We start from the raw sequence: 54,682 nt of genomic DNA on the forward strand, positions 1-54,682 counted from the left end.
TCCAAAAGCAGGGAGCGCTTCTGTGTGACCTGAACCAAATATTTTCATAAGTAGATTGCTGTCTTCTATAAAATTTTATTAAATATTTCGTCGGTCGAATTACAGTCTGTAGACCATGCGTCGGGTTGGTGTGCTTCCAGGTCGGAAAACGTCACTGAATGGTCGATGCAATGGGGAACTCTGTGGCAAGCTAATGGAACGCTATCGTGCATGGCGATCTTGGTCCGGATGCGGCCGCCTGGGAACGATCCAGGCAGGCCAGGCATTACGAGGAGGATTTATCCGATGAGCTTCTTCGTCAACGCCCTGGGTGTTCCTCTTCCCTACAGCGGCGCTTCCACCCATTGGTACTCGGCGGCAGGGGCCGGGCCGGACTTGTACGGCAGCTCCGGCAACGATTCCTTCTACGGAGCATCCGGTGTCAACGTCACCATGCACGGTGGCACAGGCGATGACATCTATTACCTCTATGCGGCGGGCAACAAGGTGGCCGAGGCCGCCGGGGCAGGCATCGACACGATCAGCACATGGATGAGCTATAAGCTGCCCGACAATGTCGAGAACCTCGTCGTCACAAACGCCAACAACTATGCCTTCGGAAATGGGTTGGACAACATCATCACCGCCAAGGCCGGGCACCAGACGCTGGACGGCGGCGCGGGAAACGATGTGCTGATCGATGGCGGCGGCGGTTACGACACTTTCATCGTCTCGAAAGGCAATGGAAGCGACCTGATCGCGAATTTTGCCGCAACCGACACCGTTCGCCTGAATGGCTATGGGTTCACTTCGTTCGACGCCATCCACTCGAGCATGATCCAGGCGGGATCGAACGTGCTGTTGAACCTCGGGTCCGGCGAGATCCTCGAGTTCAAGGACACGACCATCGACAAGCTGCAGCCCAGCCAGTTCGAATTGCCGATCGACAAGTCCGCAATGAGCCTGTCCTTCAGCGACGATTTCAACACGCTGAATCTTCACAATAGCCAGGGCGGCACGTGGGACACCAACTTCTGGTGGGGAGCGCCGAATGGCAGCACCTTGATCAGCAATGGCGAACTGCAGTGGTACATCGACGCCAATTACGCACCGACGAGTTCCGTACACCCATTCAGCGTGAACAACGGCGTGCTCACAATCACCGCGGCGCAGGCGCCGGCGGACATCAAGCCGCTGATCAACAATTACGAATACACCTCCGGCATACTGACGACCCACGACACCTTCTCGCAGACCTATGGCTATTTCGAAATGCGGGCCGACCTGCCGGAGCACGCCGGCGCCTGGCCGGCCTTCTGGCTGCTTCCGGAAGACGGTTCGTGGCCGCCGGAACTCGATGTCGTGGAGACGATCGGCCAAGCCCCGAACTCATTGATCATGACGGCGCACTCGAATGAGACCGGAACGCACACCAAGGTCACGTCGACGGTGAGTGTCTCGAACCCCGACGGCTTCCACACTTATGGCCTGCTCTGGACGCCGGACAAGCTCGTCTGGACCTATGACGGTGTCGAGGTCGCGGAAGCGGCGACGCCTTCCGACATGAACAAGCCCATGTACATGCTGGTCGACCTCGCGGTCGGCGGCTTGGCCGGCACCCCTCCGGACCATTTGGCCACGCCGGCCGAGATGAAGATCGACTACGTCCGCGCCTATACGCTGGACAGTGCCCCGGCAAACGCCCTGAACATCACCAGCAGCAGCACCGCCACGCACAGTGTCGCAACGCACAGCAACAGCACGCTGCACGGCGGTTCCGAGTTCGGGGGCCACGCGTAAGGTCTCGGGATCATGCAGCGTCGGGGAATGCGGAAATGACTGGACCATCCGGCCTGCGTTCGGTCTTCATGCGCGCCATCGCCGATGTCGGCGTCTTCTCGCTGTTGATCAACATCCTGCTGTTGGTGATTCCACTCTACCTGCTGCAGGTCTATGACCGGGTGCTGCCGTCCTCCAGCGTCGAAACGCTTGTCTATCTTTCGCTCATCGCGGTTCTCGCGCTCGCTTTCCTCGGGTTGCTGGACGCGATCCGCGCCGTTTATACGCAGCGCGTTGCGGCGACCGTCGACCGGAAGCTGGGTGCCGGCACATTCGCCATTTCGCTTGGCGCAAAATATGCCGGCGGCTTGTCGCCGCTGCGCGACCTTGCCTCGGTCTGCGCCTTCATCAGGTCGCGCGGTGTGGCGGTGTTGTTCGACCTGCCCTTCGCCCCTGTCTTCCTCGCTTTGCTCTATCTCATCCATCCGGTGCTGTTCTGGGTGACGGTCGCCGGCGCGGCGCTTCTGCTTTTGCTGGTCGTGGCCAACCAGCTTGCCATCGGCAGGAACGACGCCTTGTCCGCGGAGCGTTCGGCCTTGGCCAGCCAGGCGGAACAGGCCTTTGCCCGCAATGCGGAGACGTTGCGCGCCATGGGCATGGTGGAGAACGCCGCGCGGGTCTGGGGACGGCACGTGGCGGCTGCACTCACCTTGCATGACCGTTCCTCGAGTGCCAATGCGATCTTCAGCGGTGCCTCGCGGGCGCTGCGCATGATGCTGCAACTGGCGATCCTTGGTGCCGGCGCATGGCTGGTGCTCAAGGGGCAGATGACGGCAGGCATGATCTTCGCCTCCTCGCTGGTGTCGTCGCGCGCGTTGCAGCCGCTCGACCAGTTGATCGGCGCCTGGCGGCAGATCGCCGACGCCCGGCGCGCGTGGAAACGGCTGGAGACGGCGCTTGCGGCGCGTCCGGATGAAGCGCGCAAACTGATGCTGCCCAATCCGGCGGGCGCGATTTCCGTGCAGGACGTTTTCTTCATGGCGCCGAATGCGCAGCCTGGCACCGAACCCATCCTCAAGCGGCTGAACTTCCAAATTGGCGCCGGCCAAGCGTTGGCCATTGTCGGCCCGAGCGGCGCCGGCAAATCGACGCTGGCGCGGTTGCTTGCAGGGGCTGCCCGGCCGACCGGCGGCGCGGTCAGGATCGACGGCGCCGACCTCAGGACCTGGGACGAAAACCAGCTCGGAAAGCACATCGGCTACCTCGCGCAGGAGTTGGAGCTGTTTCCGGGATCGATCGCGCAAAACGTTGCCCGCTTCGACCCCGATGCGGATGACGCCGCGATCATCGAAGCGGCAAGGCGGGCTGAGGCGCATGAGCTGATCCTGGCGCAGCGGGACGGCTACCAGACGTTGATCGGTCCGTCGGACAGGGCGCTGTCGGGCGGCGAACGCCAGAGGATCGGGCTGGCGCGCGCCTTCTACGGCAATCCCAGAATTCTCGTCCTGGACGAGCCCAGCACCCATCTCGACGGCACGGGCGAAGCGGCGCTCGAGGCGGTACTCGCCGCCGCGAAGGCGGCCGGCGTCACGATGGTTCTGATCACGCATCGCCCTTCGATTGCCGCGTCCTGCGACCGCGTGATGCTTCTGCGCGGCGGCGCGATCGAAGCCTTCGGTCCAAGCAGCGAGGTGCTACGGCATTCGGTCGTCGGTAAGGGCTTTGCCGCGCAGCCGAATACTGTGGTGACCGGGTCGTTCGCCACGACGATCCGCACGCATAACATGCGCTTTGGATCGTAGATGATGGCAGCGCAGAGCCTCGCCTGGGAGGGCAACCCGCGTACCGACATAAGGCGTGTGGCATTCGCCGGATACGCGGCAACAGCGCTGTTGGTGGGTTGCCTTGGCTATTGGGCCGTCAGCGCGCCCTTGTCCGGAGCGGTGATTACACAAGGCACGATCTCGGCGACCGGCGGAAACATGCTGATCCAGCATCCCGAGGGCGGCATCATCAAGGAGTTGCTGGTCCATGACGGCGATCGCGTGCAACAGGCCCAGGATCTGATCGTGCTGGATCCGACAGCCGCGCAGGCCGAGCTCAACCGGCTGACGAGACAGTCGATCGCGCTCAGGGCGAGTGCGGCGCGGCTGGAGGCGGAACGCGACGGGTTGGACAGGCTGGCGCCAATCACCAAACCGGCGCCAGCATCGCTCCAGGCCGATTTCGACACCCTGATTCGAGAACAGCAAAAGGAGTTCGACGCCAGACTCGCCCGGTTCCGCTCGGAACAATCGATCCTCGCCCAACGAGTAGCCATGCATCGGCAGTCGGTCGTGGCATTGCAGTCCCAGAAAGAGGCCATTCAGCAACAAGCCGAAATCGTGAAGAAGGAACTCGGCATCAAGACCAGCCTGCTGGACAAGGGCCTCACCAATCGTAGCGAATACTCGCAGCTTTTGCGCAGCGAGGCCGATCTCGTCGGGCAGGCCGGGGCGCTGGAGGCCAATCTCGCAGTGGCCAACACCCAGATCGTCGAAGCCCAGGAGCAGACCGAGCGCCTGACCACGCAACGCGTAGAGGAGGCGCTGACGAAGCTGGACGAGGTTCGTTCCAACTTGGCCGACATCGAGGAACAGGTCAGGGCGGCCGAGGCGGTGCTGCGGCGGACGACGATCAAGGCGCCGGCCGCGGGGATCGTGGTGTCTTCGATCTACAATGCTAGGGGCAGCGTGATTGCGCGCGGTGAAAAGATCATGGAGATCCTGCCTACGGCACCGGATCTGATTGTCGATGCAAGGCTGCGGCCGAAAGACGTCGATCAGGTCCGTGTCGGCCAACCGGCGAAACTGCGATTGTCCGCCTTGAACATGCGGCTCACCCCCGAGGTTTCAGCCACCGTGGCACAGATTTCAGCGGACCGGCTCGTCGACGAGGCTACGCATGAGCCCTATTTCCGCGTCAAACTCAGGATTGCCGCCGACCTGCCGCCAGGCGTGAAGCCTGAGCAGCTTTATCCCGGAACGCCGGTCGAGGCGTTCATCAGCACTGGCAACCGGACATTCCTGGAGTATCTGGTACGGCCGATGCTCGATTCCTTCGCTCGCGCCTTCACGGAGCGGTAGAGGTTTGCGGGCCGGACAATCCGCCGGCCCATCATCAATGACCGCCAGGGCCAAAAGCCGACACCGAACAATCACCGCACCGCTTCGCGGTGAGTGCCGGGCAGGCGGGTGGCGATCAGCTTGTCGATGCGGCGGCCGTCGAGGTCGACCACCTCGAAGCGCCAGCCTTGGGCGTCGACGCATTCGCCGGTTGCGGGCAGATGGTGCATGTGCGACAGCACATAGCCGGCGACGGTCTCGTAGTCGCGATTTTCGGGCAGATCGATGCCCAGGATCTCGGCCATCTCGTCTGCCTGCATATAGCCGGCGAGCAGCCATGAGCCGTCCTCGCGCTTGACGGCGTTTTCCTCGTCGCCGGCATCGAGGTCGGCGCGGAACACGCCGGTGATGGCTTCGAGAATGTCGGCGGGCGTGACGATGCCTTCGAAATGACCGTATTCGTCATGCACCAGCGCCATCGGCACGTCGGATTCCTTGAGCTTGTGCAGCACGTCCAGCGCGTCGGCCTGGTCGTAGACGATGGGGGCGGCGCGCACATGCTTGCTCGGGTCGAGCGTGCGGCCGGCAAGGATCGCGGCCAGCACGTCACGGGTCTGGACGACGCCGACCATGACGTCGACGCCGCCGTCGCCGGCCGGCAGGCGCGAATGCTGGGTTTCCATGAGGAGCTTGCGGATCGTCGTGTCGTCGGACTGCAGGTTGATCCAGTCGACCTCGGTGCGCGGCGTCATCACCGCGCGCACGGCGCGGTCGCCAAGCCGCATGACGCCGGCGATCATGCGACGCTCGTCGGATTCGATGGTGCCGTGATGCTCGGCCTCGGCGACCAGCATCTTGATCTCCTCGTCGGTGACCTTCTCCTCGCTTTCGCCGCGCTGGCCAAGCAGCCACAATATGGCGCGGCCGGAAATGTCGAGCAGGAACACCAGCGGGGCCGAGACGGTGGCGAGGATGGTCATGGCCGGAGCCGCGCGGGCGGCAACGCGCTCGGGATCGCGCAGCGCGATCTGCTTGGGCACGAGTTCGCCGACGATCAGCGAGAAATAGGTGATGATGGCAACCACAATGCCGACGCCGAGCGGGTCGGCGACGCTTTCCCGCATGCCCGCCGAGGCCAGGTACACCGACAGCCGGTCGCCCAGCGTGGCGCCGGAGAAGGCGCCGGAGAGCACGCCGACCAGCGTGATGCCGATCTGCACCGAGGACAGGAATTTGCCGGGGTTGGAGCCAAGCTCAAGCGCCCGGCCGGCGCCGTTGACGCCGCGGTCGATCATCGCCTTGAGGCGTGCCGGCCGTGATGAAACGATAGCGAGTTCGGACATCGACAAAAGGCCGTTCACGCAGATGAGGACGACCACGATAGCAATTTCAACGTATAGCATGAGGGCTCAATAGCATTGCCGCGGGCTGCTCGAAAATAGCGGGCCGCCATTTTTGGAATATGACACCTGTCTTTCAGGCCTTGTCCCAGGCCGGCGCCGAAAAATGTTCGACGAGAGCGTCGACGACAACCCGTATCTTTGGCGTGAGCGCGCGCGTCACCGGCCAGACGGCGTGCACGACGACGTTTTCCACCAGACAGTCCGACAGAACCATTTCGAGGTCGCCCAGCCTGAGGCTGTCGGCAGCCAGCCATGTCGGCAGGAAGGCGATGCCGCAGCCGGCAAGGGCGGCGTCGAGCATCGGTTCGCCATGGCCGAGAACCAGCCGCGCCTTGGGGACGAAGGTGGTCAGATGGCCATCGCCATGCCTGATCACCCAGGGACGGACGATGCCCTCGCGGCCGTAGCCTATGACGCTGTGCCGGTCGAGATCGTCGACCGATCGCGGCGAGCCATGTTCCCTGAGATAGGCTGGCGCGGCACAGATGGCCGAGCGCTGGGCATAGATGCGTCTGGCTGCAAGCGACAGGCTGTCGTCCAGTTCTCCCATGCGGATGGCGAGATCGATGCCCTCCTCGATCAGGTCGACGCGGCGGTCGTTGAAGGAGATTTCTACCGTCAGTTCGGGGAATTTCCTTGAAATCTCGAACAGGACGGGTGCGACGCAGCGCCGGCCGAAAGCCAGCGGCACGTCGATGCGCAGCCGGCCGGAGGGGATCTGCCGGCGCACGGCGAGCAGCGACTGCGCCGTTTCGATCTCGGCCAGCGCCCTGACGCAGGCCTCATAATAGCTCACGCCTTCGCTGGTCGGGCTGAGGCTGCGGGTGGTGCGGTTGAGCAGGCGAACGCCGAGCCGCTGCTCCAATTGAGCGACCGACTTGCCGATCGCCGACTTCGTTACGTGCAGCCGCTCGCCGGCGCTGGTGAAGCTGCCGGCCTCCACGGCCTGGACGAATGCGACGATGCCTTGCAGGTCAGCCGATTCCATGACGATTCCAATTGGCGAATTCTAGTCCTCAATCAGTCATCCAATATGCCGCATGGGAGCCCTATTTTCCATAGTTGAAAGGCATAAATGTCTGGCGTGGCCATCAATCACGGAGCACGACGGACATGAGCACCCAAATCAACCAATCCTGGCAGATGAGCGGTTTCGGCCTGTCCAAGCTGAGCCAGGTGACGGGCAAGATCCCTGAATTCGGGCTGCACGAGCTTCTGGTGCGCACGAAAGCCGTGTCGCTGAACTGCAAGGACAAGCTCATCGTGGATGGCACGCTGATCCCTGACCTGGCCTTTCCCTTTGTGCCGACATCGGATGCAGTGGGCGAGGTGGTGGCTGTCGGCGGCGCGGTCAGTCGCTTCAAGGTAGGGCAGCGTGTGCTCGGCCAGGTGATCGCCGATTGGCCGGATGGCGATGCGCCACCCGTGCTGCACAAGCATACGCTCGGCTCCTCGCTGCCGGGCATGCTTTCAGACTATGTTGTCTTTGGCGAGGACGCCGCTGTGTTGGCACCGCCATCGCTCAGCGATATCGAGGCGGCGACGCTGCCGATCGCGGCGCTGACGGCCTGTTTGCGATGGCCGAGGCGACAAGGCCGGTGGCGGGCCAGACCATCCTCATCCAGGGCACAGGCGGCGTGTCGCTGTTCGCGCTGCAGTTCGCCAAGGCGTTCGGTTTGCGCGCCATCGTCACCTCGAGCAGCGACGAGAAGCTTGAGCGAGCAAAAAAGTTCGGCGCCTGGCAGGTGATCAACTATCGCACCCGGCCGGCATGGGACGAGGCCGCGCGCGAGCTGACGGATGGGCTGGGCGTGAATCATATTCTGGAAATGGTCGGCGGCGACAATGCGCGGCGATCGCTGAACGCGCTGGCCGCCGACGGCCGGCTCTCGATCATTGGCCTCCTGGGCTCGATGGAACTTAGTTTCCCGATCCTGCCCTTCATGCGCAACCGTATCGCCGTGCAAGGCCTGTCGATCGGCCATCGCCGGTCCTTCGAGCGGATGAACCGGGCGATCGAGGCGCTCGGCATCAAACCGGTCATCGACAAGGTCTTTGGCTTCGACGAGGTGCCGCAAGCCTTGCAGCATCTCGAGAAGGGGCCGTTCGGCAAGATCGTGATCAGCACGACCTGACCTCTGCGTCCGATCACTGCTGCTGCTGCTTCAGCACCCCGATGATTGCCTTGCCGTCTGTGAAGTAGGGGTCGCCGCCGCCATTGCGTCCGGTTTTGGTGGCGCCGATGCCTGCCATCTCGCTGGTCGATGCCAGCAGACCGGCTGCGTTGAGGTCGCCGATCAGGAAGTCGCGTTCGGCATCGATGTCGGGACCTATGTGATGGGTTATCGCGCCCGTGTCGTGGCTGAGGCCGACGCCGCGATCGAAGCTGGCGGCACCCAGCCAGAGCGGGCGGCCATCGTCGCCAACCGTGTCTGTCTGCCAGAAACGGACGTGGTGGCGCCGGTCGGCGCTGTCGCCGACCGGCTTTTCGAAAGCGAGATCCTGGGCGCGGCCTTCGAACAGCAGGCGGCTCATCGGCGCATCGGGATAGGGGCGGGAAAACAGGACACTTTCGCCGATGTCGATGGCGGTTCTCAAGGTGACGGCGTCAGCAGTGTCCCAACCGGCAATAGCGAAGGCATGGACCACCTCTCTCTCGCTGCCGACAAGGCCGATATTGATCGGGTCACCGGGAATGCCTTGCGGCGTGTGCGTCACCATTTCGAAGCGCTGGTCGCGAAAGCCGCGCTCGCGAAATGTCCAGAATTCCGGCGCGGCGATATAGGCAAGCGCGACCCAGGCGCCCAGCAAGGACGCCAGCCAGATTGTCGCGCGTCGCCGAAGGCTTCGTTGGCTCATGAAGGAGGCTCGATTCGTGCGGTATCTGTTGCCTGACGGTCTCTGGAAATCAATGGCCAGCGATGCGCAGCCGGTCTATCGTCGGCCATCGTTTTTGCGTGGGGGGCAGGAATGAAGGGGAAACCGGCAGGCCGCGGACCGATGGCGTTGACCGCCGACCTTGTCGCGCGGGTCGAGCGCATCGAACCGGATCCCGGCCCCGAGCCTGGAACAGCCGAGCATACCGATGCGGAGTTCGACGGCCTTGTCGAGCAACTCTTGTCACAATACCGGCCTGAAGCGCTGTGGGTGTTTGCCTACGGCTCGCTGATCTGGAATCCTGAATTCGTACCGGTCGAGCAGCGCCCGGCCACGGCGCCAGGATGGCACCGCTCATTCTGTCTGAAACTGACGCGCTGGCGTGGGACCCGCGAATTGCCGGCCCTGATGCTGGCTCTCGACCGCGGTGGCAGTTGCAACGGCATTGTTTACCGGCTGCCCGTGGAAGATCATTTCGGACAACTCGGCCAGTTGATGCGCCGCGAGATCGATGCCAACCCGCCAACCAATGTGCCGCGCTGGATCAAGGTTCAGACAAGGGACGGTCCGCTACGCGCCCTGGCTTTCGTCGCCGCGCCGGACGGCAGGGCCTATGCAGGACGGCTGGCGCCCGAGCAGGTTGCGGACACGCTGGCGCGGGCCGCCGGGCATTGGGGCTCGTCGGCGCAGTATCTGTTCAGGACCGTCAGCAAGCTGGAGGAAAGCGGTATCCGCGACCGGAACCTCTGGCGAATCCAGGATCTGGTGGCACGACACATCATCGCTTCCGGCGCCGGGCCCGCCTGATCAAGTGCTAGCGGCAGGCGCGGTACCCGCTCTTGCGGTTCTTGATGTCGAAGTGGAAATGGTTGCGGTGGTCGTAATTGTAGCCAGGCCCTAGCACGGTGGTGAAATACTGGCAGCCGTCGGCACGCACATTGTTGAGGAAGCCGCGCGTGCGGAAGGCGAACAGGCCGGGCTTGCGCACGTCGATGTCGTCGCCATTGTTGAGCTCGATGCTCATCACGTCGAGCGCATTGCCCTTGCCGTGCTCGGACAAGACACCTTCGCCGGCGATGTTGCGGCAGGAATAGCTCGAGCCCTGGTGGATGGTCTTGACGCCGGAGAAGTAGCGCCAGCGGGCGGAGGGAACGAGTTCGTTCTTTGTCCAGGCGGCGAAGGTGGCGGCCATGTCGCAGGTCAGCGTCGCGGCGGGCTTCATCTCGACACTGCCGATGGCCGTGACCTTTACGGGATAGTCGATGCCGCACTGGCCCTCATGGATCGGCGCCAGGTCGGTATAGGCGACATCCAAGCGCTTCAACTGCTGGCGGCAATCGATTTCGCTGGCCGGTATCTGTTCGACCGGCGACATCGGGGTATCCATGCGCGGATAGGCGGACTGCGTCATGTAGGGGTTGGAGGGGACAAGCCGCTGCATGCCCGTATATTGCGGTACGGCCGATGTTTGCGCGCCGACATCGACGGCAGGCTGCAGCGACAGCACGCTGCCGGTGTTGCAGGCCGAAACCGCGGCTAGGGCAAGGCCGGCGGCCAGCAGTGTCGCGGGTTTCGATTGGCGCGCGGTGGCGGAAAACACGGCGCGAAATTTGCCGGCCATTTGCAGAATCCTAGTTCTGGATACCCGGCATTTTAACGATCAAGGGTAAAGGAAAACTCAGCACCGCCGTTCACGCCTGAGGCTGAATTGCAGCGGCGATCCTATTGGCAGAACGTGCCGCCATGCCTGCGTGGCTCGAGATCGAGATGAAAGTGCAAGGCGTGGTCGGCGTCGGCGCCGGGCCCGAGCACGGTCTTGAACGGACCGCAGGCGGCCTTGCGCACGGCGTTGAGGAATTCCGCGTCCTTTTCCGGCGGCGATGGGCTGATTTCGATCTTCCTGCCGTCCGACAAGGTGAAGCTGGCGATGTCGAGTGCGTTGCCGAAGGCGTGCTCCGACAGTTTCCTGGTGCCGTGGCGCGGCCGGCAGACGAAGGCCGAGGCCTGGTTGATCGATTTGAGGTCGGCGCCGAATTCGGCTTTCGCCGCCGGCTGAATGACGTCGGCGGCAAAACGCGCCGCCGCTTCGGCTATTGGACAGTTGAGCTCGGTGCCAGGGGCAATCGCGATCGACTTGCCAAGTGACTTCAGAATGATGGGGTAGGGGATCGCGCAGCCGATTTCGGGACTGCTCTCCGCCTTGTGCTCCTCGAATTCGACGCCGAGCGCCTTCAGCCGCTCGCGGCAGGCGACTTGCTCGGCAGGCATCTTTTCGCCGGGCCGGTCGGCCGAGCGCGGATCGGGAAGCATCCTCTCGTCGCTGGCATCCGCCGGTTTTTCAGGCTGCTGCGGGGCCACCGTCGGCGGCTGAGCCTCAGGTTTCGCGGTGTCGGGCCTTTGTGTCGGGATCGGCACCTCGGCTGGGGGCTCAGGTTCGCTTTCGGTCTCGGTTGACGGCTCTCGGGCCGAGGGTTCGGAGGCTGACGGCTCGGGGCGTGGCTGCTTTGCCTGACGAGACTTTTCCTCATTGAGCTGGTTGGAGGCGTCGGGGGTCTTTGGCCCTTCCGTCTTTTGCACTTCCACCGTTGCGGCGTCGGTCTTTTGCGCTTGTGCGGGACGTGGCTCAGGCACCGGAACAGTGGCGGACGAGGTTTGCTGCTCCTGCGTTTCCTGTGGCGCCTGCTTTGGCGGCTGCTTACCCCGCGCTCTCACGCGCTGTTTGACCCTCGGCGGCTGGTCCAGACGCTGTGTCGACGACTGATCCATCCGAGGGGATAGCGGCTGGTAATGCCTGTGACGATGTCTGGCGTCGGCCGGCGTCGCCAGCAGGACCGCAGCCGCCAGAGGCAGCGCCAAGGTGCAAAGTCGTGAAAAGCTCAGCGTTGCCATCGCTCCGAAACGGCGCCGGCATGCCGAAGTTGCTTGGACAGACGCTTTCCCTGATCACAATCGGTTACCGCAGCGTTACGCGCCGATCGCTTCGAGGCCTTCCTCCAGCCAGTCGGCGAGCAGCGGCATGCCAAGCAGGTACTTGGCCGTGCGCTTGTTGGCGCGTTCGCGCGCCGCCGTCAGGGCATCCACCCATTCCGCGGCGTCATAATCGCCGCGACCGACCCATGCGAGCGCGACCAGTTCGGCGGCTTCATCGACATTGAGGTCGTTGATCAGCTCGCGCAGTTCTTCCTCGGTCAGGTTTTCCGAACTTTCCTCGGCGAGGCCGTCATGGTGATGATTGTCGTGCGTGTCGCCGTCGAATTCGATCTCGTGTTCGGCGCCGTCGGCATAGTCCTCGTTGACGGCGGCACTCAGCGCCTTGGCCTTGAGGATAAACAGGCGCACGGTGTCGGGGCCGATCGAGAGTTCCCAGTCCTTTTCAAGCCGCCGCTGCACGGGCCGTCTCCGTCAGTCGTTTGCCGGATGATAGCGGATTTCAGGCATCCGTCACCTGATGTTCTCCACCCCTGCTTTTTTCCGGGATGAAACGCGGAGCGCTTGGCGTTAGTGTTCTATTCTCACCCCTCAAGGAGGCTTCGATGCATAAAAGAATGCTGATCCAGGCGGCGACTGCTCTTGTCGCGCTGCAGTTCTTCGCCGTCCCGGTGTTCGCGGCGGGCAGTAGCGGTGGCAGCGATGCGACCGTCACCCAGTGCAAGAAGGGAGAGGTCTGGGACAAGAAGAAGAAAAAGTGTGTCGCACCTCAGGAAGGCATGCTGGACGACGACAGCATCTATGATGCAGGCCATGCGCTGGCGATGGCCGGGCGCTATGATGAGGCGATCTCGGTGCTCACCCTTGCCGCCAACAAGCAGGATCCGCGCATTCTCAACTATCTCGGCTATTCGCACCGCCATTCCGGTCGTGTCACCGTCGGCCTCGGCTATTACGAGGAAGCGCTGCGCATCGACCCCAATTACACGCTGGTGCGTGAATATCTCGGCGAGGCGCATCTGCAGATCGGCGATCTCGCCGGCGCCCAGCAGCAACTGATGGAGATCGAGAAGCGCACCGGCAAGGGATCGCGCGAATACGGCATGCTGTCCGAGCAGATCGACCATTTCATGCGGAGCTGATCAGGCCCCCAAGATTTATCGAAGCGGCCGCGAGCAATCGCGGCCGTTTTTTCATTGCCTCCTGCCTCATTAGCCGCCTCCTCTGGTGAAAGCGGGGATGATTTTTGCAAAACCGCTTTTTTGGGCGTGAAAAACCCGCGAAGATTGCTATATTGGGGCAAATTGCGGTGAAACGGTTCCGTTAGCCCGAGGCTGCCGGACCGTTTTCTTTTTGTACCCAACGACAAGGCCTCCCCCGGAACGCGGGGGTGGCGGCAGGAAAGGTCAGGCATCATGAACAAGGTCCCGATGACAGGCGAGGGGTTCGCGTCATTGAAGGAAGAACTGCGTTGGCGCCAGCAGGAAGAACGGCCGCGCATCATCGAGGCGATCTCCGAGGCGCGCTCGCATGGCGACCTGTCCGAAAATGCCGAATATCATGCCGCCAAGGAGGCGCAGAGCCTCAATGAGGGCCGGGTCAACGAGCTTGAGGATCTGATCGCGCGCGCCGAGGTGATCGACGTCACCAAGCTCAGCGGCGACAAGGTCAAGTTCGGCGCCACCGTCGTGCTGGTTGACGAGGACACCGAGGAAAAGAAGACTTATCAGATCGTCGGCGACCAGGAAGCCGACGTGAAGTCCGGCCGTATCTCGATCTCCTCGCCGATTGCACGTGCGCTGATCGGCAAGGAAGTCGGCGACGCCATCGAGGTCAATGCGCCGGGCGGTGCCAGGGGGTATGAGATCGTCCAGGTGCAGTTCATCTAGGACCTTTGATAATTCCACTCTGGCGGCCGCTCCGCTCGTCGCGGGCGACCCCGAAAGAACCACGCTATTCGACTCGCCAGAGCGAATTCTGAAAGGTCCTAGGCCGGCGCTTGTGATTTAAGTGCCAGTAGCCCCTCCGCTTCAGCCACCACCTTAGTCGGCGTCACGCGCCCACCAGGCGCGGCCAGCAGTGTCGACGCATAGGGCCCGCGCGGGCCGGTCAAACCCGGTTCCGTCGCCAAGAACACCGCGACCGTCGGCAGGCCGAAGGCGCTGGCGAGGTGGGTCAATCCCGTGTCGGCACCGATGACCAGCGTCGAGCGGCCGAGGATGGCGGCGATGTTGGCCAGTAGGGACTTTGGCACCACGACCGTGGATGGCACGGCCTTGGCGATTGCCTCCGCCACCGACCTTTCACGCTCGTTCGACCAGGTCGTGACCGGCGTCATGCCGCGCTCGACCAGCAGACGGGCGGTTCCGATCCAGTCTTCGACAGGCCATTTCTTGTCCTCGCGGCTGGTGCCGTGCAGCAGGAAGGCGGTTTTTCCGGTGATGCCGGCCAGGGTGCCGGGTGGCGGCACGATGCCTGAAGCGAGCGTCGACAGATCGGGCTCATAGCCAAGCGCCAGCCCGAACAGCCGCCGTGTCCGTTCGATGGCGTGCAGGTCGCGGGGCACGCCGTAAGTGACGTCGTAGAACAGCGTTGCAGAGGGTTCGCGCGCGCTCGATCGGTCGAAGCCGGCGATCGGCGCACCCGCCTGCCGCGCCACCAGGGCCGATTTCAGCAAGCCCTGCGCATCGATGACCAGATCGTAGCGGCATTCGCGCAAGGTGCGGCGCAGCGCGGCCGCTTCGCGCCAGGTGCCCCCCTTGAACAGCGCCTTGCGCCAGCGCCGGATGGCTACCGTGTGGATCCCAGCGATCGCCGGGTGCAGCGCGACAATGCCGGCGAACGCCTCTTCGACGCACCAGTCGAAGGACACGTCCGGCCGGTGGAGGCTGGCATCCTCGACGGCCGGAAAAGTGTGGATGACATCGCCCATCGACGATGTCTTGACGATCAAGACCTTCATGCCGCGGCCGAAAGTTCCAGCAGCCGGTCCGCCGCCGCCGCGACCTGCCCGACTTGCAATGTCTTCAGGCAGTTGAAATGGCCGAGTGGGCAAACTTTCTGGTGGCAGGGCGAACAGGAGAGGTGCAGCCAGACCAGTTCGCGGCGCTCCGCCAGCGGCGGCGTGTTCTCAGGCGAGGTCGAGCCGTAGACGGCGACGATCGGCGTGCCGACGCCTGCCGCGACATGCATCAACCCGCTGTCGTTGGACACAGCCAGCCTTGCCGCCGCGATCAGGTCGATGGCATCCTCCAGCCGCGTCTGGCCGGCGAGGTCGACGACGCCAGGGGCAAGGGCCGCGATTTCCGCGGTGACGTCGCGGTCGTTCTTCGAACCGAACAGGGCGACCTTCAGACCCTTATTCATGAATTCGCGGGCAAGACCGGCATAGCTTTCGCTTGGCCAGCGCTTGGCCGGGCCGAATTCGGCGCCAGGCATTAACGCCGCGAATTTCCCTGGCGCCAGCCCGAAACGGTCGAGCAAAGCGGCCTGGTTGCCGGCATCCACGGTTAGGTGGGGCGCGCGGAAACTGCCGCCCTTGGCGAGGCTGAAATAGGCCTGGGCGGTGCGCCGTTTCACGGCGTCCGGCAGCGGCACGATGTCGGTCAAAAGGCCATAGCGCATTTCGCGCAGATGGCCGAAACGACGCGGAATGCGGGCAAAGAACGGAATCAGCGCCGATTTCCAGCTGCCGGGCAAGATGTAGGCCATGTCGTAGCGGCCGCGCAACAGGCGGCCGAAGCGGCGGCGAATGGTGAATTCCAGCGCGCCCGGCTTTAGCGGTAAGTCGATCTGCTGGCGGATTTCGGGCATGCGCTTGACCAGCGGCGCCGCCCAGGCGGGCGCCAGCACGTCGATCGCGGCGTTGGGATGGAGTTCCTTCAGCGCCGAGAACAGGCACTGCGCCATCACCATGTCGCCCACCCAGCGTGGGCCGATCACGAGGATCGTTGGGCTTTCAGCCATTCGACATAGTCTCTGACACCGGTTTCGACTGTCCGGAATTGGCCATTATAACCGGCCGCGCGCAAACGGGACATATCAGCTTGCGTGAAGCTCTGGTAGCTGCCCTTGAGGTGGTCGGGGAAGGGGATGAATTCGATCTCGCCTTTGCCCAGCGTGTCGATGACGGTTTCGGCGACGGCGCGGAAGGGCTGGGCGCGGCCGGTGCCGCAGTTGAAGATGCCGCTCGAGCCGCGTTTCCACAGCCACAGATTGACGTCGGCGACATCGCCGACATGGATGAAATCGCGGCTCTGCTCGCCCGGTCCGAAGCCATCATAGGCGCCGAACAGTTTCGGATTTTCACCGCGCTCGACCTGGTTGAACAGATGGAAGGCGACGGAGGCCATGGCGCCCTTGTGCGCCTCGCGCGGGCCATAGACGTTGAAGTAGCGCAGGCCGGCGACCTGCGAATGATCGGTATCGAAGACGGTGCGCCTGACATAGTCGTCGAACAGTTTTTTCGAATAGGCATAGACGTTGAGCGGCCGCTCGAGCGCCGGTTCCTCGCGAAACTCCGAACCGCCGCCATAGACGGAGGCCGAGGAGGCGTAGAGGAAGGGCACGCGCAGTGCCTGGCAGGCATGCAGCAGCCGCTTCGAATAAGCAAAATTCACCTCCATCATGAACTTGCCGTTCCATTCAGTGGTGGTCGAGCAGGCGCCCTGGTGGAACACCGCCTCGACACGACCGAGCGATCCGGCTTCGATGCGGGACAGAAAGTCGTCCTTGTCGAGATAGTCTGATATGCTGAGATCGGCGAGATTGGCGATCTTGTGGCCGTCTGTGAGATCGTCGACGACCAGTATGTCGTCATGGCCCTCGGCATTGAGCGCGGCGACGATGTTGGAGCCGATCATGCCGGCGCCGCCCGTGACGATGATCATGAAGGCCTCTGGTTGCTTGCGATTCCGGTCCTTATAAGGGAGCCCAGCCAAGCTGTCGACAAAGCATGGCGGTCGCCCGTCTTGCCCTTTCAGGCTTGTCTGTTTTGTCCATTTTGTCTATAATGGGCAGAACGGAGCGCCCATGAAACACTATCCATCGACGGATCTGAAACAGAATCTCGGTGACGTGCTTGCGGCCGCCAGCCAGCAGCCCGTATCCATCACGCGTCACAATAAGCCGAGATACGTCCTGATGAGCATCGAGGCTTACGAGGCTCGCTTCGTCAATGACAGCCGCCGCGCTTACGCGGCCAAGGACGCCCCGTCCGAACATGTCGAGATGCTCGAGGAATACTCAGCGGAATTGGACCGTGATTAAACCGGTCGCCGCGGACGTCTGGCGATATCCATATCTGTGGCACCGCCAACATGGAGACGGCGAGACCGAAGGTCGCAAGACACAACCTGTCGCCTTCGTGGCTGTCCTTCCCGGGAAAGCCGGCGGCACTAATCTCTTTATCCTTGCAATCACTTCAACGCAGCCCGGCCGCGATCGCATCGCTGTTGGCGTTCCGGAAATTGAACGCCGCCGTGCCGGCCTTGACCCTATCCCCCTTTGGGTCATAGTCGACGAGTACAACCACGATATCCTGGAATCCTCAGCCTATTTCGAACCCGGTGCGCGCATCGGCGCATTCAGTCCGTCGTTCCACAAAAAAGTCATATCCGCTTTCATCGCGGTTGTCCGCGCAGGCCAATCCAAAGCTATCCCACGGGCTGACTGAACGGCCTGCAGGGCACAAGGGGCAAAAAATGCCGTCGACCGAATTGCTCATCGCGTTTTTCGCCACCACTGCGATCTTCGCCTATATCCCCGGTCCCGCCATGCTTTATGCCGCGGCGCAGACGATGGCGCGCGGGCGCTGGTCGGGACTGATGGCGGCACTTGGCATCCATCTCGGCGGCTATGTTCATGTCTTTGCCGCCGCCGCCGGCCTGTCGGTGCTGTTCCATGCGGTGCCGCCGCTCTACATGGCGGTCAAGCTGGTCGGCGCGCTCTATCTGATCTGGCTCGGCGTCTCGCTGTTCCGCAAGCGCGTGGAGGGCGACGTGGCACTGCCCACGATCGAGCGGAAATCGGCTCGGCGAGCTTTTTTCGAGAGCATCACCGTCGAGGTGCTCAACCCCAAGACGGCGATCTTCTTCATGGCGTTCCTGCCGCAGTTCATCGATGCCTCGGCGGCGTTCCCGGTGTGGCTGCAATTCGTCGTGCTCGGCACCATCGTCAATTTGATGTTCTCCTCAGCCGACATCGTCTGCGTGTTCCTGGCCGGCCTGGTGATCGGGCGGCTGCGGCGTTCGAGCCGGGCGCAGCGCTTGATGCAGCGGGCGGGCGGCGCGGTGCTGGTCGGGCTCGGCGTTCACGTTGCGCTGCAGAAGAGCTGACCGCTCGCAGTGTGCTGGTCCTGTGCTGCCGTTGCGCTGCGTGGATTTGCGGTATATCGGCAGGCATGACGATCCGGCCCGTAAATTGACAATTTTCAGCACGACACAGATCAGCCTTTCCACACATTGCCAGTGACATGATCAAGCACAATCCGCCTTCTCCCGAACCCTTGCACCGCGCCATTGCGCGCTTTGGCGGCGTCACCGTGCTGGTGGTCGGCGACCTCATCCTCGACCGCTTCGTCAACGGCGTCATCGAGCGGATTTCGCCGGAGGCGCCGATCCCGGTGCTGCACGGCCGCGGCGAAAGCTCGGCCATGGGCGGCGCCGGCAATGTCGTGGCCAACATCGTCTCGCTCGGCGCGCGTGCCATTCCGGTTTCGGTGATCGGCACCGACACGGCCGGCGACAGCCTGGTGCGGATGCTGGGTGAGCTTGGCGCCGAGACAGTGGGGCTTTCGCAGCAGCGCGGCCGCATGACCTCGTCGAAGAGCCGCTTCAGCGCGCTCAACCAGCAGGTACTTCGCTTCGACGAGGAAGAGATCAAGCCGCTGGACGAGGAGGAGCGGGCAGGGCTGATCCGGCATTTCCGCACCGCACTCACGGGAGCCGACATCGTCATCCTGTCCGATTACGGCAAGGGCATCCTGCTCGACGGCGTCGCCGCCGAACTGATCGCCATCTGCCGCGAGGCGGGCAAGCCGGTGCTGGTCGACCCGAAGGGTCGCGACTATGCGCGCTATGCCGGCGCGACCGCCGTCACACCCAACCGCAAGGAACTTGGCGAGGCCGTCGGCCATGCGGTGTTCGCCGATGACGAGATCGTCGCCGCGGCGCGGGAGTTGATTTCGGCACACGGCTTCGACTTCGTCGTCGCCACCCGCAGCGAAAAGGGCATGAGCGTGGTCGGCCCGGAAGAGGCGCGCCACATCGCCACCCAGGCGCGCGAAGTGTTCGACGTTTCGGGCGCCGGCGATACTGTCATCGCGACCTTCGCGCTGGCGCTCGCATCGGGCGCTGATCCGGTCGCGGCGGCCTCGATCGCCAATGCCGCCGGCGGCGTCGTGGTGGGGAAACGCGGCACCGCGCGGCTGACGGTCGAGGAACTCACCGGCGCGCTGTTCCGCTCGCACGGGCCGACCGCCCACAAGGACGCCATCCTCGATGCCGCATCGGCCGCGCGCATGGTGGCGGCCTGGAAGGAAGAGGGCCTCAGCGTCGGCTTCACCAATGGCTGCTTCGACATATTGCACGCCGGCCATGTCAGCCTGCTGCACGCGGCGCGCAGCCAGTGCGACCGGCTGGTGCTTGGCTTGAACAGCGATGCCTCGGTGCGGCGGCTGAAGGGGCCGGGCCGTCCGGTCAACGACCAGCATGATCGTGCCTGCGTGCTCGCCGCCCTGGCCTCGGTGGATGCCGTCGTGGTGTTCGAGGAGGATACGCCTCTGGCGCTGATCGAGGCGCTTTTGCCCGACATTCTGGTCAAGGGCGCGGATTATACGATCGACACAGTGGTCGGGGCCGATGTCGTGCAGAAGGCCGGCGGGCGCGTTGTGCTGGTCGATCTCGTCGCCGGCAAGAGCACCACCGGCACCATCGGCAAATTGCGCGCCGGCTCTACAAGCTGAGGTTTTGATGTCTGAACTGAACGACTATCTGGTCCGCTCGGCGGCCGCGATCACGGCGATGGTCGAGCGCGACTTGACCGGCGAGATGGAGCGGGCGACGAGCGCTGTGGTGACGGCGCTTTCGTCGGGCAAGGCCTTGCTGATCGCCGGCAATGGCGGTTCGGCCAGCGATGCCATCCACATAGCCGGCGAACTGGTTGGCCGCTTCCTCAAGGAGCGCAAGGCCTACAATGTCATCGCGCTGCCGGCCAATGCCGCGGTGCTGACCGCCTGGGGCAATGATTACGGCTTCGACACGGTGTTCTCGCGCCAGGTCGAGGCGCATGGCTCGGCGGGCGGCGTGCTTCTAGCGATCTCGACCAGCGGCAATTCGCCGAGCATCCTCGCCGCCGCCGAACAGGCGCGGATGATGGACATGACGGTGATCGGCCTGACCGGCGACACCGGCGGCAAGCTGAAGCCCTTGTGCGATATCCTGCTCAACGTGCCCTCGACCTCGACGCCGATCATCCAGCAGGGCCATTTGTGCCTCTACCATCATCTCTGCGAGGTGGTCGAAGCGCGCCTGTCGAATGGCTGACAGGAAGGGCACGCCACATCCGCTGACCGAGCCGGGTGTATGGATCGAGCGGATCGGCGACCGGGTTTTCCTGCGGCACGTGCCGGCGCTGTTCCTCGACCGCGACGGCACCATCAACGTCGATACCGACTATCCCTGCGATCCAGCCGAGATCGAGCTCAGGCCGCAGATGCTGCCGGCGATCGCGGCCGCCAACCGGGTCGGGATTCCGGTTGTCGTGGTCACCAACCAGTCCGGCATCGCGCGCGGCTATTTCGGCTGGAGCGCCTTTGCGGCGGTGAACGGCCGCGTGCTCGAGCTGTTGGGCGATCAGGGCGTGTCTGTCGACATGGTGCTTGCCTGCGCCTACCACGAGGCCGGTGTCGGACCGCTCGCCGTTGCCGATCATCCGATGCGCAAACCCAATCCGGGCATGCTGATCGAGGCGGGCAAACGCCTCGATCTCGATTTACAGCGCTCCCTGATCGTCGGCGACAAGCTGGCCGACATGCGGGCGGGAAAGCGCGCTGGCCTGGCACAGGGCTGGCTGGTCGACGGCGAAGCGGCGGTTCAACCCGGCTTCGCCATCAGGCGTTTGCAAGACGGTGATGACGTCGTTGGTCTCATCACCGCCATTGAAACGCTCGGCCGGGACTACAGGTCCTGATCCAGGCCTGACGGCTCATACGGGATCGTTGCGTTCCGAGGCCTCGTAGAGTTTTGCCTCGGTGGCAAAGGAATAGATCATCACCGACATCGAGTAGACGAAGCCGTGCCGGCCGCACAGGAAGTAGCGCTTTGCCAGGTAGAATTTCAGGAAGTTGCCGAACGGCGACAGCACCAGCCGCACCAGGCCGGGCTTCTTGCCCTTCTCGACCAGTGTGACGGCCTTGAGGCCGGAATAGGCGTTGGCCCGGGCAAGATCCTCCTCGACCGATATTTCGCGGCGATGCAGCAGGACGCCCTCTTCGATCGTGCCGGTCTCGCCCGGCACGTGGAAGGCTTCGTGCACCCGCGCGGTGAGATCCATGGTGGCGCCTTCCCGGCGGAAAAGCCGCATCAGCCTGTTGTGCAGCACCCAGCGATGCGCGTAGCCATAGCCCTTCAGCCAATCGCGGCGCCGGATGTACCATCCGTTGATCTTGTTGTCGGCCGCCTGCGTGATGGCCACGATCGACTGCCGCAGCTGGTCGTCGACGCGCTCGTCCGGGTCGATCGAAAGACACCAGGGCTGGGTGGCATGGTCGAGCGAGAATTGCCGCTGACGCGGAAAACCCGGCCAGTCATTGTGCAGCAGCCTTATCGGGTAGCCCTTGGCGATATAGCTTTCCACGCATTCGACGGTGCCGTCGGTCGAACCGGAATCAACGATGATGATCTCGGCGCAGAAGTCGATGCTTTCCAGGCACGGGCCGATCATATCGGCCTCGTTCACGCAGATGATAAGCGCCGAGACCGGGCTTGCAAATCGAGTCATGGTCCCCTTCCCATGGCGGGCCGCCCCCAGAGCAACGCTGCTTTCGCCATCTATTCCCAAGCAATTCCAAGCGAAAACCGTTACACACTTTTTCAGGAATTGCTTAAGAAACCAAGCAGGCGGCGAAGTCCGGCAGAGCCGTCCAGCCTTGTACATTAGCGTCTGTCAAACACCAACGCGGCGCCGGTGTGGCGAAGGTCGGGTATTCACGGCGCATAGGCGCTCGCACGGCCTCAGGCGCGCTCGAAGGAGACCAGGCCTTCATCCTTGACCCGGCGGATGGTGAGCGCGGTGCGCACCGTATCGACATTCGGCGTCGAGGTCAGCTCCTCGATGACGAAGGTCTGGAAGGCGCCGAGGTCGCTTGCCACGCAATGCAGCAGGAAATCGGATTCGCCCGAGACCATCCAGGCATCGCGCACGATCGGCCAGCCGCGTGTGCGCTCGGCGAAGGTGCGCAGCTCCGCATCGGCCTGGTGGTGCAGCCCGACCAAGCAGAAGGCGACGACATCGAGGCCGAGCGCCGGCGCATTGAGCAGCGCACGGTAGCCGCGGATGATGCCGGCTTCCTCCAGCCGCTTGACCCGGCGCAGGCAGGGCGGCGCCGAAATGCCGACGCGGTTCGACAATTCGACATTGGTCATGCGCCCGTCGGCCTGCAACTCGCGCAGGATCTTCCAGTCGATGGCGTCGAGGTCGGCTTTCAGGGGCATGGCGGTCTCAGCTCGGCGCAAGAATCTTTCGCGATTTTGTAATTAAACGACTTTTGTGTCGGCGCTAGCCCTCATCAACGCGATTTTTGAACGGTAACGAAAGCGGCGATCGTGCGAATAACCGCTTGGGCCGAAGCTTTCCGGGGACGACGGCCCCTCCGTCTTGCTGGCGTGGTTGGCAACCCTTACATTACCAGCGACATTTCACGCTATTTCCCAAGGCACACCCCGATTGTCTGCCCCGCAGAGGTTCTAGATGACCACCAAGCACGCGCCCGTTCTCATCATCGGTTCCGGTCCGGCCGGCTATACGGCGGCGGTCTATGCCGCCCGCGCCATGCTGAAGCCGATGCTGGTCGCCGGCCTGCAGCAGGGCGGCCAGTTGATGATCACCACCGATGTCGAGAACTATCCAGGCTTCGCCGACCCGATTCAGGGGCCGTGGCTGATGGAACAGATGCTCAAGCAGGCCGAGCATGTCGGCACCGACATCATCAACGACATCATCACCGAGGTCGACCTCAACGTGCGGCCGTTCCGTGCCAAGGGCGATTCCGGCACCACCTACACCGCGGACGCGCTGATCATCGCTACCGGCGCGCAAGCCAAGTGGCTGGGCATTCCGACCGAGCAGGATTTCATGGGCTTCGGCGTCTCGGCCTGTGCCACCTGCGACGGCTTCTTCTATCGCGGCAAGGATGTCGCGGTGGTCGGCGGCGGCAATTCGGCGGTGGAGGAGGCGCTCTATCTGTCGAACCTCGCCAAGAGTGTCACGGTCATCCATCGACGCAGCGACTTCCGCGCCGAGCGTATCCTGCGCGAGCGGCTGCTGAAGAAGGAGAATGTCCGCGTCATCTGGGACACGGTGGTCGACGAGATCACCGGCCGCCCGGGCAAGGCGCCGCTGCCGCCTTCAGTCGAAGGGCTGAAGCTCAAGCATGCGGTGACCGGCGCCGAGACGCATCTCAAGGTCGACGGCGTGTTCGTGGCGATCGGCCATGCACCGGCGGTCGAGCTGTTCGCGGGCAAGCTGAAGCAGAAGCCGAACGGTTACCTGTGGACGGCGCCGGATTCGACCCGCACCGACGTGCCCGGCGTGTTCGCGGCCGGCGATGTGACCGACGATATCTACCGCCAGGCGGTGACGGCTGCGGGGCTCGGCTGCATGGCCGCGCTGGAAGCGGAAAAGTATCTGGCCGGTATCGAGGTGCATCGCGAAGCAGCGGAATAGGCCGCTTGCAAAACTGTTAAAAAAACGGCTTAGAAACGCCGTGTAAAAGCCTGATTTTTCATTCAGACGCCAAACAGAACGAGGGGAATCATGGCGTTGGACTGGGACAAGCTACGCGTGTTTCACGCTGCGGCGGAAGCGGGGTCGTTTACGCACGCGGCCGAGACATTGCATCTGTCGCAATCGGCGATATCGCGGCAGGTCAGTGCGCTCGAGCATGATGTCGGCGTGCCGCTGTTCAACCGCCATGCGCGTGGCCTGGTGCTGACCGAACAGGGCGAGATGCTGTTCCGCACGGCGCATGACGTGCTGATGAAGCTCGAGACCATCAAGTCGCGTCTGACCGAGACCAAGGACCGGCCCTCCGGCGTGCTTCGCGTGACGACGACCGTCGGCCTCGGCGCCGGCTGGCTGACCGAACGGGTGCAGGAGTTCATCGAGCTCTATCCCGAGATCAGCCTGCAGCTGATCCTGGCCAATGAGGAACTCGACCTCACCATGCGCCAGGCCGACTGCGCCATCCGGCTGCGCCAGCCGCAGCAGCCGGACCTGATCCAGCGCCGCCTGTTCACCGTGCATTTCCACCTCTACGCAGCACCCGCCTATGTCGCCAAGCATGGTAAGCCGGCCTCGGTCTCGGAGCTCAGAAACCATCGCATCGTCACCTTCGGCCTGCCGGTGCCGTCGCATCTGTCGGAGTTGAACTGGCTGGAGACGGTCGGCGATTTCGAGGGCGGCCAGCGCGTGCCGTCGCTGCAGATCAACGACATCTTGTCGATCAAGCGCGCGGTGCAGGGCGGCGCCGGCATCGCCATGCTGCCCGACTATGTGATCAACAAGGATTCCGGTCTGGTGCAGCTTTTGCCGGAAACCGAGGTGCCGTCCTTCGACACCTATTTCGCCTATCCCGACGCGATGAAGAACCAGGCGAAGCTGCACGTGTTCCGCGACTTTATCATTGCCAAGGCCAGAAGCTGGTCCTTCTAGGATACGCCGATATTCAGGTGAGGCCGGCCTGCGAGCGTGAGCTTCCTGCGCTTCCCCGTTCTACAGCGTCGCAGTAGAACTGAACTCACGGACGGAAAGTCCGCTCCGTTCCGGTTCTCGGAGGCCCTCGCTCTCGGCTCGGCCTGACCTGAATCTCGACATATCCTCAGGCAGCGCCGCTTCCGCGATCCTGTTCACCCCGCCAGGGCGTCAGGCGGGGCAGCCAGCCAGGGACATTGCGGCGGTAGGTTTCGTAGTCGGCGCCGTAGCGGCTGGCGAGCGTCGGCTCCTCATAGAGCCTGACGAAGGAGCCCATGACAGCAGCGCCGATGACGGCATAGGCGACGAGCGTCCAGCTCGAGAACAGCAGCGCCTGGCCGAGGATGATCGACAGCACGGCGACATACATGGGGTTGCGGACATGGCGGTAGATGCCGCCGATCACGAGCTTCTCCGTCGGCGCGACGGGGGCAGGCGTGCCCAGCCCCTCGAGCGCGAAGCGGGCGAAGGCATGCAGCAGCACCGCGGCCGAGGCGACGATGAGAACGCCGCCGGCAAGGACAAAGCCCGGCACGGTGGACCACGGCAAGCCCCAGTGATCGCTAAGCAGCCAGGGGACAAGTCCGGCAACCACGCCCGGTGCTGCGATCAGGAAAATGCCGCTGCCGGCAATCGCTGAAAAAGGACGCATTGGCTGTTTCCTGCCTAGCTGCCTTAGAATTGAACGGCCGCTGCCTGATTCCAGGTCATCAGGTGTTTTTCGGCTTTTTGGAGCAAAATCGGCCGGGAATGACGTTTTCATGACGACAATGACCCAGCCGCGTGCCCGATTTCGGCGATTCTGCTGGTCCTATTGGCTCTCTGAATGGGTTAGACCACAGCCTGCGTCTTTTTGCATGCGTGTGTTGCAAAATAGATGCTTGTTTCTTGGGCATGAGGAGCAGATATATAGATCATCTCCTGGGCGCGTTCTCCTCCCATTAGCGCCCTCGAGTGTTCCCCTCTGGAGGTTAGCCTTAACAGGCACTTCCAATCAAACTCAGCCGGATCTTCGTTGATCCGGCTTTTTTGTTGCCCGGACCCTGCTGCGATGGCCGGAGATTTCATCAGAATTGCCGCGTAACAGTGTCATGTAACCTCTGGTAACATGACAACGATGCGTTCCGCTGCTATGAAGACGCTAGGACGCGGTGTGGTTCGGACGGGAGATGGGGGCATCACTCGTACGGCCCGGGCTCAGGCGGCTACCGCGTCCGAACCTTTTCCGCCGAAGCGCGGCGACTGTACATGCGGCGGACCTGCCGTTCCCCTCCCAAGAAAACGGTCCGCAAACAAAACGGCGTCCGGCCCCCCGGGCGTCGTTTTTGGTTTTTATGCAAGTTGCTGTCCCAAGGCCGCAGCTGACTTTCGGGCGAGACGCATAGTCCCGCTGCGTCATAAACTTCGACAATCCTCAACGTTGGCGCTGCCCCCTCACTGTCCTGTCCGTCCTGCGCAGCAGCTGCGGAGGACGGACCGGCTATCTCTCCCCGTAAAACGGGGAGAGAGCGGGTGATCGCGACGAAATTAGGCGGCCTTGCCGTTGGCGTTCATCGCTTCGTCGGCGAGGCGGCCGGTGAGTTCGGCCATGTGGTCGAAGGCGGCGCGGTAGCTGGCGACGCCCGCGGTCGCCGAGCGCAGCTCGATGATCAGATCGCCGATCTCGGCCTGCGGCATGGTTGCCTCGACGACATCCCAGCCCGGCCAGCCGGGCCGCGCGTCATAGCCGAGGATCTGGCCACGCCGCTGCGGGATCAGCGCGATGATCTTTGACGTGGCGTCCGACGGCGTGACAATCTCGACTTTCATCACCGGCTCCAGAAGCACCGGCGAGCAGGCGGCCATGCCTTCCTTCATGGCGAGCTTGGCCGCCATCTGGAAGGCCATGTCGGAGGAATCGACCGCATGGTAGGAGCCGTCCGACAGGTTGACGGCTACGTCGACGACGGGGAAGCCGAGCGGGCCGGACTTCAGATAGTCGCGCACGCCGGTTTCGACCGACTGGATGTAGGTCTTCGGCACGACGCCGCCGGTGATGGTGTCGGTGAACTGGAAGCCGGTGCCGCGCGGCAGCGGCTTGATCTCGATCACCACATCGCCGAACTGGCCATGGCCGCCCGACTGCTTCTTATGGCGGCCGCGCTGCTGTGCCGGTTTGCGGATCGTCTCGCGATAGGGCACGGCCGGCGCGTGGCCTTCGACCGGGATCTGGTTCTTGCCCTCCAGCCGCTCGCGCACGACGCGCAGATGCATCTCGCCATGGCCGGACAGCACCGTCTCGGCCGAGTCCTGGTTGTGGCGCAGGCTGAGCGAGGGATCTTCCTCCGCCAGCCGCTGGATGGCGGCCGACATCTTGACCTCGTCCTTGCGCTCTTTCGGCCGCAGCGCGAAAGCGAAGACCGGCTGCGGTGGCTCGAAGGTGAACAGCTGTTTGGTGCCGCCCTTGGCCGAGGTCAGCGTCTGGCCGGTCTTGACCTCGTCCAACTTGCCCAGCGCCACGGTGTCACCGGCCTTGGCGGCGGTGAGCTTGAACTGGTCCTTGCCGAGCATCTTGTAGATGCCGGAAACCTTCGCCGTGTCGCCGCCACCGGGCAGCCAGAGTTCCGAGCCGTCGGCGACCTGGCCGGACAGGATGCGCGACACCGACAGCTTGCCGCCATGCGGCGTGTGGATGGTCTTCATCACCTGGACCACGGTGGCGCCGCCGTCTTGGGCGTCAAGCCGCTTGCGGGTCGCCTCGATGTCGGGCGCGTCGTGGCGGATCGCCTTCAGGAGGCGCAGCACGCCGTTGCCTTTTTCCGCCGTGCCGATCAGCACCGGCGTCACGACGCCTTCGCGCAGGTCGGCGGCGAGGTCGTCGAAGATCGCGTCCTTCGGCGGCTCGATCTCCTCGAGCAATTGTTCCATCAACTCGTCGTCATGGTCGGCCAGGGTTTCCAGCATGGAGAAGCGCGCTTCCAGTTCGCGCGCCTTGTCGTCGCCGGGTATTTCAGCCACTTCGCTTTCGGCATATTCGCGGTAGATGTAGGCGCGCTCCAGCGCCAGATCGATCGAGCCGATGACGACGCCGTCCTTGCGCAGCGGAATCTGGCGCAGCAGGAGCGGCACCGAGCTTGCCGGCTGCAGCATCTTCAGCGTGTCGCGCACGCCTGCAATCGCCTTGTCGACCTTGTTGAGGAACAGGATGCGCGGCACGCCGAGATCGTCGAGCTTGCGCATGATGAGCTGCAAAGCAGGGATCTTCTTTTCATCGGCCTCGGCGACGACCACCGCGAGATCGCAGGCGGCCAGCACCGGTTCGGCCTCAAAGGAGAATTCGATCGAGCCGGGACAATCGACAAAGGTGATCTGCTCGCCCATGAAATCGGTGGTGGCGATGGTCGCCTCGACGCTCATGGCGTGGGCGCGCGCTTCCGGCGAATGATCCGAGACGGTGTTGCCTGATGAAACGGGATTTTGTCGGGGGATGGCGCCCGTACGGGCCAATATGGCTTCGAGAAGTGTCGTCTTACCGCTTGCAAAGGGACCGACTATGGCAATGCATTTCGGTCCCGTGCGTCGTCCTCCGGCGCGAGTACCCATGGCTGACCTCCACTCAGGCGTTTCCCTAGGGACCGACTGGCTTGCATGGTTCAGGCGTGGTCAATCGGTCCTGAGCGGCGGCCGGCCTGTTCGACCGTCGCGGGCGGGGTTCTTTTTCATGTCGCCACCTGCCCTGATGCATCGTCCCACTTGTTTGCCGGCAGGGCAAGGAAAATAGAAATCCGCGGCCGTGCGGCGGCCTCAGGCACTTAGTGCCAGGGGTTCTCCACTGATGGCGCGCAAGGGGGCGACCTTGTCGCGCGGCGCCGGCCTGCCGAAGAAATAGCCCTGGAATCGGTTGCAGCCGGCGGCCTTGGCCAGTGCGAACTCTTCCTGTGTCTCGACGCCTTCCGCCACGATGGTGACATCCTGGATGCGCGCGATCTGCGCCAGCGCCGAAACGAAGATCTGCGCCACCTGGTCGTGGGCAAGGCTGCGTATGTAGGAGCGGTCGATCTTGATGCTGTCGATAGGCAAGGTTTTCAGATAGTTGAAGCCGCAGTGGCCGGTGCCGAAATCGTCGAGCGCGATGTGGAAGCCGAGGCCGCGCAGCGCTTCGAGACGCCGCAGGATTTCCGGCGTGGCGGCGGTTGCCACCGTCTCGGTGATCTCGATGATGAACTGCGCCGCCGAACGGCCGCTTTCCCTGAGCACGCGCTCACACATGGTGACGATCTCATCGCGCTTCAGCTGCTCGCCGGAGACGTTGATCGAGATGCGGCGCCCGGGGAAATGGCCGATATCGGCGCAAGCCCGCTTGAACACCCATTCGCCGAGCATGTCGATCAGCGTCGAGCGTTCGGCGATGGGGATGAACTCCGCCGGCGAGATCAGCCCACGAACCGGATGACGCCAGCGGATCAGGCCTTCGAAAGCACAGGCGGACCCGTCCGGGTTGACGATCGGCTGGTAGTGGAGTTCGAGCTCGCCGAGATAGACCGCCGCGCGCAACTCCCGCTCGACCAGCCGCCGGTAGCGCTTGTCGGACAGCATCTCTTCGTCGAACACGGTGACGCGGCCACGGCCCGCCGCCTTGCTTTCATAGAGCGCCAGGTCGGCAACCAGCATCAGCTCCGCCGTGTTGGAGGCATGGGCCGGCGCCAGCGCCACGCCGACCGAGATGGAGAGCGGAATGGTCTTGCCTTCATGCGATTTGCCGGCCCGCATCGTGTCGAGCAACTGCCTGATGTCCTTGTTGACGGCGGCAAGGTCGCTATGCGGAATGATGACGCCGAATTCGTCGCCACCCAGCCGCCCGACCATGCCGCCGGCAAAGATGCGTTCCGATGTCTTGACCAAGTGCACCAGAGCGACGTCGCCGAACTGGTGTCCGAACGTGTCGTTGAGCTGCTTGAAGTGATCGACGTCAATCAGAAGCAAAGTCGCTTCGCGCCGGTCGCGCATCGTGCCCAGGCTGTCGCGCAACGCTTCGAGGAAGTAGCGCCTCGTCATCGCCCCGGTCATGACGTCCCTGGTCAGGAAATGATGTTTTTCCGCCTCGGCCGCCGCCGCCGAGCGCAAGCGATGGACGACGCTGGCGCGCATATACATCAGCGCCAGCAAGGCAAGGCCTGTGGCCAGGATCGAGACGGCGAAGGGGCTGCCCGAGGGCAGGTTGCGCGAGATGTCGAAAGCGCCGAGTGCGGCCGCGCCGATGCTGAGCACAAGCAGGGCCTGGATGCCGCGATAGATCCGGCCGCTATGGTCCTTGATCGTCGCCAGTATGCTCATCCGACGGCCCCCGCAATGCTGGCTCACGGCTAGTGGCGAGCCGTTAAGAAGACATTGAATTCGCCGTTGTTTCGCCACGTGCCGTCATGGGCGAAAGGTTCATGGTTAAGGAGAGAAAACCGCGTCTCCCTCCAGGCAGCCGAAACAGCCGGTTGCGCCTCGGGCGATATCGGTCGACAATGTGTTTGCCTCGACGAACAGCGGCGTTTGCTGCCGGTCGCTTCACCACCAGTTTCAGGATCAGACGATGAAGATCATTGCTTGCGGCAGCGTGTCGACCATCATAGCGCCGGAAAAATACTTCACCGGCCGGGTTCTGCAGACGCCGATCATCGAGGCGGAGGCGCCGGCGCGGCTGAGAGCGACACTGGTCAGCTTCGAGCCGGGCGCGCGCACCCACTGGCACACACATCCGCTCGGCCAGACGCTCTATGTCACCTCGGGTGCCGGGCTTGCCCAGACATGGGGCGGCCGGGTCCAGGAGATCAGGGCAGGCGACGTGATCTGGTTCGCGCCGGCCGAAAAGCACTGGCATGGTGCCGGGGCGAAGACGGCGATGACGCATATCGCCATGCAGGAAGCGCTCGACGGCGTCCATGCAGACTGGCTGGAAGCGGTTTCCGGCGAGCAATATGGCAGCTGAGCCTGGCCGCCTGTAGAAATCATCATGCCGAAGAACCGCCTGCCTCTGGTCGCCGCCGTCTATCTCGGCTCGTTCGTCGCTTTGCTCGACGTCAGCATCGTCAATGTCGCGCTGCCGACCATCCAGCAGGCACTGCACACCGATTTCGGCGGCCTACAATGGGTGGTCGATGCTTACACGCTCTGCCTGTCGGCCTTCATGCTGTCGTCGGGACTGATCGGCGACCGCTATGGCCGCAAGCGCTCGTGGCTGGCCGGCGTCGGCATCTTCGTCGCCGGTTCGCTGATCTGCGCCATCGCGCCCAATTTGCCGGCGCTGCTGGCCGGCCGGGTGGTGCAAGGCATTGCCGGATCGCTGCTCATTCCGGGTGCGCTGTCGATCCTGACGCAGGCTTTCCCCGATCCGCGCGAGCGGGCTGGCGTCATCGGTGGCTGGGCCTCGTTCGCCGCCGTTTCGCTGGTCGTCGGCCCGGTGCTGGGCGGCATATTGGTGCAGACCGTCGGCTGGCAGAGCATTTTCCTGATCAACCTGCCGCTCGGCCTTTTCACCATTGCGCTCGGTGCGGCTTCGATCGAGGAGACGGCGCATCCCGAACATGCCCATCTCGACCTTGTCGGCCTGGCGCTCTCGATCCTGTGGCTCGGCGCGCTGACCTTCGGCCTGATCTCGGCCGGCGAGACCGGCTGGAGCGATCCCAGGACCATCGCGGCCATCATCGCCGGGGTGGTTGGCCTGGCGGTCTTCCTTGGCTTCGAGGCGCGCACGCCACGGCCCATGCTGCCGCTGGGCCTGTTTCGCGACGTGCGCTTTGCCGTCGCCAATGTCGCCTCGTTCGCGCTCGGCTTCACCTCCTACAGCAGCGTCTTTTTCTTCTCGATGTTCCTGCAGCAGGTGCAGGGCTGGTCGCCAACGCAGACCGGCCTGCGCATGGCGCCGGCCTTCCTTGTCCAGATCGTGGTGTCGCCCTGGATCGGCCGGCTCAGCGCCCGCTATGGACATTCGCTTTTGATGACGGTGGGCTATGTGCTGATCGGCCTTTCCATGCTCGGCATGTGCTGGGCCGGGCCATCGACGCCCTATGCGGTGCTGTGCGTATTGTTCGCCGTAAACGGCCTCGGCAACTCGCTGGCGATCCCGACCGGCAGTGCCGCCGCCATGTCCTACGCGCCACGCGAACGCTCGGGCATGGTGTCGGCGGTCATCAACGCCACCCGCCAGAGCGGACTGGCCATCGGGATCGCCTTGCTCGGTGCCTTGATGAGCATGCGGGCGACCAGCCTGCTGACAGGATATCTTGATGATGCCAATGTGCCCAATGCCGAAGCAGTGGCGCGTGCGGCCATCTCACAGCATGTTTTCACAACCGAGGCGGCAATCGGCGAGGGGGGCGTGCACCAGCTCTTCGCCACCGCCTATGCCGGCGGCTTCCACGCCGCCATGCTGACAGCGGCGATTGCCGCGTTCCTCACCGCGGCTTTGCTGAGCGTGGTTCTCGCGCCGGCCGAAGCGCGTTCGGCCAGGCAGGCCAAGCAGCAGGCGTGAGGGGCCTCCAACAAAGAACCCGGCGATGATGGCGCCGGGTTCTTTCTGTCTTCAGATTGATCCGATCAGGTCAGCGATGCCGTAAAACGCTGGATGCGCGTGCAGGCTTCCTCCAGCAACGTCTCCGAGGTCGCGTAGGAGATGCGGAAGTTGGGGCCAAGGCCGAAGGCCGAGCCGAACACCACCGCCACGCCTTCGGCCTCAAGCAATTCCGAGCAGAAGGCCTCGTCGGTGTCGATAACCTTGCCGGCCTTGGTCTTCTTGCCGATCAGCTGGGCGCAGGACGGATAGACATAGAAGGCGCCTTCCGGCGACGGGCATGTAATGCCGCGCGCCTGGTTGAGCATCGAGACGACGAGGTCGCGCCGGCCTTGAAAGATCGCCTTGTTCTTGGCGATGAAGTCCTGCGGGCCGTTGAGCGCCTCGACGGAAGCCCATTGCGCGATGGTGCAGGCACCCGAGGTCTGCTGGCCCTGGATCATGTCCATCGCCTTGATCAGCTGGACCGGGCCGGCGGCATAGCCGATGCGCCAGCCGGTCATGGCATAGGCTTTCGACACGCCGTTCATGGTCAGCGTCCGCTCATAGAGCTTTGGCTCGACCTCGGCGATGGTCTTGAAGACGAAATCGCCATAGGTCAGGTGCTCGTACATGTCGTCGGTCAGCGTCCAGACATGCGGATGCTTCAACAGTACATCGGCCAGCGCGCGCAGCTCGGCTTCCGTGTAGGCCGCGCCCGACGGGTTGGACGGCGAGTTCATCAGCAGCCATTTGGTCTTCGGCGTGATCGCCTTCTCCAGCACTTCAGCTGTCAATTTGAAACCATTGTCGATCGAGGTGTCGGCGAACACCGACGTGCCGCCGCAGATCGCCACCATTTCGGGATAGCTGACCCAGTAGGGGCGCGGGATGATGACCTCGTCGCCGGGGTTCAGCGTCGCCATGAAGGCGTTGAACAGGATCTGCTTGCCGCCAGTGCCGACGATGGTCTGCTCGGGTCTGTAGTCGAGATTGTTCTCGCGCTTGAACTTTTTCGCAATCGCCTCGCGCAGCGGCACGATGCCCGACACCGGCGGATACTTGGTCTCCCCGCGGCGGATCGCCTCGATCGCCGCATTCTTGATGTTGTCGGGCGTGTCGAAGTCCGGCTCGCCGGCGCCGAGGCCGATAATGTCACGGCCGGCATTTTTCAGCTCGCGGGCTTTCTGCGTCACCGCGATGGTGGCGGAAGGCTTTACGCGGGAAAGGGTGTCGGCAAGAAAGGCCATGACCTCTGTCTCTCCTTGAGAAGATCGGCGCGGCCAGGAGCGGCCGCGGCGCTTCTCATGTCGCATGATTTCGCTCAGTGCAAGCATTGTCGGCTGATCCAGGCCTCAAGGAGCCGTGATTGCAACCTGTGGGCGGCAACAAAAAATTCATTAACGGGCGGTAAGGGCTTGAGTGGCAGGATCGCAATCCATTCCGCCATTTTGCGGAGCGAGGAACCGTGTCGCGCAGCATCGGGCTTGCCCATATCATCCGTCATGATGACGGCACCTCTACCGGTGTCTGGGGTATCTACACGCTGCAAAGTGCCTTCCAGCCGATCTTCGCTTTCAAGGAAGGCAAACTGTCGGTTGCCGCCTTCGAGGGGCTGATCCGGCCGTTTCGCGACGGCGAGTCGCAATCGCCGATGGCGTTCTTCTCGACATGTCCGGCCGCCGACCGCCTGCATGTCGAGGCGCTGACCAGGACGCTGCATCTCCTCAATGCCGGCGCCTGCCTGCCGCAGGAGGCATCGATCTTCGTCAATTTCGACCCGTCGGTGTTCACCGAGCGGTCGATCGCCGACAATGCCTTGCGCGAGATGCGGCTTGTGCTGCACGAGGCCGGCATCGATCCTGGCCGCGTCGTGTGCGAGGTGACCGAGCAGAGATCGGCATCGCAGGAGGCCCTGCATGGCTTCGTCGCCGCACTCAGGGCCAACGGCTTCCGCATCGCGGTGGATGACTATGGCGCCGACGATTCCGACATCAACCGCATCAAGGAGTTGAAGCCCGACATCGTCAAGTTCGATGCCACCTGGATCACGCAGCTTATGGAGTCCGGCGCCGGCTTCGCGCTGTTGACCACCATGGTGAAAAGCTTCGAGGACCAGGGCATCCGCACGGTGTTCGAAGGCATCGAGGAGGGATGGCAACTGGAGCTCGCCGAGAAGTCCGGCGCTTCGATGGTGCAGGGCTTCGTGCTGGCGCGGCCGGAGCTGGCGCCGACCAGCTTCCGCGTTTTCGGCAAAAGCAGTCCGGACCCGGTTTCCGCTGCAGGTGATGCGTCCACTGCCCCCACCATCGCGCCGCGTACAGGGCGGCAGGCAAAAGCCTTCGGCCGCAGAGCCGCGCCATGAGGTTCGAGCGGCGGCGCACGGTCGGCGACGCGATCTTTGCCGATGAAATCGGTATCGAATACGGCGTCTGTGGCGAGTTCCGCCTGCGCAGCGCTTACCAGCCGATCTTCGCGCCGCTTGGGCGTTCACTGCACGCAGTGGCGGTCGAGGGGCTGATCGAGCCGCACCGTGCTGGCCGGGCAGGGTCGCCGCGGGCGTTCTTTGAAAGTGTCGCCGCGCCGGACCGGCTGTTTGTCGAGACCATGTGCCGGATGCTGCACTTAAGGAATTTCCACAATATCGGCGTCGACGGGCTCGACCTGTTCTTCAACTACAATCCGATGATCAACGACCATACCGGGCGGGCGCTGGCCGAGATCCGGCTGATGAGCCGGCATCTCGGCGAGCTCGGCCTCGCTCCGGGCATGCTGGTCTGCGAAATCACCGAACAGGCGGCGGACGACGCGCTTCTCGCCAGGCTGGTGCGCGAGATGCGGCGCGACGGCATCCGCATCGCCATCGACGATTTCGGCACCGGTCATTCGACCGTGGAACGGGTAAGCCTGCTTCAGCCGGATATCGTCAAGATAGATGGCGGCTGGTTCGGGGAGTTCTGCCGCCACACCGCCGCCGAGCGCTTCTTCCGCCCGCTGGTCTCCAGCCTGCACGACCGCGGTGCGAGGGTGCTGGTCGAAGGCATCGAGCAGCCCGTCCATCTGCGCGTCGCCCTCGACGGTGGCGTCGACCTGCTGCAGGGGTTTCTTCTCGCCCGGCCGGCGCTGGCCGGCACTATCTTCAACGAAGAGCCGCTGTCAGTCGATGCGCTGCTGGGCCGGGACAACAAGGTCGTGCCGTTGTTCGGCTAGGGCATGCCGATATTCAGGTGATGCCGGCCTGCGAACGGCGGTTTCCTGCGGTTCCGGTACTCACCTACGAAAAGTACGCTCCGTTCCGGTTCTCGAAAACCACCATTCTCGGCTCGGCCTGACCTGAATCTCGACATGCCCTTGGGCGAGCGCTGTCACATATCAGCGCCGATGATGGTCGCGCCAAAACAAATCATTGGTTGAGGGCACGGCTGCTGCGATAATCGCCTGGTCAAGGCAGCGCTCCGGGGACCGTCCATGATACTCTACAGCATGATCGACAGCGGCAATTGCTACAAGCCGCGCCTGCTGATGGCCAAGCTTGGCCTCGCCTTCACCACGATCGAGGTGAGTTCGCATACCGGCGACACGCGAAAAGCCGACTTTGTCGCCAAGAACCCGAACGCCATGGTGCCGCTGCTCGAACTCGACGACGGCTGCCGGCTGGCCGAATCCAACGCCATCCTGCTCTATCTCGCCGAAGGCACGCGCTTCCTGCCGGCGGACAAGTATGAACGCGGGCTCGCCTATCAATGGCTGTTCTTCGAGCAGTACAGCCACGAGCCCTATATCGCCGTGCGCAAGGCGCTGCTGACCTTTCCCGAACGCGCCAGGGATGCCACGCCCGAGCGGCTGGCGATGACGCTGGAGCGCGGCCACAAGGCGCTCGGCGTGATGAACAGATATCTGGAGAACAACGCTTTCTTCGCCGGCAACGCCTTCAGCGTCGCCGACATCGCGCTCTATGCCTACACGCATACGGCCGAACAGGGCGGGTTCCAGCTCGACGCCTATCCGGCTGTCGTGGCCTGGCTTGGCCGCGTCGAGGCGGATCCGGGGCATGTGCCGATCGGGTGGGTGGGTTGAGACCTTCTCAATAATTCTACTCTGGCGGCCACCTAGCGCGGTTTTCTGCGCTTCCGGTGCTCACGTACTTAAATGTACGCTCCACTCCGGTTCTCGAAAACCACGCTATCTGACTCGCCAGAGCGAATTCTTGAAACGGTCTCGGCGCTGCGGCTAAAGACGTCGACAGTTTCCGGCTCGAACCTCGGCCAACGCCTTTTCGGCAAACCCGTTCAGTCGACCTGCCTTTGCATCGGCCTCAATCTGCTTGTCCCATACGTCAGCCTGGAACGCCTCGAACCATTTGGCAAAGGCCTTTAGTTCTTTGGTGCTCAGAGCTGCGATGGATCTCTCGATCTGTTCGAGCTTGGTCATGCATTGAAAATAACATGATCGGCGTTGCGAAGCGAAATGGCCTGAACCCCAGACAAACAAAAAGGCGGGATAAATCCCGCCTTCCCATGCTTGGTAGCCTGATTGGGAGCGTCCGGTCCGGGCTGGCAGCTATCTGCTGATCCAGCGTTTCGGGTCTTTCCGCTCCGGGCCCGCTTCTCGCGCGACCGTCAGTACATCCGTGACTTGCCGCGCGCCCCGGGCTCTCGCCCGGCGCGCGCCATTCGCAAAATCAGGCTGCCTTGCTCAGAGACCCAGCGGACGACTTGCCAGTGCGGCGGTCCTGCTCGATCTCGAAGTTGATCTTCTGGCCTTCGACCAGGGTCGACAGTCCAGCGCGCTCGACAGCCGAGATGTGGACGAATACGTCCGCGCCGCCGGCGTCAGGCTGGATGAAACCGAAGCCCTTGGTGGCGTTGAACCACTTGACCGTTCCAGTTGCCATTTTAGATAGTCCTTCAACATTTGCTTTAGTTTGACCAGACAAAGTCCAGCCGGTGTGCATCGAGATTTTGGAGATAGACGTCAGCAAACGCGAAGATCGCGAGGCCCGGATCGATCGGCCGAAATATCAATGGGACTGATATAGGCTGCTTTCGTTCCAAAAACAAGACTGCGTAAAAAAGCCGTGATCAAAGGGTTGCCCAATGATTGCCCCAATCTGGTAAAAGCCTCGCAACGGGGTCGGAGGCCGAGGCCGTTCGGTCCGGACGGGAGGAGACCATGAAAACCATTGTGCTTGCCGCCTGCCTGACGCTGATGGCCGCCGAGGCGCAGGCGATCTCGCGCTACGACCCGACGCATATGAGCTGCGGCAAGGTGCAGTCGACGATCGCCAGGCAGGGCGCGGTCATCCTGCGCTACCAGTCGAAGCGGGTGCCGGGGCTGCCGCTCTATGACCGCTATGTGCAGAGCCAGCAATTCTGCACTATGGGCGAGGTGAGGATGCGAGCCTATGTGCCGAGCGCCGACACCAAGTCCTGCCCGGTTTACAACTGCAAGCGGCCGGACAATGACCGGCATTTCCGCCGGCGGTTCTTCCACAACAACTAGACGCCGTCCGCGCCAGCGGTTCAGAACCCGAACGAAACCTGCGCCGGCGGCGGTGGGCCGACGCGCACGCCTTCCATGGCCAGCATCTTTTCCTTGGTGGCGGAACCGCCAGGCGCGGAGAAGCCGCCGATCTTGCCGCCGGCGGCCAGGATGCGGTGGCAGGGGATGACCAGCGGGACCGGGTTTGCGCCAAGGGCGGCGCCCGTCTCACGCGGCAGGCCGGCATGACCGGCGAGCTTGGCGAGTTCGCCATAGGTCGTGGTTTCGCCATAGCCGAGTTTTCGTGCCGCGTCGTAGATGGCGAGGCGGAAGTCGTCGATGCCGTCGAGATCGACCGGCACGCCGGAGAAATCGACATCCTCGCCCGCGGCGTAAGCCTTGATCGAGGCGATGAGGTCGACCACCCATTGCGGCTGCTTGGTGTCGGCGGAAACGCCGGCATGGCGCATCAGCCGCCGCTCCACTGATTCACGGCTGCGTTCGGGCAGGCAGAGCCGGATCAGGCCCTTTTCGCTCCAGGCAATGCCCATGAAACCGATCACTGTTTCTAACACTGCGTGGCCGGCTGTGATCGACGATGTCGTTTCCATGATGCGCTCCTTTCCGCAAAGCGGCGGAATCCGGGATTCCGTCTGGTACATATCAGGAACAATATGGCAGTTCGGCCCGAGTCCTGCCACCCGAAAACCACCAGATGGCCCCGATTGCTACCCTGGAATCGCTGGTGTAAGGGATTTCTTAACACCCCGACGAACCGGACCCGTGCGCGGCTTGCCAGCAAAACAAACCCTTATCGCGATCGGCGTGATCATGGCGGCGGCCGGCATCAGCGGCTGCACCTCGACCTCGCAGATGAAGGCCGCGCCGTCGCTGACCGAAACCGCGACCGTTGCCGGCAGCGATGCCGGCTTCACCATACCGCTGCCGGAGACGGTTTCGGTGCTGCCGCAATCCTCGGGCATCGCACCCGTCCAGACCGCCGAAATGACACCTGGCCCGGCTGCAACGCCGGCGCTTGATCCCGCCGCCCAACCGGCTGCCGCAACCGCCGCCTTTGCCGGCGCGACGCCGACGGCTCCGGCCGTGCCCGCCATCATGATCGCCAGCCCCAGTGCCTGGCAGGCGCCGGCGCCCTCCAAGGCAGGCCAGCCGGTGAAGGCAGCTCAGCCCGTGATCAAGTCCGCCGAGACCTATACGACAGCCGGCCTCGTCGTGCCGGCGGTCGCCGGCAGCGGCCAGAAACTGCCTGGCGTGCAGCAGGTGGCCTATGTGGTGCCGCAGAACCCGGCTGCCCTGGTGCAGTTCCCGTCCGCGCCGCTCAGCCCTGCCGCTCCGGAAGAACACACAGGCATGCGCGGTGACGTCGACCGGCTGATCGTCAAATATGCCGCCCTCTACCAGGTGCCGGTGGATCTGGTGCGCCATGTCGTCAACCGCGAAAGCACCTTCAACCCCAAGGCCTACAATAACGGCCATTGGGGGCTGATGCAGATTAAGCACGCGACGGCGCGCGGCATGGGCTATGACGGGCCGGCCAAGGGTCTGTTCGATGCCGAGACCAATTTGAAATATGCGGTCAAATATCTGCGTGGCGCCTGGCTGGTGGCGGACGGCAACGCCAAGAAGGCCGACTGGCTCTACCAGACCGGCTATTATTTCGACGCCAAGCGCAAGGGCCTGCTCGAGGCGACCGGGCTGGGTGTCGACCGCAAGCGGCATCGCCTGCAGCCCGACGCCTGAGCGCAATGCCCGAACCGCGCCCGCCGGCCCCGAACGACATCCGGCTGCGCAAGATCCTCGACGAGACACTCGTTGCACCGCACTGGCCGGATGGCTTTGCCATGCGCTGCTTCGAGCCAGGTGATGCGCCGCCTCTGCATGCGCTGCTGAGCGAGGTGTTCGACGACGGCACAGACGGCCCGTTCGACGAGTGGTGGCCGCGCATCTCAGGCGACCCGGAATTCGACCCGGCGCTGTGCTTCCTCGTCATCGACGCCAAGGGCCGGCTGGCGGCGGCGGCGCTGTGCTGGACAAGAGCTTTCGTCAAGGATCTTGCCGTTCACCCCGAGGCGCGCGGCAAGGGCATCGGCGAAGCGCTGATGTGGCATGCCTTCGCCAGTTTTCGCGACCGCGGCGCGGCCCATGTCGACCTCAAGACCAACACGGTCGAAAATGCCGCCGCCGTCAGGCTCTACGAGCGGCTGGGGATGTTCGAGGTGGACTGGTACTCCTGACTAAATATCCGGCGCGTTGCCGATCTTCTGCTTGAGCTCCAGCGCCCAAGCGCGGCCTTCATCGCCGCCCCAAAGCAGCCAGGCGATGTGGCCGGCCGATGGGTTTGCCTCATTGCCGTAATTCTTGCCGCGCTTGTCGACCTCGTGACGGGCAAAATAGCTGACCATGCGGCGGATGGTGGACGGTGCGAGCTTCTCGCGGTTCATCAGTTCCGTCGCGCGCGCCACACCGATCTCGGTACCGCCACGGCCGAATTGCTTGCGCAGCCGCAAGCCCTTGGCGGCATTGTCGGCCACCACTTGCGGGCAGCGCAGGTCGATCTCGTCATCGTGCATTTTGTCCCCCGGACCCACCACTGGCTTTAACCCGTGGTGAGAATGCTGGAAAGCCAGAGAGGTTCCCCGCAACAATCGCTGTGTGGCATCCGCAAAAAATGTCGGGAACCGGTCTTCGCCAAACGTCCTTGGGTCGCAGAGCAACAGCGCCGGGACGCCGGCGCCGACTAGGGAGCCGATCATGATCACCTTTCCCAACGAATCCGCCAGATACCGCACCGCCCGCGAAAAGCTCTTGAAGAAGGAAATCGAGCTGCGCCGCGCCATGGAAGCCGTGGCCGAGGCGCGGCGCGCTTTGCCCCCGGGCGGGCTGATCCGCCAGGATTATGTCTTCGATGCGCTCGATGCCGACGGCAAGCCGGCGAAGACAAAACTGTCGGAGCTGTTCGTGCCGGGCAAGGATAGTCTCATCCTCTACCAGATGATGTTTCCGCGCCATCCCCAGGAAACGCGCGATGTCGCGGTGAGCGGCGGCACGGCCAGGCTCGCCCGACCGGACCAGCCATGCCCGTCCTGCACGGCGCTGCTCGACCAGTTCGACGGCGCCGTCGGCCATCTCGAAGCCGCCAGCTTCAATTTCGCCGTGGTGGCGAAAACCGCGCTGGAAAATCTGGTCACGCTCGGCCGCGATCGCGGTTGGAAGAACATGCGGCTGGTGTCGTCGGCCGCCAACAGCTTCAAGCGCGACTACAATGCCGAGACGGCGGACGGCGCGCAGATGCCGCTGCTGTCGGTGTTCCACCGCGATGGCGACGGCATCAGGCATTTCTGGTCGTCGGAGCTTGGCTTCGCGCCACCCGAACCCGGCCAGGACCCGCGCGCCATCGGCACCTGCGAGATCCTGTGGAACCTGATGGATTTCACGCCGGAGGGCAGGCCGGATTGGCATGAGCAGCTGCAGTATGTCGGTTCCTGTTGTCGCTGACATCAGGGCGTTTCAACTTCAGCCGCTGCGTTTCAGATCGGAACGGTCTTTCAGCAAGTGGTCGCCACCCGCCTGCGCCCTTGAGCGAGCACTTCACGTCGCCGGTGAAGCTCTCGCTCAAGTCGGCCGGAACATCGGAAGATGCGCTGCATTGATAGGAGACGGTTTGCGACCCCCTTCACGGATTCGAAGTGCGACTCACAGTTAGAAACGTATGGGACTTGGTGCGAGAAAGCGTGGTTGGCTTTGTCAACGACAATGCCCTTAGTCATGGCGCGGCGATGGCCTTTTATGCCGCCACGTCGCTGGCCCCGGTTCTGATAATTGTTGTCGCGATAGCAGGCATTGCGTTTGGGCATGACGCAGCGCAGTTGGCTCTGTCTGCTCAGATCTCGGGGCTGATGGGTTCAGAAAGTGCTGCGCTCCTTCAAACCGCGCTCGAAGGGGCATCCAGCAAATCATCGGGGACCTTGGCGGCAATCATCGGCACGGCCACTTTGTTCGTCACCGCCTCGGCGGTGTTTGGCGAGATGCAGCAGGCCCTGAATGCAATATGGAAGGTTGAAGCGAAAGGGAGTTCGCTGTCGCGGCTGTTGCGCGCCCGTGCGGCAAGTCTTGGCCTGGTCGCCGCCCTCGGCTTTATGTTGCTGGTGTCCCTGGTGGCGAGCGCGGCGATCTCGGCTCTGGGCAACGTGATCAGCGCCCAATTGCCGTTCGGCGAATTTGTCCTGAGCGCGATCAACACCTTGATTTCCTTCTCCCTGATCGCCGTGATGTTTGCCGCTATCTACAAGGTCTTGCCGGATCGTGCCTTGGAATGGCGGGATGTCGGGATCGGAGCCGTGGTGACCGCCGCACTGTTCACATTGGGGAAGTCGCTTATCGGTTGGTATATCGGCACAAGTGCGATCGCATCGTCATATGGTGCGGCCGGAGGGCTGCTCGTCATACTGCTCTGGGTCTACTATTCGTCGGAAATCTTTCTGCTCGGTGCGGAGTTGACCCGCGCCTATTCCGTTCGACATGGCAGCCGGTCGGACTTGGACGGGCTGGTTCAAAATGCTCCCGCTCCGGATAACCTTGTTTCAATTCGAAAGGCCAGCTCTTCGGGCATCGTTGCGTTGTTGGCGGTGGCGTGCGTGAGCGCAACGATGACAGCCTTTCTTCTGGGGCCTCGTCGCCCGTAGGGCCAAGAGCCCCCTTCCCAGGCGCCCCATGTTCCATTGGCGGATGAATGTTTGGCTCGCCAACAGTTCCTGAGAACCAAAGGGGAAGTCGGACGTTGCCCTAGCCAACCCCCTTTGACAGGAGCACGCCATGCCCGACCGCAGCCTTGCCGAGATTGCCGAAAAAATGCGCGACATCGATGTCGCCATGCTGTCCACCCACTCCGAAGGCGGCGTCATTGCCGGCCGGCCGATGAGCAACAACCAGGACGTCGATTATGACGGCGCCTCCTACTACTTCACCTGGGAGAAGTCGGAGGTGGTGGCCGAGATCGAGCGCGACGCCAATGTGTCCTTGGCCTTCAAGGGCGATGACGGTTTCTGGGTTGCGGTCGAGGGCAAGGCCGAGATCATCCGCGACAAGGCCGCCTTCGAGGACCACTGGAACGAGGACATCGACGAGTGGTTCGAGCAGGGCACAGACACGCCCGGGCTTGCCATGATCAAGGTGGAGGCCACGCGCGCCCACTACTGGGATGGCGAGGACGAGGGCGAGGTGAAGCTGCACGCGTGAGGCTGTTTGTTCCTTTCTGGTCGCGGTGGATTGGATCTGGTGGCGGTGGATTGGAGAACGAGGGGGGCGCCGTAGTGCCCTACGTAAATACAAAAATCGAGGGAGCACCCATGCCCAAGATCAACCTCTCCGCCGTCCCCGTCCGCAAGGGCTCCGGCTACCCCGCGCCCTTCGACGCCCCTTGCGCCACCCGCACGCGCCGGCGCCTGGGCGATGCCGGCGGCCTCAGCGATTTCGGCGTCAATCTGATGACGCTGCCGCCCGGCGGCTGGTCGAGCCAGCGCCACTGGCACAGCCATGAGGACGAGCTCGTCTATGTGCTGGAAGGCGAGTTGACGCTGGTCGAGGATGGCGGCGAGACACTGCTCAAGGCAGGCGACTGTGCCACCTTCGCCAGGAGCAGCGGCAATGGCCATCACATGATCAACCGGTCGTCGGTTACAGCGCGCTACCTGGAAGTCGGCTCGCGCAATCCGGACGATGTCATCACCTGCTCCGACATCGACATGATGAGCCCGAACTCCGACGGGCGGTTTTTGCACAAGGACGGCATACCGTATCGGAGGCAGGGGTGAGCGCGATCTTCCCTTCTCCCCTTGTGGGAGAAGGTGGATCGGCGCGTCAGCGCCGAGACGGTTGAGGGGTGTTCCAGCGAAGTGAGACGCTGGTGGCATCTGGAGCACCCCTCATCCGACCTCGCTTCGCGAGGCCACCTTCTCCCACAAGAGGAGAAGGGAAGAACGGCGCTGGCGTTCGTCCGGTAGCGCGATAAGCTCCCTGCCAAACCCAGGGAGCATCACCATGAAAAAACAAGTCATCGAAGTACCTATCATGTCGGACAAGGTGCGCTCACTCGGGCTGCCCTGTTCGACGGCAGTGAAGGCCAACGGTTTCGTGTTCATCTCGGCGACGCCGCCAGTGGACATGGTGACCGGCGAGATGGTGCGCGGCGACATCGAAGCCCAGACCGAGGCATCGCTGAAGGCGCTGAAACATTGCCTGGAAGCGGCCGGCACCTCGCTGGACAACGTGGTGATGGTGCGCATCTACGCCGTCAATTCCGGCTTCTACACCGCCATCAACCGGGTCTATGCCAAGTATTTCTCCACCAACCCGCCGGCGCGCAGCTTTGTGCCGGTGGCTTCGTGGCCGATGGAGTTCGATATCGAGATTGAATGTGTTGCGGTGGCGTGAGTTTTCCTTCTCTCGTCGGAACCTCAGGGAGATCGTCATGACCAAGGAAATCGTCGAAGTGCCGGTGTTGTCGGCGGCGGTGCGCGCGCTGGGCGTGCCGTTGTCGTTGGTGACCAAGGCCGCCGGGCTGGTCTTCGTCTCCGGCACGCCACCGCTCGATCTTACGACCGGCAGACTGGTCAAGGGCGACATCGAGGTGCAGACCGAGGCGTCGCTGAAGGCGCTGAGACATTGCCTGGAAGCCGCCGGCACCTCGCTGGACAATGTGGTGATGGTTCGCATCTACGCCGTCAATGCCGGCTTCTACGGCTCCATCAATCGGGTGTATGCGCGGCATTTCCCCGAAAACGCGCCATCGCGGACGTTTGTGCCGGTGGCGTCTTGGCCGATGGAGTTTGATATCGAGATCGAGTGCGTGGCGGTGGCGTGAGAAGCGAGTCTCTTAGCGTTAGAGACGCTAAAAATTTGATAAACAATCTCGACTTAAGTTTGGGGTAAAAATTCCTCTACTCTGCAACAGCAGACGATATATATTTTAAGCTCCTTTTCAATCATTTTGCATATGCTCCCTTTCCTTTCATGTATAATTTTATGTCTTTCCTTTGATTGACATCCTTTCTTTTGAGGTTCGAAAAGATCGATGTCTTGTGTGACCACAATGCTCACTTCCGCTCCCGCAGAAAATTCGACTATTCGAGCGTCTTTTGCAGGAATCCCACTTTGAATCAGGTGTCTTCTCAGCGGATTGTTTCGCACAAAAGCGACCAATCGCAACGCGCCATTTTGCATCAAATCGGCAATATGGTCGGCCACGAAAATATTTCCATCACCGCCGGTACACGAGCGCCATTCTTGAAGAAATAACCCACCTAGATCCAAGATAAGGTGATCTCTATTTTTTATAATCTCGACAGACGCAGAACAATTGTTCTGAGTTCCGCCTACAATGCCGTCTATGTAGGCTTTAAATGAATTAGCGTCGAGGAATGTAGGCATTATTCTGGATATATAAAACGTAGTTGACGTTCTGACTCAGATCTTTCCGGGTGAGCCCTTGCCTTAGCGAGCTGAAGTGATTCAACCTGCCTTTGCGGGAAGAATCCACCTGGCCAATCCGGTTTGAAGATTCCATCGGGGCGAATATCAATATCCGTAACGATTTTCTCTCCGTTATGATCTTCCACAAAGAATATCTTAACGTCTGATGGGCGTATGTCTCCGAGGGCGACATGTCGTGCGATTCTTAATACTAAATTATCGCTGTGAGTTTCTATGAATTGTTGACCACCAAACTTAGCCAATCCAACAAAAAATGATCCAAGAGAAGCTTGAGCATTTGGATGAAGGTGTATCTCAGGCTCTTGAACCACAAAGGTTGGACTTTTTCTCTGTGATACGTGAGAACCAAATATGTTAAGTCCGCCAATCAGTACGGGGAGGACTTGACTGCATCCAAAGCCAACATCACAAATATTGTGCTCCTTCCCTTTGAAATCTACGATGCATATCTCGAAATGCCTTGTAGTTAAATTTTTTACACGAATTCGATCTGCTATCTTGTTTACGCGCAACCAATCCGAAATTTGCTCCTCGAGTCCAATTCGCAGAGCGCCGCGTTTTGCGGTGTCATTTACCAGCAGCGTTATGCCGTTTGACCCGGTCCTTCCGATCTCCGTAGGAGTTTCCCCGCTGTAGAGATAAGTTCGCTGTGGCTGAGCTCGAAAGGGGCTGAGGGAATCGAAGTTGCGGAAATTATCTCGAAGCAACATGTCGGCTTTGCGCAAAGCTCGAGCAACGCGCTCAATTATGTCCTTTGATGATTTTGGAAATTCGTTCTCCGGAACGACCAACCTAGAAAGACTCGGATCAAATGGCCAAAATCCAAGAAATAGAGGGCGCCTGGCACTCTTGCTTCCCAGTACTGTCTCCACACTTCGCCGCAGGAGTTTTACGTCCGAGCTGTCCTTCCTGGCTTGGTAAGAAAAAATTTCTTCGTTATTCTCTAATAAGCTAAATCTAGATATTTCTAGTTCTCTGCGTTGTAATCTGAACTTGACGTCGAAGGAAATGTCAAATTCTCCAATACCAAGATCGAAGCCAATAGGTGTTCGGACATTATTTCCATGTACTACGTCTTGAAACGTTCCCAATTCTTCGTATGGTCCATTTAAGACTAGTGGACTGGAGCTTCCTCGGCTTGCGAAATGAGTTTGCGCGATTAAATTTATCGCACTTAGAATCGACGATTTTCCAGAATTATTTGCGCCTATGAATATATTAAGTCGACGGAATTCAAATTTATGATCCCGATATGCGCGAAAACTTCGTAGTCTGAGGTACCTAATCATTGGTCCCATCGATGAATGCAGAGCAAGAAAGCTGCCATAGGCTATCATCGAATTTAAATTTTGGAAGGCACTTTGTCTTTCGACGTTGGCTTCCTAGGCGCTACGAGTTCGCGATCCAATATGCGTCGCAGTCAGCATTTGCTACGAGAGTTTGCCTACACAGGTCCATGGCTGGCTTGAATCTGCGCTAAAACGTCACAATCCAGATTTGACTTAACTTACTATGCTAAGTTGTTTCTAAGGGGAAAGGGAAGTGCCCCTACGCAAAATACTCCTGTAGCGGCCTGACCTCCAGGCTCCCCGCCTTCAGCGCCGCGATCGCTTCCGCCACGGCCGCCGCGCCCGACAGCGTCGTGTAATACGGCACCTTCTGCATCAGCGTCGCCCTGCGCAGCGATTTCGAGTCCGACACCGCTTTCTGCCCGTCCGTCGTGTTGAAGACGATCTGCACCTGGCGGTTGCGGATGGCGTCTTCGATGTGGGGGCGGCCTTCCAGCACCTTGTTTATTTTCTCGGCGACGACGCCGTTTTCGGCGAGGAAGCGCTGCGTGCCCGATGTGGCCAGCACCTTGAAGCCGAGGCCGGCCAGGCGCTTGACCGCCGGCAAGATGCCTTTCTTGTCCTCGTCGCGCACCGAGACGAACAGCGTGCCCGCGCGGGGGAGATCAACACCTGCCCCCAGTTGGCTCTTGGCGAAGGCCAGCGCGAAATCGCGGTCGAGGCCCATGACCTCGCCGGTCGAGCGCATTTCCGGGCCGAGCAGGATGTCGACGCCGGGGAAGCGGGCGAAGGGGAAGACGGCTTCCTTGACCGCGATGTGGCCGGGATTGCGCGGGTCGGGCATGGCGCCGTAATGGGCGAAGGCGTCTTCCAGCGTCTCGCCGGCCATGATGCGGGCAGCGATCTTGGCAATCGGCCGGCCGATGGTCTTGGCGACGAAGGGCACGGTGCGCGATGCACGCGGGTTGACCTCCAGCACATAGACCGTGCCGTCCTTGATCGCATACTGCACGTTCATCAACCCGCCGACATTGAGCGCGCGGGCAAGGGCGGCCGTCTGGCGCTCCAGCTCGTCGACCAGTTCCGAAGGCAGCGAGTGAACCGGGAGCGAGCAGGCCGAGTCGCCCGAATGGATGCCGGCTTCCTCGATATGCTCGAGAATGCCGGAGACGAAGGTCGCCTTGCCGTCGCAGAGGCAGTCGACATCGACCTCGATGGCGCCACTGAGATAGGTGTCGAACAGCAGCGGGTTCTTGCCCAACAGCGTGTTGATCTGGCCGGTCTTGTCGTTGGGGTATTTCTGCTTGATGTCCTCCGGCACCAGGCCGGGCACGGTGTCGAGCAGATAGGATTGCAGCATGCCTTCGTCATGGATGATCTGCATGGCGCGGCCGCCGAGCACGTAGGACGGGCGCACCACCAGCGGGAAGCCGAGCTCGCCGGCGACGAGGCGCGCCTGCTCGACCGAATAGGCGATGCCGTTCTTCGGCTGGCTGAGGTTGAGCTTGTGCAGCAGCTTCTGGAAGCGGTCGCGGTCTTCGGCCAGATCGATCATGTCGGGCGAGGTGCCGAGGATCGGGATGCCGGCCTTTTCCAGCGCGTCGGCCAGTTTCAGCGGCGTTTGGCCGCCGAACTGGACGATGACGCCGACCAGTTCGCCCGAGGCCTGCTCGGCGCGCAGGATCTCCAGCACGTCTTCCGCCGTCAGCGGATCGAAATAGAGCCGGTCCGACGTGTCGTAGTCGGTCGAGACCGTCTCCGGGTTGCAGTTGATCATGATCGCTTCATAGCCGGCGTCGCGGAGCGCAAAGGCGGCATGGCAGCAGCAATAGTCGAACTCGATGCCCTGGCCGATGCGGTTCGGCCCGCCGCCGAGGATGACGACTTTTTTCCGCGACGAAACTTGCGCCTCGTTGGCCAGCGCGCCGGCGAACGGCACTTCATAGGTCGAGTACATGTAGGCGGTGGGCGAGGCGAATTCGGCGGCGCATGTATCGATGCGCTTGTAGACGGGATGAACGCCGAGCTTGTCGCGGATTTTCGCGACCACCTCGGCGTCGGTCCTGGTCAGCGAGGCGAGGCGGGCGTCGGAGAAACCCATCGCCTTCAGCATGCGCAGATTGACGGCGTCCTGCGGGATGCCGTGCTCGCGGATGCGGGCTTCCATGGCCAGGATGCCGGCGATCTGCTCGAGGAACCACGGGTCGATCTTGCACATTGCGTGCACGTCTTCCAGCGAGGTGCCCATGCGGATCGCTTGCGCCACCATGCGCAGCCGGTCGGGCGTCGGCGTGCCGAGTGCTGCGCGGATGGCGTTGCGGTCGTCGGCGTGGTTGGCTACCGCCGCCCCATGGCCGAGGCCGGGGATCTCGATCTCGTCAAGGCCGGTGAGGCCGGTTTCGAGGCCACGCAGGGCCTTCTGCAGCGATTCCTGGAAGGTACGGCCGATGGCCATGACTTCGCCGACCGACTTCATGGCGGTGGTCAGCACCGGCTCGGCGCCGGGGAATTTCTCGAAGGCAAAGCGCGGGATCTTGGTGACGACGTAATCGATGCTCGGCTCGAAGGAAGCCGGCGTGGCGCCGCCGGTGATGTCGTTCTCCAGCTCGTCCAGCGTGTAGCCGACGGCGAGCTTGGCCGCGATCTTGGCGATGGGGAAACCGGTTGCCTTCGAAGCCAAAGCGGACGAGCGCGAAACGCGCGGGTTCATCTCGATGACGACGAGGCGGCCATCGGCCGGATTGACGGCGAACTGAACGTTGGAGCCGCCGGTCTCGACGCCGATCTCGCGCAGCACCGCGATCGAGGCGTTGCGCATCATCTGGTATTCTTTGTCGGTGAGGGTGAGGGCAGGAGCAACGGTGATCGAATCGCCGGTATGCACGCCCATCGGGTCGATGTTCTCGATCGAGCAGACGATGATGCAATTGTCCGCCTTGTCGCGGACAACCTCCATCTCATACTCCTTCCAGCCGAGCACGCTTTCCTCGATCAGCACTTCGGTGGTCGGCGAGGCGTCGAGGCCGGACTGGACGATGTCGTAGAATTCGGCCCTGTTGTAGGCGATGCCGCCGCCGGTGCCGCCCATGGTGAAGGAGGGGCGGATGATTGCCGGCAGGCCGACATGGTCGAGCGCCTGGGCGGCGATCGCCATGCCATGGCTGATGTAGCGCTGCTTGCGGTCGCCTTCGCCGAGGTTCCAGCGGGTTTCCAGCGCGTCGAGTTCGGCGTCGAGGTTCTCCGGCTTCTCGGCCTTGAGTGCGGCGCGCTCGGCCTCATGTGTCTTGCGGTCGGCGTTCTTGACGTCGGTGGCGTTGGCCAGCATCGACTTCGGCGTTTCCAGCCCGATCTTGCTCATCGCCTCGCGGAACAGCGCGCGGTCCTCGGCCTTGTCGATGGCGGTGGCGTCGGCGCCGATCATCTCGACATTGTAACGCTCGAGCACGCCCATGCGGCGCAGCGACAGCGCGGTGTTGAGCGCGGTCTGGCCGCCCATGGTCGGCAGCAGCGCGTCGGGCCGCTCCTTGGCGATGATCTTGGCGACGACCTCGGGCGTGATCGGCTCGATATAGGTGGCATCGGCCAGTTCCGGGTCGGTCATGATGGTGGCCGGGTTGGAATTGACCAGGATGACGCGGAAGCCCTCTTCCTTCAGCGCCTTGCAGGCCTGGGTGCCGGAATAGTCGAACTCGCAGGCCTGGCCGATGACGATGGGGCCGGCCCCGATGATCAGGATCGACTTGATGTCGGTGCGTCTTGGCATGTCATAGGTCCGTTCGGCGGGCGGCTTGCACAAAAAACCGGGACGGGAAGACCCGGCCGGTTGTGCTCGCGATTCTGGTATCAGGCTAGGTGGGCCTTATAGGGAAGAGTTTTGGGAGATGTAACCCCGAAAATGAGGGATTGGGCAGTAGGGCAGTAGGGCAGTAGGGCAGTAGGGCAGTAGGGCAGTAGGGCAGTAGGGCAGTAGGGCAGTAGGGCAGTAGGGCAGTAGGGCAGTAGGGCAGTAGGGGGAGGCTCCAGTGCCCTTAAAACATATTGCCCTATTGCCGTACTGCCTTACTGCCCTGCCTCCTAGTTCCCAAACGCCAACGTGTCCGTAATCTCGAAGCGTTCGGAGACGCCGATGCGGATCATGCTCAGGCTGCCTTCGCGGGTGAAGCGGAAATCGCTTTTGGCGTCCGAGCCGGCCGGCCGGCCGGCGTCGAAGGAGATGAGGCGCGAGCCGCCGTCGGGCCAGGTCACGGTGATGTCGGCCTTGTCGGCGCCCTTGCGCACGATGGCGGCCGCGCAGCTCGTCATCGGCTGGCCGACATAGCGGGCGCAGGGGATTTCGACGGCACCGCCCGAGGCAAGGGAGGTGGGCTGCGGCGGCAGTTCGGCGACGGTCTGGGTGTCGAGGGCGGGCGCGGTGCCGTCAGGACGCGGGGTGGGAACGGGGACCGAGCCGGCGGCCGCATCCTGGGCGAGGGCAGGGATTTCCCCGGTCGGCGGGGTTGCGCTCGCCGCCAGCGCCAGGCCGTAGGCATCCTGCATGGCGATGTCGGCGGCGGATTTCATCGGGGCTTCCGGCGTGACGGGATGGGCCGCGCCGCCGAGCCGCGCCGTCAGATCGGGCTGCGGCTGGGCGGCGTTGGCAGCGCTCTCGGCGGGAGGCGTTGCGACTGGTCCGCCAGCAGCGGCCGTCGCCGCATCGGGCGTCGCGCCTGCGTCCGCCGCCTGGTCGGGGGGCACCGTCGCCGGGTTGACGGGAACAAGGTAGCGCGCCGGGGCCCAGCCGCTGGCTTTGGGATTGTCAGACTCGACCTTGCACCAGGGGTGTCCGTCAATGTCGTTGCAGCCGAGGTTCCTGACGCTCGCGCCAGCAGCCAGACGCGCCTCGGTCTTGCCGATCGCCGATGGCTTGGCGCGGACATTGAGCAGGTCGTCGGGCGCAAGGCCGGTGACGATGGAGATGAAGGGCGTCTCTTCGGCATGGGCAGGCACAACAGCCGCAAGCGCCGCCAGCAGGGACGGAGCGGCCATCAGCGCCAAGAGCGTTGTCCGCGACGTAATTCGGCGCCCTTGGCTGTCGGCGATCAATTGCATTAACAAAGGCACCGCCAGAACCCAAAAACGCTGCCGCACGCGAAGCCGGTTTATAAGCGACGGTGCGCCGCCGTGTCTACAAGCGAGATGTTCACGCCTTTTTCAGCCCGAATGTGAAGCGCTCAGCGAGGCGGCAGGTACGCGGTTTCAGCCTGGCATGAATCCGGTTCTGAGCGCATGCGCCCATTCCGGCCGTCCCGCCTGTTCGGCTTGCCGTGCCGCCGCCTCGTGGTCGTAGTCGACGGCGATGCTCTCAAAGCGGTCGGGCTGGCCTTCGCCACCCAAGGTGACGATGCCGTAGCGCGCATGCGGCGAGCCCTGTTCGGAGACATGCGCCGGCGGGGTGGAATCGTCATAGGCGGGGCAGCCGATGCTGCCTGGGTTGAAGATGACGGGGCCGCCGGGGATGCGGACCAGCTCCGCGCGGTGGCTGTGGCCGCACAGCGCAATGCGGCAGGCCGGGTCGAGCGCCTTCAGCCGCCGCCGGATCGCCGCCAGCGGCGCGCGCACCAACTGGCCATCGACAACCGCGTCGAGCAGATATTTTTCATCGTGGTCGGGTCGGGCATGGAAAGCGACGATGCCGGGCGCGATCTCCAGCGTCAGCGGCTGGGCGAAAAGCACCGCACGCTGCGCCTCGGTCAGCCGTTCCTGCGCATAGACATCCGAAGCCCACATGGTCTCGTCCGCGGGATCGGCCGCGACACGGCGGTCGTGGTTGCCGCGCACCGTCGGCAGCTTCAGCGCCTGCAAGCGCTCAAACGTCTCGCGCGGCCACAGCGGCCCCGAAACGCTGTCGCCGAGATTGACGGTGAGATCAGCGCCGCCGCGCCGCGCCAGGTCCTCCAGCACGGCGTCGAGTGCCAGGACGTTGCCATGGATGTCGGCGAGGACGGCGATGCGCATGCGGCGGGCTCCTTGGTGCAGCCCCATTGGGGGCTCCGGCCTCGTTATCAAGCCCCCGCCTTCGTTATCAACCCCTTGAGATCGTTCGGGACAGCGGGAAGCACCGCGCGCCCCGCGGCTATCGCGGAAACCCTCCATCTGCTAGCGTCCACGGCACCCCGAAGTCCATATGGGGAATATCCGCTTAGACAGCCTCGAAAGGCACCAAGGCGATGACCCGCGACCAGATGTTCGCCCACCTTCGCGCCGCCAATGACGTGGCGCGCGAGGCTGCCGCGCATGGGCACCACCCTTTCGGCTGTGTGCTCGTCGGCCCCGACGATCGCATCCTCATGCGGCAAGGCAACATCAACACCGTGCGCCACGCCGAAACCGAGCTCAGCCGGCGTGCCGCGGATGCCTATGCGCCGGAATTCCTGTGGTCCTGCACGCTGGTCTCGACCGGCGAACCCTGTGCGATGTGCACCGGAACGCTCTACTGGGCGAATATCGGCCGGCTGGTCTATGGCTTCGAGGAGACCAAGCTTCTCGCGCTGACTGGCGACCATGCCGAGAATCCGACGATGAATCTCTCGTCACGCACGGTCCTCGGCTCCGGGCAGAAGCCGGTCGAGGTCCACGGCCCCATCCCCGAGATGGAGGAGGAACTTCTCGCCCCGCATATCGGTTTCTGGCAGCGCTAGGGGCGAGAGAAGTCTGGCTCGGAACCTGCAGACCTAGGCCGGCATCTCAATATCATGCCCGCCGACCGCCGGCAGTGCCGGGTCGTCCACCGCCGCGGCGATGACGCTGTCGAGCAGGCCGGGGAAGCGGGCGTCGAGGTCGGCGCGGCGCAGCGTGATCATGCGGTTGGTGCCGACCACTTCGGCGCGGGTGACGCCGGCCTCGCGCAGCTTGGCAAGGTGGTAGCTGAGATTGGTCTTGGAGCCGAGATCGAGGAACTGGCTGCAGTTCAGCGCCACGCCTTCCTTGCTGGCGAGATAGCGCACGATGGCGAGCCGCGTCGGATCACCGAGCACGCCAAGCACGATCGGCAGGCTGATCTGGTCCGTATTGGGATGGGGTAACGTCATGGCTCGAACCTAAGCACAGTTCGGGCCGATTTCAACGCACCCCTCCCGCTCTGCCGGTACACATTGCCTCTCCACTTACGATCCGTGCTGACACAGGGCTGTCAGCAGGCTTCAGCTATTTTGCCCTGGCTTCATTGACATCATGCCCTGTTATGTCCAATTGTTCAATAACTTTTGAACTAAGGACATTTGCCATGGACAAGCGGCTCTTCTGGCTTGCGCTCGGATCGTTCACGATCTCGACCGAGGGCTTCGTCATCTCCAGCCTTCTGCCCGACATCGCCAGGGATGCCGGCATTTCCATTCCACTCGCCGGCACGCTGATCACCGCCTTCGCGCTGGCCTATGCCATCGGCACGCCGATCCTGGCGACGCTGACCGGCGAATGGGACCGGCGCCGCGTCATATTGTGGACGCTGGTGTTCTTCGTCATCGGCAACGTTGCCGCCGCCTTGAGCTCCTCCTTCGAAGTGCTTCTGATCGCGCGCATCATCATGGCGCTGTCGTCGGGCCTGTTCGCAGCGACCGCGCAAGGCACGGCGGTGGCGCTGGTCGATGACCATCACCGGGCGCGCGCCATTGCCGTAGTCGTTGGCGGTACCACGGTGGCCGTCGCCGTCGGTGCGCCGCTCGGCGCGCTGGTCGCGACGATCGCCGGCTGGCGCGGCACCTTCTATGCCATTGCCGGGCTTGGCGCGCTCGCCGGCGCCATCCTGTGGTACAGGCTGCCGCGCGGCATTGTCGGCACCCGGCTGCCGCTGAAGCGCAGGCTGGCGGCGGC

General features: G+C 62.9%; 56 protein-coding genes and 1 pseudogene (1 of these 57 cut by a window edge). 32 read left to right on the top strand and 25 right to left on the bottom strand.

Annotation, left to right across the window (positions count from 1 at the left end; translation table 11 throughout):
* The first annotated feature begins 285 nt into the window (after positions 1-285).
* Genes eglC through AC04SF_RS04345 form a run of 3 tightly spaced genes read left to right on the top strand, consistent with a single transcriptional unit; the run spans position 286 to position 4,883 of the window.
* On the top strand, positions 286-1,779 hold the full coding sequence (gene eglC, locus AC04SF_RS04335) for an endo-1,3-1,4-beta-glycanase EglC (protein WP_488476683.1): 1,494 nt from the start codon (positions 286-288) through the stop codon (positions 1,777-1,779).
* Between the two features lie 35 nt (positions 1,780-1,814).
* Positions 1,815-3,560 carry a type I secretion system permease/ATPase gene (locus AC04SF_RS04340; protein ID WP_488476684.1) on the top strand — a complete coding sequence of 582 codons (1,746 nt, stop codon included), beginning with the start codon at positions 1,815-1,817 and terminating at the stop codon, positions 3,558-3,560.
* On the top strand, positions 3,561-4,883 hold the full coding sequence (locus AC04SF_RS04345; protein WP_488476685.1) for an HlyD family type I secretion periplasmic adaptor subunit: 1,323 nt from the start codon (positions 3,561-3,563) through the stop codon (positions 4,881-4,883).
* 71 nt (positions 4,884-4,954) lie between these two features.
* On the opposite strand, the gene AC04SF_RS04350 is transcribed toward AC04SF_RS04345, so the two are convergent.
* Positions 4,955-6,265, bottom strand: coding sequence for a hemolysin family protein (locus tag AC04SF_RS04350; protein ID WP_488476686.1), 1,311 nt, complete (start codon positions 6,263-6,265; stop codon positions 4,955-4,957).
* A gap of 73 nt (positions 6,266-6,338) precedes the next feature.
* Positions 6,339-7,253, bottom strand: a complete 915-nt coding sequence (locus tag AC04SF_RS04355; protein WP_488476687.1) for a LysR family transcriptional regulator — start codon at positions 7,251-7,253, stop codon at positions 6,339-6,341.
* 155 nt (positions 7,254-7,408) lie between these two features.
* Here AC04SF_RS04355 and AC04SF_RS04360 point away from each other — a divergent pair.
* Positions 7,409-7,720, top strand: a pseudogene (locus AC04SF_RS04360) (alcohol dehydrogenase catalytic domain-containing protein); the annotation flags it as partial.
* A 122-nt stretch (positions 7,721-7,842) separates the two neighbouring features.
* Positions 7,843-8,400: a zinc-dependent alcohol dehydrogenase family protein gene (locus tag AC04SF_RS04365; protein ID WP_488476688.1), complete on the top strand. Its 558-nt coding sequence runs from the start codon at positions 7,843-7,845 to the stop codon at positions 8,398-8,400.
* Positions 8,401-8,413: 13 nt separating this feature from the next.
* On the opposite strand, the gene AC04SF_RS04370 is transcribed toward AC04SF_RS04365, so the two are convergent.
* Positions 8,414-9,124 (bottom strand): LssY C-terminal domain-containing protein, encoded by a 711-nt coding sequence (locus AC04SF_RS04370; protein WP_488476689.1) that lies wholly within the window; start codon positions 9,122-9,124, stop codon positions 8,414-8,416.
* Between the two features lie 111 nt (positions 9,125-9,235).
* On the opposite strand from AC04SF_RS04370, the gene AC04SF_RS04375 reads away from it, so the two are divergent.
* On the top strand, positions 9,236-9,949 hold the full coding sequence (locus tag AC04SF_RS04375; protein WP_488476690.1) for a gamma-glutamylcyclotransferase: 714 nt from the start codon (positions 9,236-9,238) through the stop codon (positions 9,947-9,949).
* Positions 9,950-9,956: 7 nt separating this feature from the next.
* Here AC04SF_RS04375 and AC04SF_RS04380 read toward each other — a convergent pair whose 3' ends face one another.
* From AC04SF_RS04380 to AC04SF_RS04390, 3 genes are all read right to left on the bottom strand, one after another.
* Positions 9,957-10,763, bottom strand: coding sequence for an extensin-like domain-containing protein (locus AC04SF_RS04380; protein ID WP_488476691.1), 807 nt, complete (start codon positions 10,761-10,763; stop codon positions 9,957-9,959).
* A gap of 101 nt (positions 10,764-10,864) precedes the next feature.
* On the bottom strand, positions 10,865-11,500 hold the full coding sequence (locus AC04SF_RS04385) for an extensin-like domain-containing protein (protein WP_488476692.1): 636 nt from the start codon (positions 11,498-11,500) through the stop codon (positions 10,865-10,867).
* 606 nt (positions 11,501-12,106) lie between these two features.
* A complete protein-coding gene (locus tag AC04SF_RS04390; protein ID WP_488476693.1) occupies positions 12,107-12,532 on the bottom strand; it encodes a DUF3775 domain-containing protein in 426 nt (141 codons plus the stop codon).
* Between the two features lie 143 nt (positions 12,533-12,675).
* On the opposite strand from AC04SF_RS04390, the gene AC04SF_RS04395 reads away from it, so the two are divergent.
* Together AC04SF_RS04395 and greA are read left to right on the top strand one after the other, a co-directional pair.
* Positions 12,676-13,212: a tetratricopeptide repeat protein gene (locus tag AC04SF_RS04395; RefSeq protein WP_095201798.1), complete on the top strand. Its 537-nt coding sequence runs from the start codon at positions 12,676-12,678 to the stop codon at positions 13,210-13,212.
* Between the two features lie 273 nt (positions 13,213-13,485).
* Complete coding sequence (gene greA / locus AC04SF_RS04400; protein ID WP_008877613.1) at positions 13,486-13,959, top strand: transcription elongation factor GreA; 474 nt, start codon at positions 13,486-13,488, stop codon at positions 13,957-13,959.
* A gap of 98 nt (positions 13,960-14,057) precedes the next feature.
* On the opposite strand, the gene waaC is transcribed toward greA, so the two are convergent.
* The 3 genes from waaC to rfaD are packed head-to-tail and all read right to left on the bottom strand — an operon-like array spanning position 14,058 to position 16,959.
* Entirely contained in the window at positions 14,058-15,032 is a 975-nt protein-coding gene (gene waaC, locus AC04SF_RS04405; protein WP_488476694.1) for a lipopolysaccharide heptosyltransferase I, read from the bottom strand.
* On the bottom strand, positions 15,029-16,036 hold the full coding sequence (gene waaF, locus AC04SF_RS04410) for a lipopolysaccharide heptosyltransferase II (RefSeq protein WP_488476695.1): 1,008 nt from the start codon (positions 16,034-16,036) through the stop codon (positions 15,029-15,031). The genes waaC and waaF overlap by 4 nt, the downstream gene beginning before the upstream one ends.
* On the bottom strand, positions 16,009-16,959 hold the full coding sequence (gene rfaD / locus AC04SF_RS04415) for an ADP-glyceromanno-heptose 6-epimerase (RefSeq protein WP_488476696.1): 951 nt from the start codon (positions 16,957-16,959) through the stop codon (positions 16,009-16,011). Before rfaD ends, waaF begins: the two co-directional genes overlap by 28 nt.
* Positions 16,960-17,101: 142 nt before the next feature.
* Between rfaD and AC04SF_RS04420 the strand changes: the two genes are divergently transcribed.
* From AC04SF_RS04420 to gmhB, 6 genes are all read left to right on the top strand, one after another.
* Positions 17,102-17,338, top strand: coding sequence for a type II toxin-antitoxin system Phd/YefM family antitoxin (locus AC04SF_RS04420; RefSeq protein ID WP_096449180.1), 237 nt, complete (start codon positions 17,102-17,104; stop codon positions 17,336-17,338).
* The gene (locus AC04SF_RS04425) at positions 17,331-17,744 is read left to right on the top strand and encodes a hypothetical protein (protein ID WP_488476697.1); all 414 of its coding nucleotides are present in this window, start codon (positions 17,331-17,333) and stop codon (positions 17,742-17,744) included. Before AC04SF_RS04420 ends, AC04SF_RS04425 begins: the two co-directional genes overlap by 8 nt.
* Positions 17,745-17,772: 28 nt before the next feature.
* Complete coding sequence (locus AC04SF_RS04430) at positions 17,773-18,405, top strand: LysE family translocator (RefSeq protein ID WP_488476698.1); 633 nt, start codon at positions 17,773-17,775, stop codon at positions 18,403-18,405.
* Positions 18,406-18,542: 137 nt separating this feature from the next.
* On the top strand, positions 18,543-20,033 hold the full coding sequence (gene rfaE1, locus AC04SF_RS04435) for a D-glycero-beta-D-manno-heptose-7-phosphate kinase (protein ID WP_488476699.1): 1,491 nt from the start codon (positions 18,543-18,545) through the stop codon (positions 20,031-20,033).
* A gap of 7 nt (positions 20,034-20,040) precedes the next feature.
* Positions 20,041-20,613, top strand: coding sequence for a D-sedoheptulose-7-phosphate isomerase (locus AC04SF_RS04440; RefSeq protein ID WP_488476700.1), 573 nt, complete (start codon positions 20,041-20,043; stop codon positions 20,611-20,613).
* Positions 20,606-21,259, top strand: a complete 654-nt coding sequence (gene gmhB, locus AC04SF_RS04445; protein WP_488476701.1) for a D-glycero-beta-D-manno-heptose 1,7-bisphosphate 7-phosphatase — start codon at positions 20,606-20,608, stop codon at positions 21,257-21,259. Before AC04SF_RS04440 ends, gmhB begins: the two co-directional genes overlap by 8 nt.
* 15 nt (positions 21,260-21,274) lie before the next feature.
* Here the strand turns inward: gmhB and AC04SF_RS04450 are convergent, their stop codons facing one another.
* Positions 21,275-22,069, bottom strand: a complete 795-nt coding sequence (locus tag AC04SF_RS04450; protein ID WP_096449170.1) for a glycosyltransferase family 2 protein — start codon at positions 22,067-22,069, stop codon at positions 21,275-21,277.
* Between the two features lie 233 nt (positions 22,070-22,302).
* Positions 22,303-22,782, bottom strand: coding sequence for an Lrp/AsnC family transcriptional regulator (locus tag AC04SF_RS04455; RefSeq protein WP_096449168.1), 480 nt, complete (start codon positions 22,780-22,782; stop codon positions 22,303-22,305).
* Positions 22,783-23,038: 256 nt separating this feature from the next.
* Between AC04SF_RS04455 and trxB the strand changes: the two genes are divergently transcribed.
* Positions 23,039-24,013, top strand: a complete 975-nt coding sequence (gene trxB / locus AC04SF_RS04460) for a thioredoxin-disulfide reductase (protein ID WP_488476702.1) — start codon at positions 23,039-23,041, stop codon at positions 24,011-24,013.
* 90 nt (positions 24,014-24,103) lie between these two features.
* Entirely contained in the window at positions 24,104-25,000 is an 897-nt protein-coding gene (locus AC04SF_RS04465) for a LysR family transcriptional regulator (RefSeq protein ID WP_095201789.1), read from the top strand.
* Between the two features lie 166 nt (positions 25,001-25,166).
* On the opposite strand, the gene AC04SF_RS04470 is transcribed toward AC04SF_RS04465, so the two are convergent.
* From AC04SF_RS04470 to AC04SF_RS04480, 3 genes are all read right to left on the bottom strand, one after another.
* Positions 25,167-25,691, bottom strand: a complete 525-nt coding sequence (locus tag AC04SF_RS04470; RefSeq protein ID WP_488476703.1) for a methyltransferase family protein — start codon at positions 25,689-25,691, stop codon at positions 25,167-25,169.
* 875 nt (positions 25,692-26,566) lie between these two features.
* Positions 26,567-28,621, bottom strand: coding sequence for an elongation factor G (locus tag AC04SF_RS04475; RefSeq protein WP_488476704.1), 2,055 nt, complete (start codon positions 28,619-28,621; stop codon positions 26,567-26,569).
* Between the two features lie 201 nt (positions 28,622-28,822).
* The gene (locus AC04SF_RS04480; RefSeq protein ID WP_488476705.1) at positions 28,823-30,352 is read right to left on the bottom strand and encodes a putative bifunctional diguanylate cyclase/phosphodiesterase; all 1,530 of its coding nucleotides are present in this window, start codon (positions 30,350-30,352) and stop codon (positions 28,823-28,825) included.
* A 247-nt stretch (positions 30,353-30,599) separates the two neighbouring features.
* Between AC04SF_RS04480 and AC04SF_RS04485 the strand changes: the two genes are divergently transcribed.
* Together AC04SF_RS04485 and AC04SF_RS04490 are read left to right on the top strand one after the other, a co-directional pair.
* Positions 30,600-30,995: a (R)-mandelonitrile lyase gene (locus AC04SF_RS04485; RefSeq protein WP_488476706.1), complete on the top strand. Its 396-nt coding sequence runs from the start codon at positions 30,600-30,602 to the stop codon at positions 30,993-30,995.
* A gap of 24 nt (positions 30,996-31,019) precedes the next feature.
* The gene (locus AC04SF_RS04490; protein ID WP_488476707.1) at positions 31,020-32,537 is read left to right on the top strand and encodes an MFS transporter; all 1,518 of its coding nucleotides are present in this window, start codon (positions 31,020-31,022) and stop codon (positions 32,535-32,537) included.
* A 65-nt stretch (positions 32,538-32,602) separates the two neighbouring features.
* On the opposite strand, the gene AC04SF_RS04495 is transcribed toward AC04SF_RS04490, so the two are convergent.
* On the bottom strand, positions 32,603-33,805 hold the full coding sequence (locus tag AC04SF_RS04495; RefSeq protein WP_488476708.1) for a pyridoxal phosphate-dependent aminotransferase: 1,203 nt from the start codon (positions 33,803-33,805) through the stop codon (positions 32,603-32,605).
* A 218-nt stretch (positions 33,806-34,023) separates the two neighbouring features.
* Here AC04SF_RS04495 and AC04SF_RS04500 point away from each other — a divergent pair, with 218 nt between their 5' ends.
* The 3 genes from AC04SF_RS04500 (at position 34,024) to AC04SF_RS04510 (ending at position 36,632) form a co-directional block, all read left to right on the top strand.
* A complete protein-coding gene (locus AC04SF_RS04500; RefSeq protein ID WP_488476709.1) occupies positions 34,024-34,920 on the top strand; it encodes an EAL domain-containing protein in 897 nt (298 codons plus the stop codon).
* Complete coding sequence (locus AC04SF_RS04505; protein ID WP_488476710.1) at positions 34,917-35,765, top strand: EAL domain-containing protein; 849 nt, start codon at positions 34,917-34,919, stop codon at positions 35,763-35,765. The genes AC04SF_RS04500 and AC04SF_RS04505 overlap by 4 nt, the downstream gene beginning before the upstream one ends.
* Positions 35,766-36,023: 258 nt before the next feature.
* A complete protein-coding gene (locus tag AC04SF_RS04510) occupies positions 36,024-36,632 on the top strand; it encodes a glutathione S-transferase family protein (protein WP_488476711.1) in 609 nt (202 codons plus the stop codon).
* Positions 36,633-36,785: 153 nt separating this feature from the next.
* On the opposite strand, the gene AC04SF_RS04515 is transcribed toward AC04SF_RS04510, so the two are convergent.
* On the bottom strand, positions 36,786-36,986 hold the full coding sequence (locus AC04SF_RS04515) for a hypothetical protein (protein ID WP_488476712.1): 201 nt from the start codon (positions 36,984-36,986) through the stop codon (positions 36,786-36,788).
* Positions 36,987-37,236: 250 nt separating this feature from the next.
* The gene (locus AC04SF_RS04520) at positions 37,237-37,449 is read right to left on the bottom strand and encodes a cold-shock protein (protein WP_010910991.1); all 213 of its coding nucleotides are present in this window, start codon (positions 37,447-37,449) and stop codon (positions 37,237-37,239) included.
* A gap of 278 nt (positions 37,450-37,727) precedes the next feature.
* On the opposite strand from AC04SF_RS04520, the gene AC04SF_RS04525 reads away from it, so the two are divergent.
* Positions 37,728-38,057: a hypothetical protein gene (locus AC04SF_RS04525; protein ID WP_488476713.1), complete on the top strand. Its 330-nt coding sequence runs from the start codon at positions 37,728-37,730 to the stop codon at positions 38,055-38,057.
* 20 nt (positions 38,058-38,077) lie between these two features.
* Here the strand turns inward: AC04SF_RS04525 and AC04SF_RS04530 are convergent, their stop codons facing one another.
* Entirely contained in the window at positions 38,078-38,647 is a 570-nt protein-coding gene (locus tag AC04SF_RS04530; RefSeq protein WP_488476714.1) for a methylated-DNA--[protein]-cysteine S-methyltransferase, read from the bottom strand.
* A 181-nt stretch (positions 38,648-38,828) separates the two neighbouring features.
* Between AC04SF_RS04530 and AC04SF_RS04535 the strand changes: the two genes are divergently transcribed.
* Positions 38,829-39,797 (top strand): transglycosylase SLT domain-containing protein, encoded by a 969-nt coding sequence (locus AC04SF_RS04535; protein WP_488476715.1) that lies wholly within the window; start codon positions 38,829-38,831, stop codon positions 39,795-39,797.
* A 5-nt stretch (positions 39,798-39,802) separates the two neighbouring features.
* The gene (locus AC04SF_RS04540; RefSeq protein WP_488476716.1) at positions 39,803-40,291 is read left to right on the top strand and encodes a GNAT family N-acetyltransferase; all 489 of its coding nucleotides are present in this window, start codon (positions 39,803-39,805) and stop codon (positions 40,289-40,291) included.
* On the opposite strand, the gene AC04SF_RS04545 is transcribed toward AC04SF_RS04540, so the two are convergent.
* On the bottom strand, positions 40,292-40,627 hold the full coding sequence (locus tag AC04SF_RS04545; protein ID WP_488476717.1) for a hypothetical protein: 336 nt from the start codon (positions 40,625-40,627) through the stop codon (positions 40,292-40,294). It lies immediately after the preceding gene.
* 181 nt (positions 40,628-40,808) lie between these two features.
* Between AC04SF_RS04545 and AC04SF_RS04550 the strand changes: the two genes are divergently transcribed.
* The 6 genes from AC04SF_RS04550 to AC04SF_RS04575 all read left to right on the top strand — a co-directional run bounded on the left by AC04SF_RS04550 (position 40,809) and on the right by AC04SF_RS04575 (position 44,916).
* On the top strand, positions 40,809-41,552 hold the full coding sequence (locus tag AC04SF_RS04550; protein ID WP_488476718.1) for a DUF899 family protein: 744 nt from the start codon (positions 40,809-40,811) through the stop codon (positions 41,550-41,552).
* A gap of 236 nt (positions 41,553-41,788) precedes the next feature.
* Positions 41,789-42,739: a YihY/virulence factor BrkB family protein gene (locus tag AC04SF_RS04555; protein ID WP_488476719.1), complete on the top strand. Its 951-nt coding sequence runs from the start codon at positions 41,789-41,791 to the stop codon at positions 42,737-42,739.
* Positions 42,740-42,869: 130 nt separating this feature from the next.
* The gene (locus AC04SF_RS04560; RefSeq protein ID WP_488476720.1) at positions 42,870-43,292 is read left to right on the top strand and encodes a pyridoxamine 5'-phosphate oxidase family protein; all 423 of its coding nucleotides are present in this window, start codon (positions 42,870-42,872) and stop codon (positions 43,290-43,292) included.
* Between the two features lie 110 nt (positions 43,293-43,402).
* On the top strand, positions 43,403-43,867 hold the full coding sequence (locus tag AC04SF_RS04565) for a cupin domain-containing protein (RefSeq protein WP_488476721.1): 465 nt from the start codon (positions 43,403-43,405) through the stop codon (positions 43,865-43,867).
* Positions 43,868-44,093: 226 nt separating this feature from the next.
* Positions 44,094-44,486, top strand: a complete 393-nt coding sequence (locus AC04SF_RS04570) for a Rid family hydrolase (RefSeq protein ID WP_488476722.1) — start codon at positions 44,094-44,096, stop codon at positions 44,484-44,486.
* Between the two features lie 37 nt (positions 44,487-44,523).
* Positions 44,524-44,916: a RidA family protein gene (locus AC04SF_RS04575; RefSeq protein WP_488476723.1), complete on the top strand. Its 393-nt coding sequence runs from the start codon at positions 44,524-44,526 to the stop codon at positions 44,914-44,916.
* 53 nt (positions 44,917-44,969) lie between these two features.
* Here the strand turns inward: AC04SF_RS04575 and AC04SF_RS04580 are convergent, their stop codons facing one another.
* The 5 genes from AC04SF_RS04580 to AC04SF_RS04600 all read right to left on the bottom strand — a co-directional run bounded on the left by AC04SF_RS04580 (position 44,970) and on the right by AC04SF_RS04600 (position 52,828).
* Positions 44,970-45,299: a hypothetical protein gene (locus AC04SF_RS04580; protein WP_488476724.1), complete on the bottom strand. Its 330-nt coding sequence runs from the start codon at positions 45,297-45,299 to the stop codon at positions 44,970-44,972.
* A gap of 182 nt (positions 45,300-45,481) precedes the next feature.
* Positions 45,482-46,882: an AAA family ATPase gene (locus AC04SF_RS04585; protein ID WP_488476725.1), complete on the bottom strand. Its 1,401-nt coding sequence runs from the start codon at positions 46,880-46,882 to the stop codon at positions 45,482-45,484.
* Between the two features lie 211 nt (positions 46,883-47,093).
* Positions 47,094-50,597: a carbamoyl-phosphate synthase large subunit gene (gene carB, locus AC04SF_RS04590; RefSeq protein WP_488476726.1), complete on the bottom strand. Its 3,504-nt coding sequence runs from the start codon at positions 50,595-50,597 to the stop codon at positions 47,094-47,096.
* 311 nt (positions 50,598-50,908) lie between these two features.
* Positions 50,909-51,934 carry an SH3 domain-containing protein gene (locus AC04SF_RS04595; RefSeq protein WP_488476727.1) on the bottom strand — a complete coding sequence of 342 codons (1,026 nt, stop codon included), beginning with the start codon at positions 51,932-51,934 and terminating at the stop codon, positions 50,909-50,911.
* A 135-nt stretch (positions 51,935-52,069) separates the two neighbouring features.
* Positions 52,070-52,828, bottom strand: coding sequence for a metallophosphoesterase family protein (locus AC04SF_RS04600; protein ID WP_488476728.1), 759 nt, complete (start codon positions 52,826-52,828; stop codon positions 52,070-52,072).
* Between the two features lie 212 nt (positions 52,829-53,040).
* Here AC04SF_RS04600 and AC04SF_RS04605 point away from each other — a divergent pair, with 212 nt between their 5' ends.
* Positions 53,041-53,511 (top strand): nucleoside deaminase, encoded by a 471-nt coding sequence (locus tag AC04SF_RS04605; RefSeq protein ID WP_488476729.1) that lies wholly within the window; start codon positions 53,041-53,043, stop codon positions 53,509-53,511.
* A 33-nt stretch (positions 53,512-53,544) separates the two neighbouring features.
* Here the strand turns inward: AC04SF_RS04605 and AC04SF_RS04610 are convergent, their stop codons facing one another.
* Entirely contained in the window at positions 53,545-53,901 is a 357-nt protein-coding gene (locus AC04SF_RS04610) for an ArsR/SmtB family transcription factor (RefSeq protein ID WP_010910977.1), read from the bottom strand.
* 194 nt (positions 53,902-54,095) lie between these two features.
* Between AC04SF_RS04610 and AC04SF_RS04615 the strand changes: the two genes are divergently transcribed.
* Positions 54,096-54,682, top strand: the beginning of a protein-coding gene (locus tag AC04SF_RS04615) for an MFS transporter (protein WP_488476730.1). It continues 592 nt past the right edge of the window; the window shows 587 of its 1,179 coding nt (coding positions 1-587); the start codon lies at positions 54,096-54,098; its stop codon lies beyond the right edge, outside the window.

The organism is Mesorhizobium sp. CNPSo 4671 (assembly GCF_057784245.1).

Coding starts and splice junctions, on each gene's coding strand:
- eglC (WP_488476683.1), top strand. CDS start 286: ATGAGCTTCTTCGTCAACGCCCTGGGTGTTCCTCTTCCCTACAGCGGC.
- AC04SF_RS04340 (WP_488476684.1), top strand. CDS start 1,815: ATGACTGGACCATCCGGCCTGCGTTCGGTCTTCATGCGCGCCATCGCC.
- AC04SF_RS04345 (WP_488476685.1), top strand. CDS start 3,561: ATGATGGCAGCGCAGAGCCTCGCCTGGGAGGGCAACCCGCGTACCGAC.
- AC04SF_RS04350 (WP_488476686.1), bottom strand. CDS start 6,265: ATGCTATACGTTGAAATTGCTATCGTGGTCGTCCTCATCTGCGTGAAC.
- AC04SF_RS04355 (WP_488476687.1), bottom strand. CDS start 7,253: ATGGAATCGGCTGACCTGCAAGGCATCGTCGCATTCGTCCAGGCCGTG.
- AC04SF_RS04365 (WP_488476688.1), top strand. CDS start 7,843: ATGGCCGAGGCGACAAGGCCGGTGGCGGGCCAGACCATCCTCATCCAG.
- AC04SF_RS04370 (WP_488476689.1), bottom strand. CDS start 9,124: ATGAGCCAACGAAGCCTTCGGCGACGCGCGACAATCTGGCTGGCGTCC.
- AC04SF_RS04375 (WP_488476690.1), top strand. CDS start 9,236: ATGAAGGGGAAACCGGCAGGCCGCGGACCGATGGCGTTGACCGCCGAC.
- AC04SF_RS04380 (WP_488476691.1), bottom strand. CDS start 10,763: ATGGCCGGCAAATTTCGCGCCGTGTTTTCCGCCACCGCGCGCCAATCG.
- AC04SF_RS04395 (WP_095201798.1), top strand. CDS start 12,676: ATGCATAAAAGAATGCTGATCCAGGCGGCGACTGCTCTTGTCGCGCTG.
- greA (WP_008877613.1), top strand. CDS start 13,486: ATGAACAAGGTCCCGATGACAGGCGAGGGGTTCGCGTCATTGAAGGAA.
- waaC (WP_488476694.1), bottom strand. CDS start 15,032: ATGAAGGTCTTGATCGTCAAGACATCGTCGATGGGCGATGTCATCCAC.
- waaF (WP_488476695.1), bottom strand. CDS start 16,036: ATGGCTGAAAGCCCAACGATCCTCGTGATCGGCCCACGCTGGGTGGGC.
- rfaD (WP_488476696.1), bottom strand. CDS start 16,959: ATGATCATCGTCACGGGCGGCGCCGGCATGATCGGCTCCAACATCGTC.
- AC04SF_RS04420 (WP_096449180.1), top strand. CDS start 17,102: ATGAAACACTATCCATCGACGGATCTGAAACAGAATCTCGGTGACGTG.
- AC04SF_RS04430 (WP_488476698.1), top strand. CDS start 17,773: ATGCCGTCGACCGAATTGCTCATCGCGTTTTTCGCCACCACTGCGATC.
- rfaE1 (WP_488476699.1), top strand. CDS start 18,543: ATGATCAAGCACAATCCGCCTTCTCCCGAACCCTTGCACCGCGCCATT.
- AC04SF_RS04440 (WP_488476700.1), top strand. CDS start 20,041: ATGTCTGAACTGAACGACTATCTGGTCCGCTCGGCGGCCGCGATCACG.
- gmhB (WP_488476701.1), top strand. CDS start 20,606: ATGGCTGACAGGAAGGGCACGCCACATCCGCTGACCGAGCCGGGTGTA.
- AC04SF_RS04450 (WP_096449170.1), bottom strand. CDS start 22,069: ATGACTCGATTTGCAAGCCCGGTCTCGGCGCTTATCATCTGCGTGAAC.
- AC04SF_RS04455 (WP_096449168.1), bottom strand. CDS start 22,782: ATGCCCCTGAAAGCCGACCTCGACGCCATCGACTGGAAGATCCTGCGC.
- trxB (WP_488476702.1), top strand. CDS start 23,039: ATGACCACCAAGCACGCGCCCGTTCTCATCATCGGTTCCGGTCCGGCC.
- AC04SF_RS04465 (WP_095201789.1), top strand. CDS start 24,104: ATGGCGTTGGACTGGGACAAGCTACGCGTGTTTCACGCTGCGGCGGAA.
- AC04SF_RS04470 (WP_488476703.1), bottom strand. CDS start 25,691: ATGCGTCCTTTTTCAGCGATTGCCGGCAGCGGCATTTTCCTGATCGCA.
- AC04SF_RS04475 (WP_488476704.1), bottom strand. CDS start 28,621: ATGGGTACTCGCGCCGGAGGACGACGCACGGGACCGAAATGCATTGCC.
- AC04SF_RS04480 (WP_488476705.1), bottom strand. CDS start 30,352: ATGAGCATACTGGCGACGATCAAGGACCATAGCGGCCGGATCTATCGC.
- AC04SF_RS04485 (WP_488476706.1), top strand. CDS start 30,600: ATGAAGATCATTGCTTGCGGCAGCGTGTCGACCATCATAGCGCCGGAA.
- AC04SF_RS04490 (WP_488476707.1), top strand. CDS start 31,020: ATGCCGAAGAACCGCCTGCCTCTGGTCGCCGCCGTCTATCTCGGCTCG.
- AC04SF_RS04495 (WP_488476708.1), bottom strand. CDS start 33,805: ATGGCCTTTCTTGCCGACACCCTTTCCCGCGTAAAGCCTTCCGCCACC.
- AC04SF_RS04505 (WP_488476710.1), top strand. CDS start 34,917: ATGAGGTTCGAGCGGCGGCGCACGGTCGGCGACGCGATCTTTGCCGAT.
- AC04SF_RS04510 (WP_488476711.1), top strand. CDS start 36,024: ATGATACTCTACAGCATGATCGACAGCGGCAATTGCTACAAGCCGCGC.
- AC04SF_RS04515 (WP_488476712.1), bottom strand. CDS start 36,986: ATGACCAAGCTCGAACAGATCGAGAGATCCATCGCAGCTCTGAGCACC.
- AC04SF_RS04520 (WP_010910991.1), bottom strand. CDS start 37,449: ATGGCAACTGGAACGGTCAAGTGGTTCAACGCCACCAAGGGCTTCGGT.
- AC04SF_RS04525 (WP_488476713.1), top strand. CDS start 37,728: ATGAAAACCATTGTGCTTGCCGCCTGCCTGACGCTGATGGCCGCCGAG.
- AC04SF_RS04530 (WP_488476714.1), bottom strand. CDS start 38,647: ATGGAAACGACATCGTCGATCACAGCCGGCCACGCAGTGTTAGAAACA.
- AC04SF_RS04540 (WP_488476716.1), top strand. CDS start 39,803: ATGCCCGAACCGCGCCCGCCGGCCCCGAACGACATCCGGCTGCGCAAG.
- AC04SF_RS04545 (WP_488476717.1), bottom strand. CDS start 40,627: ATGCACGATGACGAGATCGACCTGCGCTGCCCGCAAGTGGTGGCCGAC.
- AC04SF_RS04550 (WP_488476718.1), top strand. CDS start 40,809: ATGATCACCTTTCCCAACGAATCCGCCAGATACCGCACCGCCCGCGAA.
- AC04SF_RS04560 (WP_488476720.1), top strand. CDS start 42,870: ATGCCCGACCGCAGCCTTGCCGAGATTGCCGAAAAAATGCGCGACATC.
- AC04SF_RS04565 (WP_488476721.1), top strand. CDS start 43,403: ATGCCCAAGATCAACCTCTCCGCCGTCCCCGTCCGCAAGGGCTCCGGC.
- AC04SF_RS04570 (WP_488476722.1), top strand. CDS start 44,094: ATGAAAAAACAAGTCATCGAAGTACCTATCATGTCGGACAAGGTGCGC.
- AC04SF_RS04575 (WP_488476723.1), top strand. CDS start 44,524: ATGACCAAGGAAATCGTCGAAGTGCCGGTGTTGTCGGCGGCGGTGCGC.
- AC04SF_RS04585 (WP_488476725.1), bottom strand. CDS start 46,882: ATGATAGCCTATGGCAGCTTTCTTGCTCTGCATTCATCGATGGGACCA.
- carB (WP_488476726.1), bottom strand. CDS start 50,597: ATGCCAAGACGCACCGACATCAAGTCGATCCTGATCATCGGGGCCGGC.
- AC04SF_RS04600 (WP_488476728.1), bottom strand. CDS start 52,828: ATGCGCATCGCCGTCCTCGCCGACATCCATGGCAACGTCCTGGCACTC.
- AC04SF_RS04605 (WP_488476729.1), top strand. CDS start 53,041: ATGACCCGCGACCAGATGTTCGCCCACCTTCGCGCCGCCAATGACGTG.
- AC04SF_RS04610 (WP_010910977.1), bottom strand. CDS start 53,901: ATGACGTTACCCCATCCCAATACGGACCAGATCAGCCTGCCGATCGTG.